The organism is Williamsia sp. (assembly GCF_016462415.1).
In the GTDB taxonomy this organism is placed as follows: domain Bacteria; phylum Actinomycetota; class Actinomycetes; order Mycobacteriales; family Mycobacteriaceae; genus Williamsia_A.
On sequence record NZ_JAEMTF010000011.1, the window covers coordinates 16,993 to 64,617 of the forward strand.

The window sequence follows — 47,625 nt, forward strand, 5'->3', positions numbered from 1 at the left end:
GCGTGATCGCAGGCGTTGGCGGTTCGTCCGGCGAGAGTGGGTCCACCCTTGTAGCCGAAGCGGCTGTCGATGCCGACGTAACTGCCCGGCGGGATCGGCTCGCTGAGGCAGTAGAGGGTGGGGGCCGCGCCGGCGTCGATGTCGTTGGCGAAGCGGTTGGCGACCATCTGGACGCCCTTGTGGAAGGTCGACATCAACGGGGTGTCGGACACGTTCGAGATGTTGGATGCGACCCAACCCGGATGCGTCAGCTGAGAGGCCACCGGCGACCCCGACTCCCGTAGTCGGCGATCGAGCTCGAGCCCCCAGAGCATCACGGCCAGCTTCGACCGGGAGTAGGCGCCCATGATGTTCCACTTCTGCGACCGCAGGTGCAGGTCGTCGAGTCGGATGGTGGCCTGCTTGTGTGCGTCGGAGCCGACGTTGACGATCTGCGAACGGACCCGGGGGAGAAGCAGGTTGGTGAGCGCGAACGGGCCGAGGAAGTTGGTGCCGATCGTTTTCTCGAACCCGTCGGCGGTCTCCTCGCGGTGCTGCGAGACGAGACCGGCGTTGTTGATCAGGATGTCGACGTCGTCGTCGAGACGCTCGGCGAACGCCCGGACCGATGCCAGGTTCGACAGATCGATGTGCGCGACCTCGGTGGACCCGCCGATCTCGGTGGCCCGACGAGCACCCAGTTCGGTGTTGCGGACCGCGAGGATGACGTGTGCGCCCGCGTCGGCGAGGGCACGTGCGGTCGCGAGTCCGACGCCGTTCGTCGCGCCGGTGACGATGATGCGTTGACCGGTGCGGTCGCCGAGGCGAGCCGGGGTCCAGTGCTGATCGGAGGCCATCAGCCCAGGGTAGGGCAGCCGGTACGGCCGGCTCAGTCCTTCCAGGGGCCGACGCCGCCGACCTTCTCGATCCGGATGCGGGTGATGTATCCGGGCGGCGCGTCCTGCGGCGGGAAGCCGGAGCCGGCAGGTGCGAGTGAGGCCGCGAGGTCGGACAGGAGCTCCGGCGCACCGCCCTCGAGGATGTCGGCTGTGCCGTTGATCGCCAGGTAGGGCGTCATGAGGGCCGCAGGGTCTGATCCCAGGATGGTGACCGCGACGCGCGGGTCGCGGCGGACGTTGCGCACCTTCTGATACACCCCCAGGTGGGCGGTGAGCAGCTCGTCGCCCTCGGGCGTCGAGCGCAGCGCCACCCAGACGACCGACACCTGCGGGCCGCCGTCGGGGTTCACAGTCACCAGGGTCGCGTCGGCACCGGATCCGACCAGTGCGCGCGCTGAGTCGTTGAGTCGCATGGCACATCCAAGACCGTCCGACGAGCGGGTATTCCCAACCGTCGACTCAGGTCTGGCAGCGGGTGCAGTGGTAGAGGACCCGTTCCTCGCTGTCGCCCTCGCCCAGGAAGTCCCGGCTGATCGGCGTACCGCATCGGAAGCATGGCTTACGTCCCCGCCCGTAGACGTAGTAGCGCTTGCCGTTCACGTTCACGCCGGTCGTGGTGCGGATGCGTGAACGGTTGGCCTGTAGCAGCCGGTGGCACAAGTCGACCATCGCCGGGATGTCGACGTCGGCGACCTTCCTGCGCGGGTCCACCCCGCGTAGGAAACAGGCTTCGCAGCGGAAGACGTTGCCGACGCCCGCCATCAGATGCTGGTCGAGCAGCGCCAGGCCGATGGGTCGGTCGGGGTCACGCCTGAGGTTGGCGATGGCGACGTCGGTGTCCCAGGTCGGACCGAGCAGGTCGGGACCGATGTAGGCCAAGGCGCCGTCGGCGTCGGTGAGCATCTCGCAGATCCCCATCTCGAAGGCGACCGCCTCGTGGGTGTCGGTGCGCAGCACCAGACGTGCGTGGAACGCGGGTCGACGCCACTTCGTGCCGATCGGATGGACGTGCCACGCCCCCTCCATCTTCAGATGGGTGTGGATCGAGAGATCGTCGCCGACGTCGATGAGATGGTGCTTGCCCACCGATCGCACCGATTCGACCGTCCGCCCGCTCAGATCCACCGTGGCGTACCGCGGCACCCGGAACTGGCAGTGCTCGATCACTCTGCCCTCGAACGCCGTACGGACGCGAGCGGCGGCCTGATACACGGAGTCGCCCTCGGGCACCTCAGCGCACCATATGCCGCAGTCGGATGCCCCGGGGTGTCGCCGTGAACCCGGATTCGGTGAGTGCCGTGGCGAGATCGGTACCGAAGATCGCGTCGCCGTCGACCCGCTCGATCAACAGTCGGCTGACTCCACCGGATCGGACGGTGGCCGCGAGTGCGGTCGCGGCGGGGACGAGGTCGGCGGCACGGTCACCGAAGGTCAGGACCGTCTTGCCGCCACGCTCGACGAACAGCGTCAGACGGCCGTCCACGAGCACGACCAGAGCGCCCGGTTTGCGACCGGGGCGGTGCCCGGCGTTCTCGGTGTTCGTCGACTCCGGCCACGGCAACGCCGCACCGAACGGATTGGCGGGGTCGGTGGCGGCGAGCACGGTCGTGTTCTGCGGGCCGCCGCGATCATCGGTCGCGTCCTCGGTGTGCTCGCGCAACGCGTCCACGGTGCCGGTCGCCGCGAACTGTGCGCCGCCGAGACCGTCGATGTAGTACCCGCGCCGGACCTTCCCGCTGTCCTCGAAACCGCTGAGCGCTTTGTAGATTCGCGCGAACCCGCCCAGCACACCCTCGTTGCTCACCGAACCCTTGGTGACGACGCCATACCGCTCGAGCAGCTGCTCGCAGATCCCGTGCGTCGACACCGTCGGGTCCTCGACCCGGGCGTCGAGTGCGAACCACCGGCCGGAGACGGTGGGAGGTGTCTGACGCAACGACATCTGCGACTCGCTGAGGTACCGGGTCGAGAGCCGGTGCCCACGCAGCCGCGGTGCCCGGCCGCGGCTGCGATGCGCGGGCGTACCGCGTGGTGTGCCCGGCGACTTCCGCGGGCTGAGCAACGCACGTACCGGCGCGAAGGTGTCGTTGCTGATCTGACCGGCCCACACCAGGTCCCACAGGGCGCGCTCGATGTCGGCGTCAGCGGGAACGGGACCGTCATCCGTGGTCGCGGGGACGAGCTGACGGAACTGGTACGCACCACCGTGTTCGAGGTGTCCGAGCAGTCCGCGGTGGACCTCGGTGACATCGATCTCGGCGGGTTCGGGGAGGGTCAGCGGCGCGAGGTCGGTGGGATGCAGGCTGATCCAGCCGTCGGCGGTGCCGAGTCGGCCGTGCCCGGCCCACGCCACCTCGCCGCTCGACATGAGCTCGTCGAGCATGCCCGGTCGGTAGTCGGCGACCCGGGCGGGCAGGATCAGCGACTCCCACGCCGAGGCCGGGATGGGCACACCCGCGAGCTGGTCGATCACGGTGGCCACACCGTCCGCGCCGCGCAGCGGCTTACGGGACCCGCTCGCCTGCGGGTCGGACGGCCGAAGGTGCTGCCAGTCGAGCAGGAAACGCGAGAACGCGTCCACCGAGACCGGGGCGATCTCGGCGCGACTCGCGGCGAGCGAGCCCCGGCGGATCTGTGCGAGCACCTCGGTGTTGCACCACTGCTGGGCGTCGGGTGTGGTGTCGGCCGGCTCCGGGCGGAAGTCACCCTCGATGACCCGACGCTCGGATGCCAACCGGCGCAGGGTGTCCCGGACGACGGCGACCGGGATGCCGATCGAGCTCGAGGCCTCGGCCACCGTGAACGGCCCGTGTGTACGGGCGAAGCGTGCGACGAGGTCACCGACCGGGTCGGGCACCGGTTCGCTGAACGCGGCCGGGACACCGAGGGGCGCCGGGATGCCGAGCGCGTCGCGCAGGCGGGCGGTGTCCTCGATGGCCGCCCACAGGACCGCTCCGGCGTGGTTGACCGAGATGACCCGGTTGGTCAGCTGCAGGTTCTCGACCAGCTCCCGCGGGCCGGCGGGGGAGTCCTCCGTCGTGAACCGCTCGGCGATCTGCTCGTCGGTGAGCGGTCCGAGCCATCGCAGCAGGTCGGCAATTCCCTCGGCGTCATGGGCGCGCCGATCCGGATGGATGCGTTGGAGTTTGGCCTCGACGTCGGCGATGACGGCGGGGTCGAGCAGTTCGCGAAGGTCGACACGTCCGAGGAGCTGGGCCAACAGGGCGGTGTCCAACGACAACGCCGCAGCACGCCGCTCGGCCAGCGGGGCGTCGTCGGCGTACATGAAGGCGCCGACGTAACCGAACAGCAGCGACGCCGCCAGCGGTGAGGGCGAGTCGGTCTCGGTCTCGACGATGCGGATCTTCCGGGTCGAGATCCCGGTGAGCAGGTCGGTGAGCGCGGGCAGGTCGTAGACATCCTGTAGGCACTCGCGCATGGTCTCGAGGATGATCGGGAACTGCGGGAACTTGGCTGCGACGGACAGCAACTGGGCGCTGCGCTGCCGCTGCTGCCACAGGGGCGCGCGCTTGCCGGGGTTGCGGCGGGGGAGCAGCAGCGCTCGTGCCGCGCACTCGCGGAATCGGCTGGCGAACATCGCCGACCCGCCGAGCTCCTCGGTGACGATGTCCTCGATCTCGTCGGGGTCGATCACGAACAGTGATGCGCCGGGCGGATCGTCGTCGGTGTCGGGCAGGCGCACGATGATGCCGTCGTCGGAGGCGGTGGTGGCGCCGTCGAGACCGAGACGATCGCGCAGCCGTGCACCGATGGCACTGGCCCACGGCGCGTGGACGCGCAGGCCGTAGGGGGAGTGCAGGATTACCCGCCAGTCACCGAGTTCGTCGCGGAACCGCTCGACCACCAGGGTGCGGTCGGTGGGGAGATGGCCGGTCGCGTCGCGCTGTTCGGCGACGAGGGTGCGCAGGTTGTCCCGCGCGTACTCGGTCAGCCCGAGCTCGCGTGCACGGTCCTCGAGCACGGTGGACGTACCCGAACTGAGGTCGTCGGCTATCTCGCCCATGAACTTGCCGATCGCGGCACCGAGCTCGCTGGGCCGACCGACCGCGTCGCCGATCCAGAACGGCAGCCGGCCGGGGGACCCGAACGCCGGTGACACCAGCACGCGGTCGTGGGTGATGTCCTCGATGCGCCAACTCGACGCGCCGAGCGCGAACACGTCGCCCACGCGGGACTCGTAGACCATCTCCTCGTCGAGTTCGCCGACGCGCGTTCCCTTCTCGCCGACCATGAACACGGCGAACATGCCGCGGTCGGGGATGGAACCGCCCGAGGTCACGGCGAGACGCTGCGCGCCGGGACGACCGGTGATCGTCGACGCGTCGCGATCCCAGACGACGCGGGGCCGCAATTCGGCGAACTCGTCGGAGGGATAGCGCCCCGACAGCAGGTCGAGGGTTGCCTCGTATGCCGACCGGGGCAGCGTCTTGTACGGCGCGGAGCGGCGCACGGTCTCGAACCAGGCCTCGACATCGAGGACGTCGACGGCGCTGGCCGCCACGGTGTGCTGGGCGAGGATGTCGAGCGGGTTGGCCGGCACCGCGATCTCCTCTATCAGCCCGTCGCGCATGCGGGAGACCGCGACCGTGCTGTGGATGAGGTCGGCGCGGTGTTTCGGGAAGAGCACGCCCTTGCTGATCTCACCGACCTGGTGACCGGCACGACCCACCCGCTGCAGGCCGCTGGCCACCGACGGCGGTGTCTCGACCTGGATGACGAGATCGACCGCCCCCATGTCGATGCCGAGTTCCAGCGAGCTGGTCGCCACGACACAGCGCAGCCGACCGGCCTTGAGGTCGTCCTCGATGAGCGCGCGCTGCTCCTTCGACACCGACCCGTGGTGGGCACGGGCGAGCAGCGGTTCGGCGCCGGAGCTGGCGCCGCTGCCCATCACGTAGGCGGGTGCCCCACCGGGGACCGCTGCGTTGGGGCCCTTCTCGACGGGGTCGCCGATCCGCTCGGCGTGGATCTCGTTGAGCCGGGCGGTGAGCCGCTCGGACAATCGTCGTGAGTTGGTGAACACGATCGTGGACCGGTTCGTCTCGATCAGGTCGACGATGCCGTTCTCCACGTACGGCCACAGCGAGCCCGCCGTGGGTGCGGTCTCGTCGTCGAACTCACCCACCCCGGGCGGGGCGGGGATGTTGGCCATGTCCGGGACCGGGACGTCGACCCGCAGATCGAACGTCTTCGCCGCGGGTGGCGAGACGATGGTGCACGGAGCGGCGCCGGCCAGGAACCCGGCGACGCGGTCGGCGGGGCGGACCGTCGCGGAGAGACCGATGCGCTGGACGGGCGCGGGCAGCAGGTCGTCGAGACGTTCCAGCGACAACGCGAGATGCGTGCCCCGCTTCGTGGCCGCGACGGCGTGCACCTCGTCGACGATGACGGTGTGCACCGACGTCAACGTCTCGCGCGCCGAGGACGTCAGCATCAGGAACAACGACTCCGGCGTCGTGATGAGGATGTCCGGCGGCGTCCGCAGCAGCAGCCGACGCTGCGCGGTGGGGGTGTCGCCGGACCGCACGCCCACGGTGATGTCGGGCGCGGGCAGGCCCAGCGCGACCGCCGACCGCGTGATCCCCGCCAACGGCGCCCGCAGGTTGCGCTCGACGTCGACCGCCAGCGCCTTCAGCGGCGAGATGTAGAGCACCGTGGTCCCGGTGCGGGACGGCGCGTCGGGCGCTCCCGGTGTCGGTGCGGCGTGTTCGGAGGCGAGGCGGTCGAGTGCCCAGAGGAACGCCGAGAGGGTCTTTCCGGAGCCGGTCGGCGCCACCACCAGCGTGTGGGCGCCGTCGGCGATCGCGTTCCACGCCCCGATCTGCGCCGGGGTCGGCGCCGTGAACGCCCCGGTGAACCAGTCGCGGGTGGGCGCGCTGAACCGCGCGAGCACATCGGCAGCGACGGTGGTGGTCATCGGTCCATGATCCACCACACCTCCGACAACTCTCCGTCTCACCGGGTGACGCGTATTGACCAGCGGTGATGGTCGGCAATACAGTCATGCGAGCTGTGCGCGGGGAACCCGGTGAGAATCCGGGACGGTCGCGCCACTGTGAGATCACCCGAGCGGTGAACGAGTCAGGTAACCGACGCACGGCACACATCACCCCCACGACACGGGACGCGCAATCCCGTAGAGGAGCTCCATGTCGAACGCATCTGTCGCCACCGCGAACCGCCGGGCCGTCCCCGGCTCGCTGGTTCTCGACACCCCGGACATCTCGGTGGTCAACACCGCGCTGTGGCTCACCGCCACCACCGCCGTCGCGGCGCTGGCCTACTACTTCCTCGGGTACGACCAGGGCGCCGTGTCGGTGTTCGGCGCCGACACCCACGTGCACGAGTTCGTCCACGACGCCCGTCACTTCCTCGGCTTCCCCTGCCACTGAGCACCTGACCGCCTCACAGCGAAGGAAGTCGACAACTCCATGGAGAAGAAATTCATCGGCGCCGGACTCATCTCGGGTCTGGTCGCCGGATTGTTCGCGTTCGTGTTCGCTCGGATCTTCATCGAGCCGCAGGTGGCCAAGGCCATCGATTACGAGGGTGGCCGCAGCGCCGCCGAGGAGATGCTCGCAGGGGAGCACGGAGCCCACGAGCACGGTGAGGTGTTCACCCGCTCGGTGCAGGAGAACATCGGTGCCGGCGTCGGCTCGATCGTCTTCGGACTGGCCATGGGCGCCGTCTTCGCGGTGATCTTCACCGTGCTGTGGGCCTACGTCGGTCGCCGGTACCCCTCGGTCGATCCCCGTCTCGTCGCCGGTCTGCTGGCGTTCGGCGGGTTCATCGCGGTGTACCTCGTGCCGTTCGGCAAGTACCCGGCCAACCCGCCCGCCGTCGGCAACGACGACACCATCGGTTCGCGCAGCGGGTCCTACCTGACGATGACGCTGGTGTCGTTGGTCGTCGCGATCGCCGCAGTGGTCCTGGCGTTCTGGCTTCTGCCCCGCATCGGCGGTCTCTACGCGCTGATCGTGTCGGCGGTCGGATATCTCGCCGTCGTCGGCGTCGCGATGGCGTTGCTGCCGAGCTTCGACGAGGTGCCCACGGCCCTGAAGTCCGCTGACGGCACGATCGTGTTCCCGGGCTTCCCCGGTGACGTCGTCGGCACGTTCCGTTTCTACTCGATCGCCAACCAGATGATCCTGTGGACGGTGCTCGGACTGGTCTTCGCGGTCGTGCTCACGCGACTGGCGACGCGCCGCACCACACAGGCGGCCGCGGAGTCGCTTCGCTGACCGTCCGGGTCATCGCCGCCGGACGGACGGGTCCCAATCGGGACCTGCGGTTCGGATCGGAACACCACGACCTCGACGAGACCGGCCGGCGCGACTGCCGCCGGCTCGTCGAGGCTCCGGCGGTCCAGTCGGAGGGTGGGCCGGCGTTCTGCGGTCCGGAGGCGTCGGTGGTACAGACCGCCGCCGTTCTCGGCATCGAGGCCACCGTCGACCCCGGTCTGCGGTCGCTGGATCTGGGGCGCTGGCACGGGCGAGCACCCGAGGACATCCCCGTCGGCGAACTGCGCGACTGGTTCACCGACATCACCTCGGTGCCCCACGGCGGCGAGAGCATCGCGGATTTCGTTGCGCGCATCGGTGATTGGTTCGACGCGACCCGGGGATCGGAGATGGTTCTCGTGGTCTCGATGCCGGTTGCGCAGGCCGTCGTCGCGTACGCCCGGCACCGCGGCCCGGATGATTACTGGTCCATCGAGGTGGAACCGGCCTCCGAGCGCACCGTGTCACTGCCACTGGACAGTGGCGGGGATCGGTGTCACTCTGATACACAGAAATGAAGCAAGTTTCACTTTTTGTTTCATCGATGCCCATCAGTGACGCCATCAGCGCCGGAGGAATGCCCCATGTACGAATGGTCCGAAGAAGATCTCATGATCCGCGATGCCCTCCGTGGGTTCATCGACAAAGAGGTCCGACCGCACCTCGATGAGCTCGAGACCGGCGTGCTCCCGCCCTACGACATCGCGCGGAAGCTGTACACCACCTTCGGTGTGGACCAGATGGCCAGGGAAGGGCTGGAGAAGGAACTCGAGTCCGAGGCCACCGGAGAGGCCAAGCCCGGTGCCGTCAGCGGCGGCATGGGTGACAGCACGTTCATGTTGCTCAACACCGAGCTCGCTGGCGTCAGCCTCGGCATCATCGCGTCGCTGGGTGTCTGTCAGCTCACCGTCGGGACCATCCGATCCAAGGGCACGTTGGCGCAGAAGAAGCGCTGGCTGCCGGAGCTGGTGACGCTCGAGAAGATCGGGGCCTGGGCCATCACCGAACCCGACTCCGGGTCTGATGCGTTGGGCGGCATGAAGACCACCGTCAAGCGCGACGGTGAGGACTACATCCTCAAGGGCAACAAGACCTTCATCACGAACGGCCCCTACGCCGACACCATCGTCGTGTTCGCCAAGCTCGACGAGGGCGACGGCACCCCGATCCGCGACCGCAAGGTGCTGTCCTTCGTGCTCGACAAGGGTATGGAAGGGCTCACCCAGGGCAAGCCGTTCAAGAAGATGGGCATGATGAGCTCGCCGACCGGCGAGCTGTTCTTCGACAACGTCCGCGTGTCGCCGGACCGTCTCCTGGGCGAGACCGAGGACACCGGTGCGGACAAGCGAGGCGGCGAGGGCGCGAAGGCCGGCTTCACCATGGAGCGTGTCGGTATCGCCGCGCTGTCGCTGGGCATCATCAACGAGTGCCTGCGCCTGTCGGTCGACTACGCCCGCAACCGCACGCTGTGGGGCAAGAACATCGGGCAGTTCCAGCTCATCCAGCTCAAGCTCGCCGAGATGGAGATCGCGCGGATCAACGTGCAGAACATGATCTTCAGCGCGCTCGAGCGCGGCAAGGACCGGAAATCGATCAGCCTGTCGGAGGCGTCGGCGATGAAGCTGTACTCGTCGAAGGCGGCCACCGATGTCGCCATGGAGGCCGTGCAGCTGTTCGGCGGCAACGGCTACATGGCCGAGTACCGCGTGGAGCAGCTGGCCCGCGACGCCAAGTCGCTCATGATCTACGCAGGCAGCAACGAGATCCAAGTGACCCACGTCGCCAAGGGTCTGCTCGCGGCGAAGTAACCGAACAGAACGCAACGACCGCCGTGCCCTCAGGGCCCGGCGGTCGTTGCGTCTGTAGCTGTTCTGTCTAGGCGCCGATGGCGCGACCGAGCTGCGGCCAGGACCGGTGCAGCTCGTCCTCCCAGTACCCCCACGAGTGCGTGCCACCGTCGGGGAAGTGGAACGTGGCGGGGATCTTCAACTGGCCCAGGCGCTCGGCGAGCTGGTGGGTACATGCGTTCGTGGCGGCCTCGATCGGACCACCCAGGATGATCTGCGACCCGAGGTCGGCACCCGGGCGCAGGTCCGCCTGGTTGTCGTACTTGCCGGGCAACCCGCTACCGCTGGAGATGTAGAGGCTCGTCCCGCGGAGCTTGGGCGCGGTCACCAGCGCGTCGTGCGCGGACCAGTTCGGTCCGGGGTAGCGACCCCACATGTTGGTCACGTTCGCGCCACCGCGACTCTCGACCACGAGGCGGACGTAGGCCTGGCCCGCCGGGCTCGACGACGCGGCACAGCCGCTGTAAGCACCGACCGCCCGGTACAGACCGGGGTGTTCGACGGCCAGGTTGAGCACCGACGACGCCGAGGACGAGATGCCCGCGATCGCGTTGCGACCGGTCGTCGAGAACGCCTGGTCGATGATCGTGGGCAGTTCCTTGCCGAGGAGCGTCGACCACAGGGGCTTGCCGAGCACCTTGTCGGTGCGTTCCCAGTCGGTGTAGTAGCTGTACGCGCCCGCATTGGGCGTGATGACGTTGACGTTCTTGTCGGAGAAGAACTTCACGACATCGGTCTGTCGTTCCCAGGTCGCCGCGTCCTCGCCACCGCCTGCGCCGTTGAGCAGGTAGAGCGTGGGCCGCGGGGCGCTGCGATCCTTGGGCAGGATCACCGACAGCGGGATGATCTTGTTCATCGCGGCCGACCGGACCTCGATGTTCAACTGCCGGTCGCCGGTCTTGCTGACCGAGACGAGTTTCGAACCGTCCGGCGACGTGGCGCCGGGGACGGGGAGCGGGGCTGCGGTCGCGGTCGGGACGATGACGGTCCCCGCCATGACGACTGCGGCGGCCGCGGCTGCGGTCAGCAGGGCGGTGCGCACACGGGCAACCGGGGTCCGGTGAGACAAGGGTCCTGGCCTTTCGAAGGAGGTTGGTCGATCCTATCCTCGACTATCGCTCGCAGACGCCAAGGTCTTACAGTTCGGCCGAAGGGTCGACACTCAGACCCAGTGCACCCTCGACGAAACGGGTGACCGCCGCGCTGCCCACGGCGAGCGCCTCGGTGTGATCGGCGCGGTACGCCGAGGTCAGGTGGGCGTGATCCGGCCGCTGTCGATCCTTCGTCACCGCGATCAACGCGATGAGTTCCCCGGTGGTCGGTTCGCACACCGCCCAGGTGAACCGCGACTCGTCGGCCCACCACGACGCGGCGTCGGCGACGAACTGCGCCGGTGAGCCGCTCGAGGTCCCGAGCAGACCCGTCTCGTCGAGCGCGGGCACGTCGGTGACCCGGTCGTCGTCGCGCAGCGCGCGTAGATACCACGCCCCGGCGTTGATCTCCACGGGTTCCATCGCGGAGACCGGGCCCGGCTCTTACTTGAGCTCGAGCAGGACGGTGCCCTGGGTGACGGCGGATCCGGGCTCGACGGACAGGCCGGTGACCGTGCCGTCCTTGTGCGCGGTGACCGGATTCTCCATCTTCATGGCCTCGAGCACCACGACGAGTTCACCGGCGGCGACCTCCTGGCCCTCGGTGACGGCGACCTTGACCACGGTGCCCTGCATCGGAGCGGCGACGGCGTCGCCGGAGACGGCTGCGGCCCCGCCCTTGGTGCGGGTGCGTGACTTGGGCTTCTTGCGGACGGCGCCGCCGCCGGAGCCGTTGGCGCCGACCAGGGCGAGGTCGCCGGGCAGGGAGACCTCCACGCGACGTCCACCGACCTCGACCACCACGTTGTGGCGCGGTGCGGCGTCGTCCTCCTCGATGGGCTGGCCACCGGTGTAGGGCTCGATCGGGTTGTCCCAGTCGGTTTCGATCCACTTGGTGTAGATGTCGAACTTCTCGCCGTCACCGATGAAGGCGGGGTTGGAGACGATGTGGCGGTGGAACGGCAGCACGGTGGCCAACCCCTCGACCTGGAACTCGGCCAGCGCGCGCCGCGACCGTTCGAGCGCCTGCTCGCGGTTCTCGCCGGTGACGATCAGCTTGGCGAGCATCGAGTCGAACCCGCCGCCGATGACGTCGCCCTGGACGACACCGGAGTCGACGCGGACACCGGGACCGGTCGGCTCCTTGTAGACGGTGATGGGGCCGGGGGCGGGCAGGAAGTTGCGTCCTGCGTCCTCGCCGTTGATGCGGAACTCGAAGGAGTGTCCGCGCGGCGTGGGGTCCTCGGTGATCTCGAGCTTCTCCCCGGCGGCGATGCGGAACTGCTGCCGGACGAGGTCGATGCCCGCGGTCTCCTCGGTGACGGGGTGTTCGACCTGCAGGCGGGTGTTGACCTCGAGGAACGACACGAGTCCGTCGGAGCCGACGAGGAACTCCACGGTCCCGGCGCCGTAGTAGCCGGCCTCGCGGCAGATGGCCTTGGCCGAGGAGTGGATCTTCTCGCGCTGCTCGGTGGTCAGGAAGGGGGCCGGGGCCTCCTCGACGAGTTTCTGGAAGCGTCGCTGCAGCGAGCAGTCACGGGTGCCGGCGACGATGACGTTGCCGTGCTGGTCGGCGATGACCTGCGCCTCGACGTGGCGCGCCTTGTCGAGGTAGCGCTCGACGAAGCACTCGCCGCGACCGAACGCCGAGACGGCCTCGCGGGTGGCCGAGTCGAACAGCTCGGGGATCTCGGCGATCGTGTACGCGACCTTCATGCCGCGGCCACCGCCACCGAACGCCGCCTTGATCGCGACGGGGACACCGTGTTCCTCGGCGAACGCGACGATCTCGTCGGCGTTCTGCACGGGATCCTTGGTGCCCGGTGCCATCGGGGCGTTGGCCTTGAGCGCGATGTGGCGGGCGGTGACCTTGTCGCCGAGGTCGCGGATCGACTGCGGCGACGGCCCGATCCACACCAGGTCGGCATCGATCACGGCCTGGGCGAAGTCGGCGTTCTCCGACAGGAACCCGTATCCGGGGTGAATCGCGTCGGCGCCGGACTTGGCGGCGGCGTCGAGGATCTTGTCGAACACCAGGTACGACTCCGCCGAACTCTGCCCGCCCAGCGCGAAGGCCTCGTCGGCCAGCGTGACGAACAGCGCGTCGGCGTCGGGCTCGGCGTAGACCGCCACACTGCCCAGGCCCGCATCGCGAGCGGCGCGGATCACCCGGACGGCGATCTCACCGCGATTGGCGACGAGGACTTTGCTGATCACCGGACTGGCATGACTGGGCACGTGTTCTCCTGTGGCGATGTGACGCGGATGTGAGGTGCTGGCACCGAAAAGTACCCTAACGCACCGAGCGATTGATCGGTTCGGCGGTCAAGTGTTGTGTGGCGCGAAGGTGCTCTGATCGCCGATACCGCGCACAATGTCGCCGAAGGTGACGAGGAATCGACTGACCTCACCGTGCGCCGGACCCGACGCCGGGAACCGGGCCGAGATGCGCACCCCGGACGGGGTGCGGTTGACCCAGATGAACACCTCGTCGGTCGAGTAGCTGTGGCTGCGGAGCACGCGGGCGCCACCGGCGTCCGCCTCCGCGGCGTTGGGCGCGTGTCGGGTGTCGATGAACGACACCACGAACTTCGGTTCCCCCTCGTAGCCCAGCAGTCCCGCCACCCGGAGGAACGGGATGCCCGCGGCCACCCGCGCCTGCCGCAGCTCGGCGGTGGCGCGGCCGATGAGCTGATCGAACGAGACGACGCCGGTGGTGTCGAGGTAGAGCGGCGACACGGCCACGAACCAGCCCAGGGCGCCGAGCCAGCGCCCTTCGGAGCGGGTGTGGCGCGGCGTGATGCAGCGGAACTCCTCGCCGCCGCCGACATCGCGATAGGCCAACGCCAACGCGGACAGGATGCCCGCGAACAGGTTCCCGCCTGCCGCCGAACACACCGCGGTGAAGCGGTTGGCCGCGTCGTCGTCGAGCAACTCCATCGTCACCGAGGACTGCGGCTGCGCCGGGGCGTCGGTGTCCTCCGCCGGAGTCGATGCCGAGGTCGCGAACCTGGGCATCTCGCGACCGGTCGAGAGCAGGTAGCTGTCCCAGGCGACGACCGCGGGGTGGTCACGGTCGGCGGCGTCGGCGACGCGACGTTCCTCGGCGCTGAAATCGACGTAGCTGCCCACCGGCGGCAGGTCCGGTTCCCGGCGTTCGCGGGCGGCGCGATAGAGCTCGACGAGTTCGTGCTGGGCCAGGATCAGCGAGTAACCGTCGAGCAGGGAGTGGTCGCCGGCGAACAACAGCGTGAAGGTGCGTTCGCGTGCCACGGTGGCGAACAGGTAGGCGGGCCACTGCAGGGGAGCGGTGGCCCGGTCGAAGGTGCCCGCGAGTTGATCGAGCAGCGGGCCGGCCTCGGCGTACCACCGGACACGCCCCATCTTCAGCGCCACCGAGCCCGGTGGGGTCGACAGGCGCGCCATGCCGGTGTTCTTGATGATGACGTGGCTGCGCAGCACCTCGTGTCGATCGATCCACCGGGTCAACGCAGTGCGGATCGCCGGTATCGACATCGGTTCGTCGAACTCGATGGCCAGCCCCAGCCAGGACTCCCGACCGCCTTCACGCTGTGTGCGCCATCGGTATTCGAGGGCACCCCGCAGGTGTAGTTCGTGGTTGTGCGACGTCGGACGGGGGTCGCTGTTCCAGTTCGCGAACCCGCCCGGGGTGTGCGGCGACCACTCGACCAGTCCGCCGGGGTCGACGGGCTGGTCCATCATCTGGATGAACTTCATGGTGGGCGGCGGTGCCGTCTACGGCTGTGATGCCGGGTCGGGGTCACCGGCCTGGGCGGCGATCTGGTTCTTGATCCGGGCGAGCATCCCCGCCATCCCGCGCAACCGCAGCGGGCTCACGGCCGTGTCGAGCCCGAGGTCGTGATAGAAATCCGCAGGCACGGAGAGGATCTCGGCGGCCGAGGCGCCGTTGAGCCCCTGGTGCAGGATGGACGCGAAACCGCGAGTGGTCGGCGCCTCGGGCGGTGCGCTGAAGAACAACTGCACCGACGACGGATCGGCGGCATCGACCGAGAGGAACACCGGGGACTGACATTCGGGCACCGGCTCCATGGCCGCGGTCACCAGGGTGTCGGGCAGGTCCGGGAGCTCCGACGAGAACTCCAGCAGCAGCGTCACCTTGTCGGATTCGCCCAGCGCCTCGAAATCATCGACGATCTCGGCGAGCGCGGCGGGCAGCGTCACAGCGTGCCGGGGTCGTCACCGGTGGCGATCGGTGCGCGCACCGCATTGCCCCACTCGGTCCACGAACCGTCGTAGTTGCGCACCCGGGAGAACCCGAGCAGATGGGTCAACACGAACCAGGTGTGCGACGACCGCTCACCGATGCGGCAGTAGGCGACGGTCGGTTGATCCGGGGCGAACTCACCGTAGATATCGTCGAGTTCGGCCCGGCTGCGGAAGCGACCGTCCGGGGCGGCGGCCTTGGCCCACGGGATCGAGACGGCGGTCGGGATGTGGCCGCCACGCAGCGCACCCTCCTGCGGGTAGTCCGGCATGTGGGTGCGTTCGCCGGAGTATTCCTGCGGTGACCGGACGTCGATCAGCGGCTCGGAGCCGATGATCTCGCGGACCTGGGGTGCGAACGCGCGGATCGTGCTGTCGTCGCGTGCGACCACCGGGTAGTCCGACCGTGGGTATTCCGGGACCTCGAAGCTGGTCTCCCGGTCCTCGGCGAACCAGGCCTGCCTGCCGCCGTCGAGCAGGCGCACGTCGGAATGGCCGAACAGGGTGAACACCCACAGGGCGTAGGCGGCCCACCAGTTCGACTTGTCGCCGTAGATGACGATGGTGTCGTCGCGACGGATCCCCTTGGCGCGCATCAGCTCCGCGAACTGCTCACCGTCGATGTAGTCACGGGTCACCGGATCGTTGAGGTGCAGGTGCCAGTCGATCTTCTGTGCGCTGGGGATGTGGCCGATGTCGTAGAGGAGGACATCCTCGTCGGACTCGACGACCTTGAGTCCGGGGGTCCCGAGGTTGGCGCTGAGCCACTCGGTGCTGACCAGCCGCTCGGGGTGAGCGTAGGCGGCGAAGCCCGGATATGGGTCGGTCTGGACGGTCACGGCACGGCTCCCGGGGCTTGAGGTGGGCGGACGAGTACCCGTCCGAGCCTAGTGGTCACCGTGGCCTCGCGTCGCATCACCGCGGTCGAGATCAGATGATCGATCGAACGACGAACTCCAGCTCGGTGAAGAACGCATCCAGCTGTGTGTGGGCGGTCGGCGTGTCGGGGTACCGGCTCCGTAGGGCGACGCCGTCGTCGGTCCGTGAGATCCAGAACTGTGCGTCGTCTGCGGTGGTGACGTTGGAGATGTGGTGCGCGTCGATCGTGGCGTGAGCCGCGGCACCGGGGAGCCTGCGGTAGTCGATGTAGGACACCATGAAGATGTCGTCGCGCAGGCGGTTCAGACCCCCGATCGCCTCGAGCACATGGGGCACCGGGATCTCACCCAGCGCGACCGCCGCTCGCAGCGCCGGCCCCGTGGCGGCCAGCGTGTCGAGGACGTCGTCGGCGCATCGCACGGTCAGTGGGGCGTTGGTGGTGAACCAGCCCACGGCGTTCTGCCACAACCGCGAGCGACGGGTGTGCATCGGGAACAGCACCGACATCTCGCGTCCCGCACCGAGATTGTGCGCGGCCTGGGCCATCGCCGCCAGTACCCCTGCGAACACGCTGGCGCCGTGGTCTCGGCAGACGCGTTCGAAGGACTCCAGTCCCGCTCGATCGAGCACCTGTCTCAGGTCGACGGCCTGGGGGGCCTGCTCACCGGGGGCCAGCCCCAGGTCGAGGGGGAACGACGGCGGGGTGTTTCGGTGCCGCTCGAAGAACTCGAGCCACCGCGACATCGCCGGGTGGGTGCGGTAGTCGCGATCGTCGTCGGCCTCGGTGGCGCAGTAGTCGACGAAGCTCCCCGCCTGCGGGAGACGACGTGGGCAGAAGCCGCCGGGCTCGGCGAGGCAGCCCTCGTAGAGCTGGTGCAGGTCGTCGATGACGATCGCCATCGAATAGGCGTCGACGTGGGCGTGGTCGAACCCGCAGATGATCGTCGATCGATCGGTGCGGTCGACCGCACCGAGCAGGTAGCTCGGTGGCCCGAACACCGGGCAGGACGCGTTCAGCGCATCCCACAGATGCGTGCGGAGCCCGTCGGAGTCCAGTCCGACGACGGGCGCCGCGGCGTCGAGTCGCAACGTCGCCGGGTCGTGCAGGCGTCGGACGACGGCGCCGTTCTCGCGGACGAAACCGCTGTGCAGCGTCCCGTGCCGGGCGATGAGCATCGTGTACGCCTGCTCCATGGCCTTGAGATCGATGGATCCCTCGACGTCGAACGATGCCGCGAGCCAGGTACTCGGTGCGTCCGTGGACTCGCCGACCGCGGCGAGGTGGAAGCTCTGGTTGAACGACGGCGGGACCTTCGAGACGATCGGCCTGCTGTCGGAGGAGTTCACCGACCACGTGTGCAGGGTTCCGCCGACGGGGGTGTAGCGGTCAATCGTGGTGACGCGCAAGGCTGGGCTCCCTCTCGCCGGCCGCGGCCGCGGCAGCGGCCGCGATCACGTGGTCGCCGTCGGCCGCGACCGCCGCGAACACCTCGCGCAGTCGGCGGTGATAGGGCGCCAGACGCCGCTGCGCGGTCGGGGTGTCCGGTGTCTGGGTTCCGACGTAGACGCCGGAGTCGTCCCGGTTCACCCACATCGACGCGTTCGCGGTCCGCCCCTCGCCGGTGGTCTGCATGCCCCGGTCGTACACCCCGGTGCCGGCCATCGGGAACCGGCGGAAATCGATGTAGGAGAGCAACTGCGGGGTGAGGAGCACATCGCCGCTCTGGGCCCCGCCGGCCAGGAGTGCACCGAGCACGGTGTGCACCGGGACATCCGACAGCGACTTGCCGACCTCGCACCCCGCCTGGGCGGCGGACACCAGTTCGGTGAACGTCCGTGCGGGCGTGATCGGGAACGACACCGGGGCGAAACGGCAGAACCACCCCTGCGACAGCTCACTGCCCGCGAGGGCGCGATCGCTCAGCGCGGTGATGCCGAAATAGCTGTCGGCACCGGCCATCTCGTGATCAACGATCGCCAGGGCCGCGATGATGCCGCCGATCATCCGGGCACCGTGTTCGCGACAGATCCGCTCGAAGGCCTCGGCGCCGGCGGCATCGAGGACGTCGAACTTGATGGGGGCGACCGGTGCGGTCTCCCCGGGGGCGAGGCCGAGGTCGAGGGGGAACTGCGGCATCCGGTTGCCGTGTCGCGCGACGATGTCGACCCAGCCGCGCACCTCAGGCGATGTGTCGGTGAGCGTCTGCGCGCGGGCACGTTCGGCGACAACGTAGTCGAGCTGGGATCCCGCGGGTGCCGACGTGAACGGTCCGACGTCGGTGCCGTCACGTTCGGACAGGTAGAGGTCGGCCACCTCGGCGAGGACGAGCGCCTGGGAGATGCCGTCGCTCAGAGCGTGATCGCAGCCGTAGTACAGCGTGAAGCCGTCGGCGCGGACGACTGCTCCGGCGACGAAACCCGGCCAGCTCAGCGCGTTGGCGTTCCGGCTGAACTGCTGCTCGACGTGTTCGGAGAACCGGCGCGGCAACGGCGCCGCACCGTCGTCGGCGCTGAGGTATCCGTAGTCGTCGACCGACCCCACGGCCGTCGCCTCGAAGGCGATGTCGGACAGGGCCACCATGTGCCGGGTGACGGCCCCGTCGGTGACGTCGAACCACGACCGCAACCCGTCGTGTCGCGCGAGGAACCGGCGGAAGGCACGCGCCAGGGCGTCGCCGTCGAACGCGCCCTCCACCTCGGTGGTGGCGGCCAGGTAGGCCTTGTGTGCATCACCCCGCGACGCCGTGGCCGACGACCCCCGCAGATGGTTCTCCTGCAGGAACGAGGCCGGTGTCGGGTGGGCGGGTGCCGAGGCGGCGGCGGTCACCGATGTGGCCGTCGCCGAGACCTCCACCAGGCGACCCCGTGCGGGCTGCCAGTGCGCGAGCATGTCGATCATCATCGCTATCAGCTCGCAGCCATGAGGTCGTCGGCACGGAGGCGGACCTGATCGGCACCGGCCGCGGCGAGCCGTGCCATCACCGCCGTGAACGAGTTGAGGTAGTCGTGCACGCCTGCGGTCGCGACCGGGTTGCTCGGGAACCGCGCCGAGACCGAGATTCCCTTGGGCGAGCGCACGATCCAGAGGTAGACCTCGTCATCGGACTCGGCCGCACCGCGCAGAGTCCGTGCACCCCATCGGGACCAGTCCTCCGCAGCGGGGATGAACCGCGCGTCGACGTAGGACACGACGAACCGGGGCACCTCCTCGACGCCGATGAGTTCGGCGATCCGTGGGTAGGGGAACTGAGCGAGATCCTTGTGCGCGGAGACCGCGCCCCCGGCCCGCGAGAGGCAGTCGTCGAACGACTCCACGCCGCGTAGGTCCATCTCGATCGGGATCATCCCGACGAACCACCCCACCGAGGACACGTACTGCGCCTGGTTGCGGGTGTGCATCGGCATCGCGAATCGGGTGATGTCCGAGCCGGCGACCGTCCGTGTGGTCAGGGCGAGCGCGGCGAGCACAGCGGACTGCATGGAGTGCCCGGACTCGCGGGCGCGTCGATTGATCGCGTCGGACTGCGCGGCCGACAGGACCCAGGACGACGTGCCGCTCTGGTGGCGGCGGTGCGATGAACTCGGGCCCGTCACCGGCAGCGGGAACGCGGGGAACCGCCCGCCGTCCCGCGCGAGGAAGCGACTCCACACGTCGACCGCCCGGTGTTCGGCGTCGAGGGCCTGACCGACCGCGCGCTCGTCCACGCTGAAATCGAGATGGCTGCCCGCCGTGGGGAGTTCGAGGTCACGTCCGGCCAGTTCGGACTCGTAGATGCGCTGGATCTCACCGATCGCCAACAGCATGGAGTAGGCGTCCATCACCGAGTGGTCGGCGCCGAAGACCAGGACGAAGGAGTCCTCGTCGTGGTCGGGCTGCGCGATCGTGACCGCCAGGCAGTGCGGCCAGCGAAGCGGGGAGAGTGCTTCGAAAAGCTCGACGAGGTGTTCGTGCACCCGTGTGCCGGTGCGCATCTGGCCGATGGGCGTCCCGGTCACCTCGACGTCGGAGGTCGACCGGCGGCACAGGCGGACACCGTCGTCGTCGCTTGTCTCGGTGACCGTGGTCCGGAAGACCTCGTGCCTGCGCATCCACGCCGTGAGGGTGCGGGCGACCGCGTCGGGGTCGTAGCGGTGCGGGATCTCGAAAGCCGCGCCCAGCCAGGACCCCTGATGGTGCCCGTCCTCGGACGCCGCCGGTGGGTGGCACGTGCTGCCGCGGCCGCAGTAGTCCTCGTGCAGGTAGCTCAGTGGCCGGGTGTCGTGCACCCAGGTCTTCTCGTCGTCGACGAGTCGTGGAGTCCACTCCGTCAGATGTCCAGCCGGTAGGGGGTAGTCGGCCAATTCGGTGAATTCCACTTCAGCCTTTCCGATTTCGCGCCGATGGTGGGCCCGGGCACGAACGACGCGCGCCGGAGGTGTGGTTGCGGTCGATCCCGGCAACGTTGCCGGACCCGTCGGATGCCCCGCTCTTTCGGAGATGACCGATTCGGGGAGTAGACAAATGGTAGGCAGACCGGGCCGATGTTGTTTACCTTGGTAACGAGTGTTCTTCATCACTGACATCGTCGGCGAGCCGTACCGCGACGGCCGCGACGTCGCGGTCCACGGACGAAGTGTTGAGCGACAACAGTATTCGACGGTTGGTGAGCCTTGTCACCGATTGTGTCTGCGGTGTGGCGACATCGGAAAACGCGCTCCCTTTGAGTCGTCGAGATCGCATCCAGGTTACGGCCGCGTGACATTGCGCCGTACAACCGAACAAGTGCGCCCGGGGTGACGCACTCCGGGTCGCGACGCCGTTCCGACTCGGCTGATCGGCCCCTAGACTCGGCCCAGATCGCGGACACCACAGAGGATCTGACGGCGACACGCGACGATGTCGCGACGAATCGATCGAGGGGACAGACATGACACCGGGCGATCAGCCGGCAATCGAGACCCACGCACTGACCAAGACCTTCGGGTCGATGCGGGCGGTCGACGGGGTCGATCTCGTCGTGCCGCAGGGAACTGTGTACGCGGTGCTCGGCCCCAACGGGGCGGGCAAGACCACCACGGTGCGCATGCTCGCGACGCTGTTGCGTCCCGACGGGGGCAGTGCACGCGTCTTCGGTCGCGACGTGGTCACCGAGGCCACCGAGGTGCGATCGATGATCGGCGTCACCGGGCAGTACGCCTCGGTCGACGAAGACCTCACCGCGACCGAGAACCTGATGGTGTTCAGCCGGTTGCTGGGTCGCTCCCGCCGTCACTCGCGTGCTCGCGCGCACGACCTGCTGGAACAGTTCGGCCTACAGGAGGCCGCCTCGAAGACGTTGAAGAACTTCTCCGGCGGTATGCGACGACGTCTGGACCTCGCCGCCAGCCTGATCTCGCGTCCACCGCTGCTGTTCCTGGACGAACCGACCACCGGGCTCGACCCGCGGACACGAGCCCAGATGTGGGACACGGTGCGCCAACTCGTCGCCGAGGGGTCGACGATCCTGCTGACCACCCAGTACCTGGAGGAGGCCGACCAACTCGCCGACCGCATCGCGGTCATCGATCGCGGGAAGGTGGTGGCCGAGGGGACGGCCGACGGTCTCAAGTCGTCGGTCGGCAGTTCGGCACTGGTGCTCACGCCGACCGACCCGACAGCCGTCACGCTCGCGTTCTCCGTCGCCGAGCGGCACGTCGGGCCCGGTGCGGTGACCACCGCCGGTGACGGCACGGTGACCGTGGCCCTGTCCGACCTGGCGGTGGTGGGCAGGGTTCTGGTCGCACTGGGCTCGGTGGGCATCGAGCTGGCCGAGGTGGACGTGGTCAAGCCCAGTCTCGACGATGTCTTCTTCTCGATCACCGGAGTCGGGGAGGACGCAGCATGACCGCGATCTCGACGGTGGCGAACATCGACACGCGCACGCCCACCGCCCGTCAGGTGACCCCGCTCGAGGCCATCACCCAGTCGGCCACGATGGCCGGTCGGGGACTGCTCAAGATCAAGCACAACCCGCAGCATCTGTTCGACGTCATCGTCCTGCCGATCGTGTTCACCGTGATGTTCTCCAGCATCTTCGGCGGGGCGATCGCCGGTGACGTCACCGGCTATCTCCCGATCCTGATCCCGGGGGTTCTCGTGCAGGTCGCGCTCGCGGCCTCGGTCACGACCGGCGTGCAGCTACGTGAGGACATGAACAAGGGTGTCTTCGACCGCTTCCGCTCGTTGCCCATCGCGCGTATCGCGCCACTCGCCGGTTCGCTGCTCGCCGACGTCCTGCGCTACGTGGTCGGCACCACGATCACCGTCATCGTCGGCGTCATCATGGGGTACCGACCGGCCAGCGTCGTCGGCGTCGTACTCGCGTGTGTGCTGGTCGTCGTGGTGGCATTCGCGCTCAGCTGGATCTTCGCGCTGATGGGTGTGGTCATGGAGAAGGCGTCCACGGTGCAGGGGGTGTCGATGCTGGTGCTGATGCCGTTGACGTTCATGTCCAACGCCCTGGTCCCGGTGGCCACGATGCCGGGGTGGATGCAGGCGTTCGCCGGGGTGAACCCGGTCTCGCACCTGGTCTCCGCGGTGCGGGAGATGGCCGACGGACGCTACGGGATGCAGATCGTGTGGTCGTTGCTCGGTGCGGCCGTCGTACTGATCGTGGTGGCCCCGTTGACGCTTCGGGTCTACATGCGCCGCGCCTGAGGCGGCGGTGTCGCTCAGGGCATGATGCGGTCGGTGGTCCGCCGCAGCAGGTGACGCGGTGCGAACGTCTGCGTCTCGGCGTCGTAGCTGCGGATGAGGATCAGCCGGGCGGAGTGCATCAGCGTCACCCACGGGACGTAGAGGGTGATCGAACCGAGCGCGAGTGCATACCGTTTGTGCAGCAGGAAGGTTCGGGGCAGGAAGCTCATGTAGCGGACGAACGAGCCGACGCTGCTCTCCATCCGACGCGGCGACACACCGACCCCGAGATGGGGCAGGAAGGCGTTGCGACCACCGATCTCGCCGACGCACAACCCCGTGTCGACGTCCTCGAAGATGTCGCGGCGCATGCTCACCGAGTCGCGGATGGCCAACCATGTGTCGCGTCGGAGCACCATGTTCGACCCGTACAACACGAAGACCGGCTTCACCTCGACCTGCTTGTCGTGTCTGCGTGCGGCGAAGGGCAGGAACGCGATCCGCTCCTTGAGCCGCGACATCGCGTCGCCGTAGGGGAGCCCGTAGGCCTCGCCGCGGCCACACAGAGCGGCCCAGTGGCAGTCGGTGTCGGCGTCGAGGAACTCGACGATGTCGGCGGCCCATCGCGGCCCGACCATGGTGTCGGAATCGATGCGGGCGATGGCCGTACCGGTCGCCGCGTCGAGACCTGCGTTGCGCGCGAACACCAGTCCCTGTTGCTTCTCGGAGATCAACCGGATCACCGGGTACCGGTCGACGTACGTGGCGACGATGTCGACGGTCTTGTCACCGGAGTTGTTGTCCACCACGACGATCTCGTGGATGTGATCGAGCTGGGGCAGGAGGCGATCGAGACAATCGGCGATCACGTCTTCCTCGTCATACGTGGGGATCACCACGGACAGTTGCGTCGTCGACATGTCTTCCTACCCCCGGCTCAGGCGTCGTGCGCGTGCGGCGAGAAGGTTCGCCGTGCACACGACACGTCATGACCCTAAGGGATCCCGGGCGCCGTGGCCCGGTGACGACCGGCGATCGTGGTGGCCATCACCCTCCGGTCGGCAGGGCGGTCTCGATGATCTGCACGGCCGCCTCGACGGCCCGGGTCGGCTCGATGAGCCGACGGCTCAACGACTCTGCCGCGGCCCGCGACGCCGGTGCCAGGGCGGCGACGAGTGACTCGCGCAAGGATGCCGCGGTCAGTGCGGCGAGCGGACCGCTGACCCCGGCACCCGCACGCGCCACCCGCTGTCCCCACATGGGCTGATCGGCGCCCAGCCAGCACACGACGGCGGGCACCCCGGCGCGCAGACCGGCCGCGGTGGACCCGGCACCCCCGTGATGGACCGTGACCGCGCAGCGGGGCAGGACGGCGTCGTGGTCGACCGCGCCGACCACGTGGATCCGGTCGTCGGAGACATCAGCCATGAAGTCGCTCCAGCCGGTCGCCACGAGCACACGATGTCCCTGCGTTCCGCGCACGATGGCGTCGGCGAGCCGTGCGGGATCGTCGACGGTCATGCTGCCGAACCCGACATAGACCGGCGGGTCGCCGGCATCGAGCCAGGTCAGGAGTTCGGTGGACGGCGCATCCGTCCCGACCAGGGCCCGCGTCGGCGCGGTGAGGTTGAGGAATCCAATCAGCGGGCGACCCGCGCCCCACTCGTCGGACAGCCCGGGGAACAGGCCCGGGTCGTAGGCCTGGATCTCGGGGACGCCCTGGTCGGCGATCCGACGCGCCGTGGACCTGCGCGTGGCCGGTAGATCGAGATCGGAACGCAGACGGTTCTCCCCGGCTCGGCTGGTCTGCCACAGGATCTGCTCGAGCAGTCGCCACGATGCACGGGACACCGTCGGGGGCGGGTGCAGACCCCACTGTGCGAGCGGTGAGGCCACCCCGTTGGTCCGCATGGGGCAGTAGTGGACCGGCAGGTAGGGCACACCGAGCGCCTCGGCCACGGTGAGCGAACGTTCCTGGCCGACGCTGCCCCCGATGATCGCGTCGGCGCCGACGCTGATCTCGGCGAGATCGGCCTGCGCCGCGCGACTGCCGAGGTGGGTCACCTCGGCCACGGCCCGCATGCGTACGACGGGATTGCGCGACTTGAGGTCTCGGGTGACGAGCTCGGAACCCAACAGTGCCCTGGTGTCGGTTCCGCACGGTACGGCGTGTAGACCGGCGGCGCGGGCGAAGTCAACCAGATTGGGTGGCACCGCCATTCGCACGGTGTGACCCCGAGCACCCAATGCGACCGCGAGCGCGACACCGGGCTGGACGTCGCCGCGGCTGCCGTTGAACGACAGGACCAGTTCCATGGACAACACCGTAATGCGCCCGGCCCTATGCTCGAGACCATGCGGCGCCTCGAATCCCAGGACATGACTTACTGGTTCGTCAACCGTGCCTTCGACTGGTCGGTGGTGTTGCAGCTGGTGTGGACGTTCGACGAGGCGCTCGATGTCGCGGCTCTGGCGCAGATGAACGCCGAACTCGCCGCCGGTTCACTCAACCGCCGGGTGGTGCTGCCGTCGGTGCCGATCGCCCGTCCACGGTGGTCGCACTCACCCGAGACGCCCGATGTGCTCGTCGACACGCGGCCGATCGCGCCCGACGAGATCGAGGCCTGGGCGGACGGAGAACTCGAGACCGTGCCGCTCGATCCGGTGGCAGGCTCCGCGTGGCGACTGCGCGGGGCCCCGACCGTCGACGGCGGGTTCGTCGTGTCGTTGACCGCCCTGCACCTGGTCGCCGACGGACGCGGGATGGTCGCCGCAGCGGCTTCGGCCGTGGCATCGGACGGTCCGGGCGACCCCATCCCGGTCGCCACGGGGCGGGCCCCCGTCGCCGACCTGGGCGACGTCCTCACGGTTCTGTCGCAGGCGGGTGCCGGAGTCGCCAGGGCGCTCGCCGGTGCCATCACCTCGACGACCGGCGACGACACCCCGGCGCCCCCGGCCCGCGCCGTGCGAGCGCCCATGCACGAACGGTCCCCCCTCGCCCGCACCCGGTGGGCCATCGTGTCGGTGTCGGCGAAGGCCTGGGAGCAGGCGGCCCGGCGCCACCACGGAACGTCGAACATCTTGTTCGTCGCGGTCATCGCGGGTGCGCTGCGGGTCGCCGGGCACATCCCGGCGGACGAGCCCGTCAAGGTCGGCATACCGGTGAGCAGGCGTGTCGACGGCGACGACAGCGCGAACGCCACGGCCGGCGTCTCGGTGATGGTGCTCGACGAGGCCGCGGCGGGAGGAGACCTGACCGCGCTGCGGAGACTGTGCAAGCGCGCCTACGAACGGCTGGCCGCGGGACGCCGCCCCGCGATGATGCACCTACGGCCCCTGATGAACGTGCTCCCGGTGTCGGTGGTGGCGACGGTGGCGACCGCAGGCAACGGGATGCCCGACGTGATGACCTCCAATCTGGGTGTCTTCGGACCGGAGGTGGCCACGATCGGGGGTCAGACCGCCTCGGCGGTGGCGTTTCGGGGCGACGCCCAGGGGGTCGACCCCGATCAGCACCACCGGTTCGGCGACGGTCTGCAGTCGTGGTCGGTGCAGGTGGGCGACACGCTCACGTTCTCGGTCGCCGCGTTCGACGAGTCCGCCTTCCCCGACGCCCCGGCGTTGCGGGCGGGGATCGCCGCCGAGCTCGACGCGTGGGGTGTCGTTCATCGCATCTGGTGATCTGGCGCTGCGGTGATACGCCAGGGCAACTATTGTCGACGACGTGTATCGCGTAACGGGCAACGACGAGTCATATCTGTTGGCACAGAAGCTCTTCGGGATGTCCGCGCCGATCCAGTACTGTTGGATCCTGCCCGAGGACCCCGGTGAGACGGCCCTGTTCGACCTGAACGACCAACTGGCACAGGGCATCCTCGCACGCCGGGTGGCCGACCCGCGGGTGCCGTTCGCGCGAGCCCGATGGGTGCGGTGTGACACCGCACCGCGGCCGCGACTCGAGACCGCCCCGGTGGACGACTCGTCCACCTCGGACTGGTTCGACGACCGTGTCCGCTCAACCCGACTCGATCCGGTGTCGGGATACGGCTGGCAGCTCGATGCCGCACCCACCTCGGCCGGTCGGTACGCGGTCTCGCTCCTGGTCTCGCACATGACCTCGGATGGTCAGGGTATCTACCGGGCGCTTGCCGCGGCCCACGCACACAGCTCGCGCAATCCGTTGCCGCCCGCGTCGGCCGCGACCGGGATGACCGGTCTCCGTGCCGATCTGACGGATGCCGGCGGTCAGATCGCTGCTGCGGCGCGGTCGCTGCGTGTCCTTGCGGGGGCCGCTCTCGCCGCGCGTCGCGGTGCGGGCGCCCCGTCGTCGGCGGCACCCGAGCAGGTCGAGGGTCCGCCGGCGGTCGCATCGCGGGTTCCGGCCGACGACCCGGCCCCGGAACCGACGCTGGCGATCTACGATCTCGACCGCGGGGAGTGGGCCGCGCGGGCCGCCGAGTTCGGCGGGACGACGAACAGTCTGTTCACCGGTGTCATCGGAGGACTCGTGCAGCGGGCCGGGGTCCGGTCCGCCGACGGGGTCATGCGGGTGTGCATCGCGGTGAGCAAACGCGAGGGGGACGACGACGATCGTGCGAATGCCTCCGGGGGAGTGTGGATCCGGGTCCCGGGTGCCATCGGGCCGGATGTGGGACTCGGCGGGATCCGCGCCCTGAGCAAGCAGGCCTTCGTCGACTACGCGACCTCCGGCGACCGGCAGGTCGCCGACAACGTGCAGCCGATCGTGCGGCTGCTGCCGTCTGTGATCATCGGCCGTCTGATGGCGAAGCTCGCCGGGCCGGACACGACGGTGTCCAACCTGGGGGAGGCGCCGGCGACCGCTCTCGAGATCGGCGGCGTCACCGCGGAATCGTTCGTGATCCGTGCCCTCATGCAGGGACAGCCGGCGCAGGTCCGCAGGGAGAAGGGCCCCGCCCTGGCCGCGTGGGCGGTCGAGTACGCCGACAAGGTGAGTGTGGCCTTCTTCGGCATCGATCCCGACCACTTCGGTGACCCCGACGCCCTGCACCGCGACATCAGAGCCGAACTCGACCGCTGGGGGTTGTCGCACTCGGCCTGGTGAGGCCGGCTACGGGCGCGGTCGGCCGGTACTCAGACGGGGGCGGTCAGCAGCGACGCGTGACCGTGCCGCAGCTGGTCTGACGCAATCCGGATGAGGTCGTCGACCAGGGTGTGCACCACCGTCGAGGCGGTCTCGGTGTCGGGGAAGCGGGTGCGCAGGTGCACGCCGTTCTCGTCCCTCCAGAACCACAGCTGCACCGTGTCGGCGCGGCCGTCGCTCGACACGTGGTGCACGTTCATCGTCGGCAGCCCGTCGAATCGCCGGTAGTCCAGGTAGGACACCATGAACACGTCGTGTCGGGTCTTGCGCAACCGGTGACCGAATGTGCCGTAGACCGTGGTCAGGTCCACCTCGGCGAGCGGCAGGGCTGCCGCCAGGGCGTCGGTGGCCGATCGCATCGATGACACCAGGTCGTTCGAGGCGTCGAGGACGAGCGGCGCATTCGCGACGAACCAGCCGACCGAGCGCGACCAGGTGTCGGTGCGCCGGGTGTGGACCGGCAGGATCAGGGGCAACTTCTCCGGGCCGCCGAGATCGCGGGTGGCCATCGCCAGGCAGGCCAGCAGCGCGGGGTAGAAGCGGATCCCGCGGTCGGCGGCGGACGCCGAGAAGGTCGCGGCGTCCTGCGCCGACAGGACGGTCTCGACGTGGATGCGGGCGGGGGCGAACTCGCCCTCGGCGACCCCGAGGTCGATCGGGAACTCCGGGACGTGCCAGTCGGTGGCGGTCAGGAAGTCGTTCCAGCCGACGATCCGGGCGTCGGTGTCGGACAACTCCCCGCCCGCCTCGGCGGCCTGGTGCTCGAGGTAACTGCCTGCCGGTCGCAGGGTCTCGCCGCGGTAGGCGTCGGTGATGTCCTCGGCGATCACGGCGAGCGAGTGCGCATCGACGTAGCAGTGGTCGAACGCGCAGATGATCGTCGTGGTGTCGGCGTGTTCGAGCGCTGCGAGAACGTGCGACGCCGGCGACAGCGCGGTGCACCCGTCGACGATGGTCGTCCCGATGAGGTCCTTGCAGGTAGAGGCATCGACGTCGGAGATGGTCTCCGCGACCGACACCGCCAGGTCGCCGGGTGCGTGCAGCAGCCGGCGCACCGTACCGTCGCCGTCGGTGACGAAGTGGGCGCGCAGCACCTCGTGGTGGTCGAGAACTGCTTCGAAGGCGCGCTGCATCGCCACGAGATCGATTGTGGGCGAATCGATGTCGAACGTGACGGCCAGCCATCCCGATGCGCCGTCGGCGACGGCGTCGAGGTGGAACCGCTCGTTCTCCGACGGGCCGGTGGTGTGGGGGGCCGCGACACCCGCGGCGGTCGTCGTCCACCGGTGCAGACGGCCGCCCGGCACGTCGAGGTTGGCGAAGGTCGTCAGTCTCATCGGTCACCCCCTGAGGTCGGGACGAGGTCGGCGCGTGCGGCGTGCTCGGCCAGAATGGCGCCGACCCGGTCGTGGAGCTCGGTCACCGAGGCGCGTGCGGCGACGGTGTCGGGCAGGTGTGACAACAGTCGGAGGCCATCGTCGTTGCGGTTGATCCAGAGGTTGGCGTTGCGGGTGCGACCCACGCCCGGGATGACCTGACCGCCCGCGATCTCCGGCGAGGTCTCGTCGGCGAGTCGTCGGAAGTCGAGGTAGGACACCATCTGTGGGCTCCCGTCGTCCGGGACGAAATCGCCCTGCGCGGCCAGCAGTCCGAGAACCGCATGCACCGGGACGGCTTTGAGGTCACGGGTGCGGCGCAGTGCGTCGGACGCGATCAGCACGAGGTCGTCGAAGTCGTCGCCGGCATCGGCCCGGAAGGCCACCGGCGCGAAGGTGCACAGCCATCCCTGCGTCCCGGGCAGTTCCGGATCGCGGGTCGAGAGGACCGTCGAGGTGAAGTAGGCGGGGTCACCGGTGATCTCGTACTCCGCCCTGGCCAGAGCGGCGAAGAGCGCGCCGAGCAACGAGCCTCCGAGTGCCCGCGCACGTCGCTCGCACGCGGCGGTCGCCTCGGCGGAGGCGAGAGGGCGGTCGATCGCGATCGCGTCTAGGGTGTCCGGTCCTGTTAGCCCCAGGTCGAGTTTGGAACGTGGAACGGTCCGACCGTGATCGGCGAGAATCGATCGCCACGTCTCCACGCGCGGGTCGTCGGGCGAGACCAGAGCAGCCCTGCGGTATTCGTCGGCGATGTAGTCGAGGTGACTGCCGGCGGCGAGAACGTCTGCCGCGGTGCCGGATCGGTGGGCCCGATACCGCGCGAAGAGCTCGCCGAGAGCCCCGATGGAAGCGGTCCCGTCGGTGTGCGAGTGATCGGACACGACGTAGAAGCCGAACGACTCGCCCGCGTCGATCGCACCGAAGGCGACCCCGGGCAGCCGGTCGTGGACCGCCTCGGAATCGATGCGGGTGTGCAGGCGGTCGATCAGTGTGGCGTGGTCGCCGGACGGGCCCGTGGCAACGGTGTCGAACTCGATTCCGTCGGGGGCGGCAACCCGTCGCACGATGGCGTCGGACGACACCTCGAAGAAGCTGCGGACCTCGTCATGGGCGCGGACGAAATCGGTGATCGCCACCCGCATCGCCTCGCGGTCCAACGGCTCGTCGATGTCGGTGGCCATCATCACCACGGCTCGATGCGGCGCACCGGTGGCGCGCTTGGCCGTTGCCGCGACGAGGTGGTCACGCTGGAGAAAGGACGGACCCACCGGATGCACAGGAGCACCCTCGGTGACGGCGGAACCGTCCCGGAGTCGCCATTCGACGAGTTCTCCTGCCGCGGGATACCACTCCCGCAGCGTGCCCGCGATCACGACGTGCGGCCGCCCGGTTGCGCTCCAGGGGCGGACATCGCGGTCTCGACGTCGAACGCGGTGTCGCCGGCTTCGACGATCTCGAGGAGCACATCGTTGAAGGTGCGCAGGAACCGGTGCACGTCGTCGGCGCCGGGGTGGTGGCTCGGGAAACGGGCCGAGAGGTTGGTCCCGGTCGGGATCCGGTTGATCCAGAAGTAGACCTCGTCCGACGACGCGGACGCGCTGCGCAGCACGCGGGCGTCGTGGGTGTCCCACTGATCGGCGCCCTCGGCGCCGCGGAGGTCGATGTAGGAGACGACGAACTGCGGCGGGGTGCGGTGCCCGATCAGGTCGGCGATCGGGTGGAACGGGACGGTGCCCAGATCCTTGTACTCGCGTGCGCACTCGGCGACCGGCCCGATGGCCTCGGAGAAGGTGCGTGCGCCGCCCGGCCGCAGATGCACGGGGATCAGCCCGACGAACCATCCGGCGGCCTCGCCCCACTGCAGCTCGGTGCGGGTGTGGACGGGGCTGATGAAACGCAGGTCCCCGGTACCCGAGAGTCGGTGCGTGGTGATCGAGAGGGCGGTGTAGATCCCCGCGGCCATGTTCGCGCCCGCCGCCTTCGAGGCACGGTGGAACCGTTCGGTCTGCTCGGCGTCGAGCAGCCAGGTCGACAGGCTGCCCTGGAAGCGGGAGTGGGTGGTCTCGACGCGCGAGAGCGGACCGACCTGGGATTCCGACGCGGGCAGCGCGCGCGGGAACGCGGGCATCGGGTCCGGCTGGGTCACCGCAGTGGCATCGGAGTGTGCCTGCAGGAAGTTGGCCCACCGGGTCACCTCGACGGTGTCGGCGGCCAGACGGGCGCCGTGGGCTCGCTCGGCGTGGCTGAAGTCGAGGTAGCTGCCGAAGGTGGCGAGGGAGTCGTCGTGTCCCAGCAGGGCCGACTCGTAGAGCCGCGTGAGCTCCTTGATCGCGAACACCTGCGTGTAGGCGTCCATCACGGTGTGATCGGCGCCGAAGACCAGCAGGAACGACCCCGGGGTGTCTTCGGGCTCGACCGTCGTGACCAGGCAGTGTGGCCACGCCAACGGACTGATACGGGTGTTGAACAGCTCATTGATGCGTTCGTAGACCGCGCTGCTGGTCGAGGGCTCCTCGTCCCGCGCGATCGCGATGCTCACCTTGTCGGCCGCGATGATGCGGCGTCCGAACTCGTCCTCGACGTGATCGGCGGCCACATCGGGGTGACGGGTCACCGTCGAGCGGAAGGCCTCGTGCCTGGCGAACCACCGCTGCAGGGTCGCCGCCATGGCATCGGCGCAGAGCGGGTGATCGATCGTGAACGCGGTGCCGATCCACTGGCTGTACCACTCGTCGCCGACCGCGTGGGCGCGACGAGCGTGCTCGAGGTGGACGTAGGACAGGCGTCGTTCGTCGTCGGCCCAATCGTGGTCATCGGCGGTCGGTGTCCACTCGGTGACCGTTCCGGCCGGAAGCGGATAGTCGGCGAGCTCGGTGTACTCCATGAGGAGATCTCCTTACTGTCCTGGCACATATGTGACCTGGCGCATTGACGGTCCCCCAGAGCCCCCGCTCCGTAGCCCTGTCGAAGGGCTCCACTCCACACCAGACACTAATGCGATCGCCGCTGATTTTTTCGTGTCGAGTGAGTATTTAGCCTGTGAAAGTCTCAGTGCGCAAGTGCCTGTGACCGTTCGGCGCCGAATGTTGTCAACTATTACGTATCCGTCAACAGATCTTTGTTTATTGTTATCCGGTTACGCCCAAACCGCGCGAAAGCGTCGGCCAGCTGCGATGCAATTGATCGTTCCAGTAGGGCCACGAATGTGATCCCCGCGCCTCGAAGTCGAAGGTCGCCGGAATCCGCTTGGCGGCGAGCGTGTCGGCGAGTCTGTGGGTGCAGAAGTTCGCACCCGCCTCGATGGCGCCGCCCACGATCAACCGGTCGGCGGGGTTGGTGTTGCCGGGGTAGTTGGGTGCGTCGTAGGGGCCGGGCAGGCCACTGCCGACCGACACGTAGACCGCGGAGCCGCGGAGTCCGTCGGCGTGCAGGAGCACGTCGTGGGCGGCCCAGGCCGGGTTGTTCGGTGCGCCCCACATGTTGGTCGCGTCGCCGCCGAATGCGGCGACGATGGCGCGCGGGATGCCCTGCGAGACGATGTCGGCGGTCGAATAGCACCCGCTGTAGGAGCCGACCGCCTGGAAGAACCCGGGCTTGCGGGCGGCCAGGGTGAGAGCGGAACCCGCACCCATCGAGAGGCCGGCGACACCGTGAATCCCGTTACCCGAGAACTGCTTGTCGAGCAGCGGTGGCAGCTCGCGGGTCAGGAAGGTCTCCCAGCGGTAGCGTCCGAGCTTCGGATCGTCCCGCTGCCAGTCGGTGTAGAAGCTGCCGTTGCCCGCCAGCGGGAGGGCCACCGTGACGTTCTTGTCGCGGAAGAACGTCGCCGCGTCGGACTTGCGCAGCCACATGCTGTTGGTGGGGTCCTCCTCGCCGAGCCCGCTCAGCATCGTCAGCACCGGCCGCGGTCCCGACTGCGTGCGCGGGACGAGAACCTGCACCTTGATCGTCTTCGCCATCGACGCCGAGTACACGTACACGCCGAACTGGGTCGGGCCCTCGGACACGACGCGTTCGATGGAGGAGACCGATGGCGCGGCCGCCGCGGTTGCCGACAAGGATGTGGCGATACACAATGAAGTCAGCGCCGCGATGAGAAATGTCACAGATCTCCGTGAACGCAACGGCCGAGTGGGGCGCATCATCGGAGATGTCCTCGTTACGCGGCTGATTTCTGAGTGCATCAATTGTCCTTACGTGAGTTGAGGCACAGTCTTTCATAAACGATGCGAACGCACGATCCGAGGTGAGCGGAGACGTCAGGTCACGCGGTTCGCTCGAGTATTTCCGCGACCGAGGTGATGGCGCGGAAAGGCTCGATCATTTGCTGTGCAAATGTACGACTTCTGAGCGCGGTATCGGGGTCGAGAATTCTGCGGATGAGATCCGGCAGCGCGGTCCCGTCGACCTGTGAGACGCCGCATGTGGCCCCCAGTCCGGTCTCGCTGATCGCGCGTCCCCACAACGGCTGATCGGCGCTGAACGCCGCGATCAGGCTCGGTACCCCGGCCCGCGCGCAGGCCCCGGTGGTCCCGGCACCCCCGTGGTGGACGGCAGCGACGCAGCGGGGCAGTACGAGCCGGTGGTCCACAGCTCCGACCACCATCACCTCGGGGTTCGCGAGACGCCCGGCGATCGCGTCGGAGTTGGGTCCGGCGCACACCAGGACGCGGTGTCCCTGTGCGCGGATCGTCTCGGCGATGTGGGTGAACGTGGTCGCGGCGTCGGCGAGCGGCATGCTGCCGAACCCGACGTACACCGGCGGCGAGCCCGCGTCGAGCCACGTCGAGACCTCGTCGGACGGGTGATCGCCCTCGGATGCGGGCAACGTCACGAAGCCGGTGAGCGGCCGCTGTGGCCCCCACTCGGCGGCGAGCGTCGGGAACAGTCCGGGGTCGTAGGCCTGGATCTCCGCGGTGCCGGCGCTGCGGAGTCGTCCGCCGAGGGGCCCGGAGGCGGCGGCCATGCCCAGACGCTGTCGCAGCGCGACGTCGCCGCGCCGCGCCGAGCCCAACCAGAAGGCGTGGTCGACCAGCCGCCACACCGCCTTGCTGAGCGGTGGCACCGCCCGCAGGGCGGCCAGCGGACCGAGCGGCACCGGGACACTTCGGCTCGGCCGGACGGGGCAGTAGTGCAGGGGCACGAACGCCGCGTCGCGGAACTCGGCCACCGTCGCGCCACGCTCCTGGCCCATCAGGCCGGTGACGACGAGGTCGGCGCCGTCGGCCATCTCGAGCAGCCGCTCGTCCATCGTGGCCGCGCCGAACTCGGTCACCTCGCGGATGGCCCGCGCGCGCGTACGGGGGTTCGACGACTTCAGGTCACGCTTGATCAGCGGGGACCTCAGCAGGTCGTCGGTGTCCGGGGCGAACATCTGCGCATCGACTCCGTGTCCCCGGGCGAAGTCGACGAGGTTCTCCGGGACACCGACGACCACGTCGTGTCCCCGGTCGGCCATCTCCAGCGCGACGGCGATGCCCGGCTGCACGTCGCCCCGGCTGCCGTTGAGGGCCAGTGCGAGCCTCATCCGTTCACCACTCCCGTGGCGTCAGGGACCAGCGGGCCAGTTCGGCGTGCAGGATCGACGACAACGACGTGCGGCCCAGGGCGTCGGGGTCGAGGCCGATCACCGACACGGTCGTCATCTGACCGGTGTCGTTGACCCACGCGGCGAGTCCGCCACGCAGTTCGCGCAGGCGGGCGGTGCTGATCGCCTGAGTCGTCGACCGCGTGACGATCCCGCCGACCCGGGTGGGGTCTCCGAGCCCGGCCAGGTGGTCGTCGAGGGTGCCGAGGTTCGAGGCCAGTGCCAGCGGGGTGGTGGCCCCCTTGCTCAGTGCGGCCACGGCGCGGTCCCCGAGCGCCTGCATCATCGGCTGGAGCCGCACGAACGTGCCCGGCCGGGCGGTACGCTGGGCGTACACGTCCTTCGACAGCGCCCGGATGGTCGCCAGGTCCTGCTCACGGGCGGCCGATGCGGGTACGTCGAGCGAGAGCCCCAACGTGGCGTTCGCCCGGTCGTCGGGGACGCCACCGCGCAACGACATCGGGATCGAGATCCGCACGATGTCGTCGTCGCCGGCGCGGCCGCCCGCGACGAGCATGCCGACCACGACGGCGATGAAGAGGGTGTTCGACGAGCCGCCCGCGGCGGCGGCAGCGGCCGCCCATTGTTCGGTCGGGATGCTCACGATGGCGACCGGGGCCAACCCGAGGTCGTCGTCGGGTGCGGCTTCGGGATCCCGGGGGACGACCCGGCTGCTCCGTGCCGACAGGGGGGCCTTCTCGTCGCCGTCGCCGTCGGTCGATGTCCTGGCGCGCGCGGAGATCGCCCCACGGGCCAGGGCGACGAGGTTGCGGGTGATGGCGCCGGCCTGTGTCGCGGCGTCGGCGGCCTGGTCGATCAGCCCCGGCGACCGCGCCGCGAACGTCGAGGAGGTCGTGGTGTCGAGGGCGGCCCGGACGGCGTCGAGTACCGCCGAGCCGTCGCCGGCCGCGTGGGCGACGCACAGCGAGACGACCGCGCCTCCGGAGACCAGCGGCGCCGAGCGCAGTTCCCACACCGGGCCCTCGGTCAGATCGAGTGGACGGGACGCGGCCGCGTCGATCCACGCGACGATCGCATCATCGGCCACGGCCTCGGGGTCGGCGACCAGTCGGCCCGACGCGGGGCCGGCACCGACCCAGTGATCTCGCACCAGGGGCAGGCCGGTCCGGCGCAGCAGCCGCCCGAGACGCCCTGCCGCCAGCCGACCGAAGAGCGCTTCGAGCTCGCGTTCACCCGGTGCCGACGTCAGCCGCCAGACCATCTGGTTGACGACGGGCACACCCAGGGCGCGGTCCATCCTGATGAAAAGGTCGTCGTCGGCGGTGGTGCGCAGCACGGGTGGTGTGCGGTCGGGCACGTCGTTCCTCCTGCGTCGAGCCGTGGGTGAGCGCGCTCGTCAGAGCTTGCGCAGATAGATGCGCACGGTGAGCGGCGTCGCGATCGCCATGATCAGCAACGAACCGACCACCGAGTAGACGAGATGGTGGTCGACCTGTCCCTCGTTGGAGAGCAGGCGTACCGCGGAGATCAGCTGGGACAGCGGATTGACCTCGGCGATGGGCCGCAACCACCCCGGTAACGTGCTGGTGGGCACGAACGCATTCGAGGTGAAACCCAGGATGGTCAGCAGCAGTGCCGAGAACCCCTGCACGGCCGAAGCTTTCGTCAGGACGACTCCCATGAGCGCGAACACCCAACTCAACGCGAACGCGGAGAACACGACGAGGGCCGCCGACGCGAGCACGCCGAGCGGGCTCGCCGGGCGGTATCCCATCGCCACGCCGGCGGCGACGGTGATGACGACCGCGATCAGGTACCGCAGGTTCGCGGCGACGAGTCCGCCCGCCAACGGTGCGATACGTGAGATCGGCATCGACACGAAGCGGTCGAGCATGCCCTTGTCGATGTCCTCCCGCAGTTGGATGCCGACGACGACGGTCGAGGTTATCGCCACGTTGACCAGCACGCCGGGGATCAGGGTGGGCAGGTACGTCGTCACGTCCCCGGCGATGACACCGCCGAAGATGCTGCCGAACAACACGGTGTAGATGATCGGCACGATGATGACGTCGACCAGCAGCTGCGGGGAGTGCTTGAACTTGAGCAATCCCCGTCGCGCCAACGTGGCGGTGTCGCGGATCGCCTTGCCCGCACTGATGTTCTCGGTGACCGTCGCCGTGGGGATCGCCGCGAAGACGTTCTCGGTCGAGGTCATTTCTTGCTCCGGTCTTCGGTGAGGGCGAGGAAGACCTCGTCGAGCGAGGGCGAGTGGACGCCGAACTCTCCCACGGTGATCCGTCGGGAGGACAGGGCCGCGATGACCTGTGCCGCACGGGCGGAGTCGGGGACCGGCGCGGTCAGCTCGCCGGTACGGCGGTCGATGTCCACCGAGTGGCCGAGGAGCTCCTCGATCGTCGCGGCCGCGGCCTGGGTGCTGCCGGGATCGGCAAGACGGATGGACAGGGAGAAGCTGCCGACGGACCTCTTGAGAGTCTCGGGGGTACCGCGACCGACCACGCGCCCGTGGTCGATGACGACGAGGTGGTCGGCGAGGGCGTCTGCCTCGTCGAGGTACTGGGTGGTCAGGACGACGGTGGTCCCGGCCGCGACGACATCGCGCACGATCTCCCACAGCTGCGTACGCGTGCGGGGATCGAGTCCGGTCGTCGGTTCGTCGAGGAACAACAGGGCCGGACGATGGATCATGCTCGCCGCGAGATCGAGGCGTCGGCGCATGCCGCCGGAGAAACCCTGGACCGGACGGTTCGCCGCGTCGGCCAGTCCGAACTGGTCGACCAGTTCTCGGGCCCGTCGGCGCGCCTGCGACCCCTTGAGACCGAGCAGTCGGCCGTAGATGTCGAGGTTCTCCAGAGCCGTCAGGTCGTTGTCCACCGACGCATACTGTCCGGTGAGCGAGATCAGGGAGCGGACCGCGGTGGAATCCTTGGCCACGTCGCGACCCAGGATCCGCACCGATCCGGCGTCGGGTCGAAGCAGGGTCGCGAGCATCCGCACGATCGTCGTCTTGCCGGCGCCGTTGGGACCCAGCAGGCCCAGAACCGTGCCCTCGGGGACGACGAATTCGACGTCGTCGACCACCTTCTGGTCGCCGTAGGTCTTGCTCAGGCCCGACACCTCGACGGCCAGAGGGCCGACAGGTCGGGGCCGGTTCGGCGGTGGCTGCCGCGGTGGTGCCTGCCGTGGCGGCGGTGGTGGCTGTCGCCGTGGTGGCGGTGGTGCCTGCCGCGGAGGCGCAACCGAGCGCGCGGACGTCTCCTGACCGGCGAACACGAAACCGTCCGGGTCGCCCGCCGTGTCGTCGTCGCGCCGTGAATGTCGTCCGAGACGCTCTTCGGTCATGATCCGCTTTCCCCCGCGATGGTCGGCATCGGGCCGAAGTGTGCGCTCGCCGCTGATCTCACCGACACAGGCTAGCGGCCCACGCCCGGGCGCACCGTGCGCCACATCACCGACGAGGTCGGGTCACACTCGATGGACCCAGAGCTCGGACAGATGTACGCCGAGTTCGGCGAGCAACCGCCGAACAAGCGGGAGCCCGATACCGATGACGGCCGAGGGGTCGCCGTCGATGCCCTCGATCAGCCACCCGCCGAGGCCGTCGAGGGTGAATGCTCCTGCGACCTCGAGCGGTTCACCCGAGCTGATGTAGGCGTCGATCGTGGCCTCGTCGACGTCGGCGAACCGCACCACCGTCGATGACACCGCGTGCGCCGCCACATCGGGTGATCCCGGGGTGACCCTGATGACGCAGTGTCCGGTGAGCAGGTGCGCCGTTCGCCCGCGTACCGACATCCAGTGCGCGCGGGCCACGTCGGCGGTGTGCGGCTTGCCGGTCAGGCGACCGTCCACGAGAAGCATCGAATCGCACCCGATGACGACGACATCATCGGTGATCTCCGCGTCGTCTGGGAACGTCTCGCGGACCGCCCGCGCCTTGGCCGAGGCCAGGGCGGAGACGACCTCGTCGGGTCGCGCATCGACATGCAGCGCTGCGGCGACTGCGTCCTCGTCGACGTCGGACACCCGCACGAGAGGTGCGATCCCGGCCGCCCGCAACACCTTCAGTCGGGCCGGCGACGCCGATCCGAGAACGACCTGGATCGGCGTCGACGACTCAGTAACCGAACCTCAGGTTGACGAAGTTCAGGGGTGCGAGCGGCTCCGCGGGACGGAGTCGGTCGGTAGGGGTGCCCCACAGGTCGCGGGGGCCGGACGGGGCCGCCTCGCCCGAGCCGGTCGCGGCGGCCAACACGGCCACGATGCTCGCGACGTCCTCGTCGGAGGGATTGCCCTTCACGATCCGGAACACCGGCGCGGCCTGCGCCGTCGCGTCAGCGTCATGCGGGGTGCTCTGGTCGTCCGCGGCGCTCACAGCGGGATGTTCCCGTGCTTCTTGGGCGGGACGGTGACCATCTTGCGCTCGAGCAGCTTGAGCGCGGTCGCGATCTGTCCGCGGGTGTGTGAGGGCGGGATGACCGCGTCGACGTAGCCGCGCTCGGCGGCGACGTACGGGTTGACCAACGTGTCCTCGTACTCCTGCTGCAGCTCGAGGCGCAGGGCGTCGACGTCCTCGCCGTTGGCGGCGGCTTCCTTGAGCTTGCCGCGATAGACGAAGCCGACGGCACCGGATGCGCCCATCACGGCGATCTGGGCGGTGGGCCACGCCAGGTTGACGTCGGCGCCCATGTGCTTGGACCCCATGACGTCGTACGCGCCGCCGTACGCCTTACGGGTGATGACGGTGATCTTGCCGACGGTGGCCTCGCCGTAGGCGTACAGGAGCTTGGCGCCGCGTCGGATGATGCCGTTGTATTCCTGCTCGGTGCCGGGCAGGAAGCCGGGTACGTCGACCAGGGTGATGATCGGGATGTTGAAGCAGTCGCAGGTGCGGACGAACCGAGCGGCCTTCTCCGAGGCGTTGATGTCCAGACATCCGGCGAACTGCGTGGGCTGGTTGGCCACGATGCCGACGCTGCGACCGTCGACGCGACCGAATCCGACGATGACGTTGCCGGCGTAGCCGGACTGCACCTCGAGGAACTCGTCGTCGTCGAGGATCCGCGCGATGACCTCGTGCATGTCGTAGGGCTGGTTCGGCGAATCCGGGATGAGGGTGTCGAGCTCGAGGTCCTCGTCGGTCAGGGTGTCCTCGATCGAGCCGGCGGCGGGAACGGCGACCGGGAGTCGGGGTGCCTCGGCGCGGTTGTTGCTGGGCAGGTATCCGAGGAGGTCCTTGACGTAGTCGAGGGCGTCCTCCTCGTCGGTGGCGACGTAGTGCGCGGTGCCGGACTTCGACATGTGCGTCTGTGCGCCGCCGAGATCCTCCATCGTGACGTCCTCGCCGGTGACCGTCTTGATCACGTCGGGACCGGTGATGAACATCTGACTGGTCTTGTCGACCATCACGACGAAGTCGGTGAGGGCGGGGGAGTAGACGTGTCCACCGGCCGCGGCACCGAGGATGAGCGAGATCTGCGGGATGACGCCCGAGGCGCGGACGTTGCGGTGGAAGATCTCGCCGTACAGCCCGAGCGAGACGACGCCCTCCTGGATGCGGGCGCCCGCGCCGTCGTTGATGCCGATCAGCGGGCGACCGGTCTTGATCGCCAGATCCATCACCTTGACGATCTTCTCGCCGTAGACCTCGCCGAGGCTGCCGCCGAAGACCGTGGAGTCCTGGCTGAAGACGCAGACCTCCCGGCCGTCGACGGTGCCGTATCCGGTGACCACACCGTCACCGACCGGTCGGCGCTCGGCCAACCCGAAGTTGGTGCTGCGGTGGCGGGCGAGTGCGTCGAGTTCGACGAACGATCCCTCGTCGAGCAGGTGCGTGATCCGCTCGCGCGCGGTCAGCTTGCCCTTCGCGTGGGTCTTCTCGACGGCGCCCTCGCCGACGGGGTGCTCTGCCTCGGCCAGGCGACCACGCAGGTCAGCGAGCTTTCCGGCGGTGGTGTGGATGTCGGGCGCGCTGTCTGCGTCGCGCGAGGCTGTTGTCATGGCATCGATGCTAACGAGCGTGCGCTCGGTCACGTGTACCGGCCCAACCTGAGTGTTGTCTCATGTTTGCCGATCCGGGGCCGAGGGGGCCGTCGCGGACGGCCCTACGCTGACCGCATGACGTCGCATCCCGACCCCCGCGCCCTCGACCCGCAACTGATCGGCCAGGCCGCGGGCCCGTTCTGGCGCTCGGTCGAGGTGGTGGCGCAGACGGGGTCCACCAATGCCGATCTGGTGGCTCGATGTGCGGATCGCGACGCGGTGGGGCACGTGTTGATCGCCGATCACCAGGTGGCGGGGAGGGGACGTCATGGACGCGTCTGGTCGTCCCCGCCGGGAGCGCAGCTGGCGATGTCGGCGGCGGTGGGTTCCGGCGGCGTGGCGGCGGCCGGAGTCCTCGGATGGCTCCCGCTGCTGACCGGTGTGGCCGCGGTGCGTGCGATCCGCACGGTCACCGGGGTGGACGCGGTGCTGAAGTGGCCGAACGACGTCCTCGTCGACGGGGCGAAGGTGGCGGGCATCCTCGCCGAACTGGCCCACGGCACACATCCGGCGGTGGTCATCGGGCTCGGCATCAACACCGGCCTGCAGGTGGCCGAGCTGCCGGTACCCACGGCCACGTCGCTGAACCTGCACACCGACCGCCCGGTGGACCGATCCGCGCTCGCCGGTGCGGTCCTCGCCGAACTCGCCGAGGGTGTGCGGTCGTGGCCGCAGGACATCGACGCCCTGACCGCGTCCTACCGCGAGGTGTGCTCCACCATCGGTGCCCGCGTCCGGATGGAGCTACCGGGGGATCGGTCGATCGTCGGGACCGCGCGCGACGTCGACGAATTCGGTCGAATCGTCGTGCTGGCCGACGGGGCGGATTCCCCCACGGCGCTCGCCGCCGGTGACGTCACGCATCTGCGCGCGATTCCGGCCGGCTGACACCCGCGCGCCTAGAACTCCAGGCTCTTCGCGCCCATGGCCCGGATGAGGAAGAAGATCGGTAGCCCGATGACCAGGTGCATCACGGCCGTCCCGATGGCCGAGGTCCACTCCTGGGACAACAGCAACGGCAACAGCACGGCGGCGGCGATCAACAACCCCACGATCCCGGCGAAGAAGCTGTCCGGCGACGGTGTCGTCATGTGCAGGACGTACCAGAGGGCACCGGCCAGGATGGCGCACAGGACACCGACGACGGCGAACCAGTACTCGTCCTGGGCGACGGGGTTCCACACCCCGAACTTGCCGGTCTCGGTGATCCGTTGGCTGATGACCCGGATGATCCAGGCGGCCAGCCAGGCCGCGAGGGCGGTCACGACCGCGGTGGCCAACACACCGCCCGCGAACAGGCCGGCGTTGACACGGGGCCCGCGACGCGGCGCCTTGGGCGCGCGCGTGCGGGAGCGGTCGGCGGCCGGCGGCTGATAGGGCTCGGCGGTCCGGCGACGGTCGTCGTAGTAGTTGTCGGCCGCATAGTGGTCGCCGGCGTAGGGGTCTTGGCCGTACTGGTCCTTGCCGTACTGGTCCTGTCCGTACTGGTCTTGGTAGGGCTGCTGTTCGTACGCTCGTGTGCGCGGGTCTCGAGGATCGTTCGGGTACATCGGCACCTCCCTTTGACGCAAAGTGTAGCGAGTCACACCCGGACGTCCCGACCTCTCGACTAACTTCTACGCATGGGGTATCCGGAGAACATCCTCGCCGACGGCGAACACGTGGTGCTGCACCGTCACCCGCACTGGAAGTGTCTGGTCCTCCCCACGATCGTGTTCCTGCTGGTCACGGCCGCCGCCGGTGTCGCGGGCGGGTACACCACCTCGTCCTCGCTGAGCGGCACCGGTGAGCTCGTGGTGTGGGTCGTCATCGCCGCGGTGTGGCTGGCTCTGGTCGTCTGGTTCTTCCTGCGTCCGCTGATCTCCTGGCGCACAACGCACTTCGTGCTCACCGACCGTCGGGTGACGTTCCGCAACGGCATCCTCACCCGCTCGGGCATCGACATCCCGCTGCAGCGCATCAACTCGGTCGAGTTCCGCCACGGACTCGTCGACCGCATGCTCCGCACCGGGACGCTCATCATCGAGTCCGCGTCGGACGACCCGCTGTCCTTCGACGACATCCCGCAGGTCGAGAAGGTGCACTCGTTGCTATACCACGAGGTCTTCGACAGAGGCGACGGTAACGTGAACACGTGACGGACGTACTGCTGGCCGAAGACGACGAGGCGATCGCCGGACCCCTGGCCCGGGCGCTCACCCGTGAGGGCTACGGCTGCGAGATCGTGACGACCGGGCCCGACGCACTCGAGCGGTCCAAGGACACCCGGTTCGAGTTGCTCGTCCTCGACCTCGGTCTGCCCGAGATGGACGGCCTCGAGGTCTGCCGTCGGGTACGTGCCGCCCGCCCCCAACTCGCGGTGCTGATGCTCACCGCCCGCACCGACGAGGTCGACTTCGTGGTCGGTCTCGACGCGGGCGCCGACGACTACGTCGGCAAGCCGTTCCGACTCGCCGAGTTGCTGGCCCGTGTCCGTGCTCTGTTGCGGCGCAAGCAGGGCGTCGACCTCGTCCTCGAGGCCGGCGACATCCACCTCGACGCGCGGGGACGCAGGGTGCTCGTCGGCGGCAAGGACGCGACCCTGGCCAACCGTGAGTTCGACCTGCTGCGTTTCCTGATGGAACGCGGCGGTGAGGTGGTCAGCCGCGAGGAGATCCTCACCGAGGTGTGGGGATCGGCCGATCTGCGGTCGTCGAAGACCCTGGACATGCACGTGTCGTGGTTGCGCCGCAAGATCGGTGACGACCAGTCGGGCCGCAAGAAGCGCATCGTCACCGTCCGCGGTGTCGGCTTCCGATTCGATCCGGACTAGAGCGGCCGTGCGCAGGCGAATCCTGCTGTCGATGATCGCGATGGTGGTCGGGATCGGCCTGCTCCTGGGCCTGCCGCTGATGTTCACCGCCTGGTGGTGGGTCGACGACCTGGCCCACCAGGACCTCGATCAACGACTCAAGCGGGTCTCGAGCGAGCTCATCGATCAGGAGGTCGCGGGCCGGGAGGGCCCGGCCTCGATCGACAGTGCCCCGTTCCGCCTGCTGCTGCCTGCGAACGGGCGGCTCGAACTGCAGTACCCGGCGGCGCCGGGGGAGACCGACCGGACCGAGGTCGGTGCGGCCATCGGCGATTCCACGGTGAGCGAGTCGGTGAGCCTGGGCGATGCCGGCGCCATCACGATGGAGATTCCGCTGTCCCAGGTGCGCAGCAACCAGTGGACCGCAGTCGGTGTCGTCGCTCTGGTGCTGACGATGTCGGTGGCCGCGGGTACCGCTGTCGCCGCCTTCACCGCCAAACGTCTCGCCGATCCGCTCGAGGAACTGGCCGAGCGCGCGTCGAGCATGGCCCAGGGCGACTTCCACTCGGCGTGGAAGACCCACGGCATCATCGAGCTCGACCGTGTCTCCAGCGCGCTGGAGGTCGCGAACCGGGAGATCGCGCTGCGACTCGAACGGGAGGGCGAGATCGTCGGCGAGGTGTCGCATCAGCTGCGAAGCAGGCTCACCGCCATCCAGCTCCGACTCGACGAGCTGTCCCTGCACGACGACGCCGACGTGGTCACCGAGGCCGAGGCCGCCCACGAGCAGGTCGAACGCCTCAACCGCGAACTCGACGAACTGATCGCGGTGTCCCGCGACTCCGCCGTGGTGCCCAAGGGGCCCATCCCGGTGCAGTCGGCCATCGATCCGCTCGTCCGCGACTTCTCCGATTCCTTCGCCCAGGAGGGCCGGGCGCTGTCGGTCACCTACACCGGTGACACCACGGCGTGGTCCACACCGAGTCGTCTGCGTGAGGCGGTCAGCGTGCTCATCGACAATGCGCTGCGCCACGGTGACGGCGACACCCTCGTCGATGTCGCCGAGCTGTCCGGGGCAGGGATGCTTCGGGTGTCGGTGTCCGACGAGGGGCCCGGTGTCCCCGACGAACTCGTCCCGCACATCTTCCGTCGCGGCTATTCCGCCGGGGGATCGAGCGGGGTGGGATTGTCGCTGGCGCGGGCTCTCATCGAGGCCGACGGCGGCCGACTCGACCTGGCCGCACGACGTCCGGCCACCTTCACCATCGTGGTGCCGACCGGGGAGTCGGGTCCGTTGTCCGGGCCGCGCGAGCGTCCCGTCGGGGCCGTACGCGAGCCCCGCTGAGGTCTACGAGACGGAGTCGGACTGCGAGGCGGGTTTGTTGTCCGACAGGGTGACCTGGCCGGTGGCCAACGCCTCGATCTCCTGGTCCTCGTGGCCCTGCGTCTCCGGGAACGCGAACTTGCGCAGCGCCCAGAACCGGAACGCGAGCTGCAGTACGTTGCCGATGACGTAACCGAGCACGAAGTCGATGATCACCAACTGGGCCACGCTGGCGTGGTTGCGCACGTCGAACAGGTTGTTGGCGATGAACAGCGGCGCCGCCTGCAGGATGACACCCATCCCGCTGATGACGAAGAACAGCAGGACCTCGTGGTGCGTCTGCCGCCCACCGCGGTTCTTGAACGCCCACTCACGGTTGAGGAAGTAGCTCAGGACGGTGGCGAGGGTGCTGGCGATGACCTTCGCGACGACCGGCTTCTGCTCGAGAACCGACAGGCTCAGGCTGTAGAAGATCGCCATGTCGAAGACCATCGTGGACCCACCGACGAGCGCGAACTTGATCAGTTCGTGATGACGGAGCGCCAGCCGCTGGATCGGCGCTGGGGTACGGGCCATCAACCCGTCGATGAACGACACAAGTCCAGAGTGTACGAAACGAACGCGTATTCACCCCCATCGAACGGCTGACCGGGCGCTTTGGGTGTGTTGTGCGGTGGTCATGACACCATTACCGCCGTGAGCAGTGAGACCCCTGAGACCCGGCGTCCGTCCCCGAGCAGCGGCGGTATGCCCGTCGTGGCGATGGTGGGCGGCGGACAGTTGGCGCGGATGACCCACCAGGCCGCGGTCGCGCTGGGCCAGCGCCTGCGCGTACTCGCCGCCTCCCACGACGAGCCGGCCGCACTGGTGACCCCCGACGTCGTCCTGGGCACCCACACCGAACTCGCCGACCTGCGTCGCCTGGCCGACGGCGCCACCGTGGTGACCTTCGACCACGAGGGCGTCCCCACCGAGCACCTCCACGAGCTGGTCGCGCAGGGGGTCACGGTGTCGCCACCGCCGCAGGCCCTGCTCTACGCGCAGGACAAGCTGGCCATGCGCCGCCGGCTGTCGGAGATGGGTCTACCCATCCCGGACTTCGCCGACCTGGCGCCCGCCGCCGATGCCGGGGTGGACGCGCGCACGCTTCTCGACGACTTCTGGACTCGTCACGACGGTCGGATCGTCCTCAAGGCCATCCGCGGCGGATACGACGGTCGCGGGGTCTGGATGCCCGACAGTCTCGACGAGGCCCGGCAGATCCTCCTCGACGCGCAGTCCTCCGACTCGGCGCTGATCGCCGAGCAGAAGGTGTCGATGCGTCGCGAGTTGTCGGCGATGGTGGCCCGCTCGGAGTTCGGGCAGGGTGCGGTGTGGCCGGTCGTCGAGACCGTGCAGCGCAACGGACAGTGCGCAGTGGTCATCGCCCCCGCCCCCGACCTGTCCGACGATCTCGCCGAAGCGGCGGAGCGGATCGCGCTGCGGCTCGCCGCCGACCTCGGCGTGGTCGGTGTGATGGCCGTCGAGCTGTTCGAGACCACCACGCCCGGGCCCGACGGCGGTCGCCTGCTGATCAACGAGCTCGCGATGCGTCCGCACAACAGTGGCCACTGGAGCATGGACGGTGCCGTTACCGGCCAGTTCGAACAGCACCTGCGGGCGGTCCTGGACTATCCGCTGGGCGACACCCGAAGTCGTGCGCCGGTGACCGTCATGGGCAACATCCTGGGTGCGGCGCAGGCGCCGACGATGTCGATGGACGAACGCCTGCACCACCTGATGGCGCGCATGCCCGACGCCAAGGTGCACCTCTACGCCAAGGGGGAGCGTCCGGACCGGAAGATCGGTCACGTCAACGTCGTCGGTGGCCCCGGCTCGATCTCCGACCCCGACTACGTGGCCGCCGTGCGTGAGCGCGCCGAGCGGGCCGCACACTGGATGTCGACCGCGGTATGGACCGATGGATGGGATGAACACAGCGATGGCTGAATCGACGGGACCCGCCCCCGCGGGCGATCCGATGGGCACCAGCCCGTCGGGACCACGGGTGGGTCTGATCATGGGCAGCGACTCCGACTGGCCCACGATGGAGGCCGCGGCGCAGGCCCTCGCCGAGTTCGAGGTGCCGTTCGAGGTCGGTGTGGTGTCCGCGCATCGCACCCCGCAACGCATGCTCGACTACGCCGCGGGTGCCGCCGATCGCGGTGTCTCGGTGATCATCGCCGGCGCCGGTGGTGCCGCCCACCTGCCGGGCATGGTGGCCTCGGCCACGCCGCTCCCGGTGATCGGTGTGCCGGTTCCGTTGAAGTACCTCGACGGGATGGACTCGCTGCTGTCGATCGTGCAGATGCCCGCGGGCGTCCCGGTCGCGACCGTCTCCATCGGCGGGGCCCGCAACGCCGGGCTGCTGGCGGTGCGGATCCTCGCGACCGGTGATCGTGTCCTGTTGGCACGGATGCAGGCGTTCCAACGCGAACTCGAGGCGATGGTGTTGGAGAAGGACGTCGC

The 47,625-nt window shown here is 69.0% G+C and carries 43 protein-coding genes and 1 riboswitch; of the genes, 15 read left to right on the forward strand and 28 right to left on the reverse strand.

Annotated elements, in window-relative coordinates:
• The 4 genes from JHC79_RS04675 to JHC79_RS04690 all read right to left on the reverse strand — a co-directional run.
• Positions 1-836: SDR family NAD(P)-dependent oxidoreductase (locus JHC79_RS04675; protein WP_296388830.1), on the reverse strand; the 836-nt coding region annotated here is incomplete at its 3' end.
• Positions 837-868: 32 nt separating this feature from the next.
• Positions 869-1,291, reverse strand: coding sequence for a TIGR03618 family F420-dependent PPOX class oxidoreductase (locus JHC79_RS04680; RefSeq protein WP_296388831.1), 423 nt, complete (start codon positions 1,289-1,291; stop codon positions 869-871).
• Between the two features lie 46 nt (positions 1,292-1,337).
• Positions 1,338-2,108, reverse strand: a complete 771-nt coding sequence (locus JHC79_RS04685) for a DNA-formamidopyrimidine glycosylase family protein (protein ID WP_296388832.1) — start codon at positions 2,106-2,108, stop codon at positions 1,338-1,340.
• A gap of 1 nt (position 2,109) precedes the next feature.
• Positions 2,110-6,816, reverse strand: a complete 4,707-nt coding sequence (locus tag JHC79_RS04690; RefSeq protein WP_296388834.1) for an ATP-dependent helicase — start codon at positions 6,814-6,816, stop codon at positions 2,110-2,112.
• 102 nt (positions 6,817-6,918) lie between these two features.
• Positions 6,919-6,990, forward strand: a riboswitch (cobalamin riboswitch).
• A gap of 58 nt (positions 6,991-7,048) precedes the next feature.
• Between JHC79_RS04690 and JHC79_RS04695 the strand changes: the two genes are divergently transcribed.
• The 4 genes from JHC79_RS04695 to JHC79_RS04710 all read left to right on the forward strand — a co-directional run bounded on the left by JHC79_RS04695 (position 7,049) and on the right by JHC79_RS04710 (position 9,987).
• The gene (locus JHC79_RS04695; protein WP_296388836.1) at positions 7,049-7,291 is read left to right on the forward strand and encodes a CbtB-domain containing protein; all 243 of its coding nucleotides are present in this window, start codon (positions 7,049-7,051) and stop codon (positions 7,289-7,291) included.
• A 39-nt stretch (positions 7,292-7,330) separates the two neighbouring features.
• Complete coding sequence (locus tag JHC79_RS04700) at positions 7,331-8,140, forward strand: CbtA family protein (RefSeq protein WP_296388837.1); 810 nt, start codon at positions 7,331-7,333, stop codon at positions 8,138-8,140.
• Positions 8,050-8,697, forward strand: coding sequence for a histidine phosphatase family protein (locus JHC79_RS04705; RefSeq protein ID WP_296388839.1), 648 nt, complete (start codon positions 8,050-8,052; stop codon positions 8,695-8,697). Before JHC79_RS04700 ends, JHC79_RS04705 begins: the two co-directional genes overlap by 91 nt.
• Before the next feature lie 66 nt (positions 8,698-8,763).
• Positions 8,764-9,987 (forward strand): acyl-CoA dehydrogenase family protein, encoded by a 1,224-nt coding sequence (locus JHC79_RS04710; RefSeq protein WP_296388841.1) that lies wholly within the window; start codon positions 8,764-8,766, stop codon positions 9,985-9,987.
• Between the two features lie 67 nt (positions 9,988-10,054).
• Here JHC79_RS04710 and JHC79_RS04715 read toward each other — a convergent pair whose 3' ends face one another.
• The 9 genes from JHC79_RS04715 to JHC79_RS04755 all read right to left on the reverse strand — a co-directional run bounded on the left by JHC79_RS04715 (position 10,055) and on the right by JHC79_RS04755 (position 20,597).
• Entirely contained in the window at positions 10,055-11,068 is a 1,014-nt protein-coding gene (locus JHC79_RS04715; RefSeq protein ID WP_296388843.1) for an alpha/beta hydrolase family protein, read from the reverse strand.
• 94 nt (positions 11,069-11,162) lie between these two features.
• On the reverse strand, positions 11,163-11,540 hold the full coding sequence (locus tag JHC79_RS04720) for a hypothetical protein (RefSeq protein ID WP_296388845.1): 378 nt from the start codon (positions 11,538-11,540) through the stop codon (positions 11,163-11,165).
• 21 nt (positions 11,541-11,561) lie between these two features.
• Complete coding sequence (locus JHC79_RS04725; RefSeq protein WP_296388847.1) at positions 11,562-13,355, reverse strand: acetyl/propionyl/methylcrotonyl-CoA carboxylase subunit alpha; 1,794 nt, start codon at positions 13,353-13,355, stop codon at positions 11,562-11,564.
• An 87-nt stretch (positions 13,356-13,442) separates the two neighbouring features.
• Positions 13,443-14,855, reverse strand: a complete 1,413-nt coding sequence (locus JHC79_RS04730) for a condensation domain-containing protein (protein WP_296388849.1) — start codon at positions 14,853-14,855, stop codon at positions 13,443-13,445.
• A gap of 18 nt (positions 14,856-14,873) precedes the next feature.
• A complete protein-coding gene (locus tag JHC79_RS04735; protein WP_296388851.1) occupies positions 14,874-15,320 on the reverse strand; it encodes a SufE family protein in 447 nt (148 codons plus the stop codon).
• Positions 15,317-16,201: a sulfurtransferase gene (locus JHC79_RS04740; protein ID WP_296388853.1), complete on the reverse strand. Its 885-nt coding sequence runs from the start codon at positions 16,199-16,201 to the stop codon at positions 15,317-15,319. Before JHC79_RS04740 ends, JHC79_RS04735 begins: the two co-directional genes overlap by 4 nt.
• A gap of 91 nt (positions 16,202-16,292) precedes the next feature.
• A complete protein-coding gene (locus JHC79_RS04745; protein ID WP_296388856.1) occupies positions 16,293-17,648 on the reverse strand; it encodes a condensation domain-containing protein in 1,356 nt (451 codons plus the stop codon).
• Positions 17,629-19,143, reverse strand: a complete 1,515-nt coding sequence (locus JHC79_RS04750) for a condensation domain-containing protein (protein WP_296388858.1) — start codon at positions 19,141-19,143, stop codon at positions 17,629-17,631. Before JHC79_RS04750 ends, JHC79_RS04745 begins: the two co-directional genes overlap by 20 nt.
• A 5-nt stretch (positions 19,144-19,148) precedes the next feature.
• Entirely contained in the window at positions 19,149-20,597 is a 1,449-nt protein-coding gene (locus JHC79_RS04755) for a condensation domain-containing protein (RefSeq protein ID WP_296388860.1), read from the reverse strand.
• A gap of 551 nt (positions 20,598-21,148) precedes the next feature.
• Between JHC79_RS04755 and JHC79_RS04760 the strand changes: the two genes are divergently transcribed.
• On the forward strand, positions 21,149-22,105 hold the full coding sequence (locus JHC79_RS04760; RefSeq protein ID WP_296388861.1) for an ATP-binding cassette domain-containing protein: 957 nt from the start codon (positions 21,149-21,151) through the stop codon (positions 22,103-22,105).
• Positions 22,102-22,917, forward strand: a complete 816-nt coding sequence (locus JHC79_RS04765; protein ID WP_296388862.1) for an ABC transporter permease — start codon at positions 22,102-22,104, stop codon at positions 22,915-22,917. The genes JHC79_RS04760 and JHC79_RS04765 overlap by 4 nt, the downstream gene beginning before the upstream one ends.
• Before the next feature lie 14 nt (positions 22,918-22,931).
• Here the strand turns inward: JHC79_RS04765 and JHC79_RS04770 are convergent, their stop codons facing one another.
• Together JHC79_RS04770 and JHC79_RS04775 are read right to left on the reverse strand one after the other, a co-directional pair.
• Positions 22,932-23,816 carry a glycosyltransferase family 2 protein gene (locus JHC79_RS04770; protein ID WP_296388863.1) on the reverse strand — a complete coding sequence of 295 codons (885 nt, stop codon included), beginning with the start codon at positions 23,814-23,816 and terminating at the stop codon, positions 22,932-22,934.
• Positions 23,817-23,943: 127 nt separating this feature from the next.
• Positions 23,944-25,212 carry a glycosyltransferase gene (locus JHC79_RS04775; protein WP_296388864.1) on the reverse strand — a complete coding sequence of 423 codons (1,269 nt, stop codon included), beginning with the start codon at positions 25,210-25,212 and terminating at the stop codon, positions 23,944-23,946.
• Between the two features lie 63 nt (positions 25,213-25,275).
• Between JHC79_RS04775 and JHC79_RS04780 the strand changes: the two genes are divergently transcribed.
• Both JHC79_RS04780 and JHC79_RS04785 read left to right on the forward strand, forming a co-directional pair.
• Positions 25,276-26,577 (forward strand): hypothetical protein, encoded by a 1,302-nt coding sequence (locus JHC79_RS04780; RefSeq protein WP_296388866.1) that lies wholly within the window; start codon positions 25,276-25,278, stop codon positions 26,575-26,577.
• A 43-nt stretch (positions 26,578-26,620) separates the two neighbouring features.
• On the forward strand, positions 26,621-27,979 hold the full coding sequence (locus JHC79_RS04785) for a hypothetical protein (RefSeq protein ID WP_296388867.1): 1,359 nt from the start codon (positions 26,621-26,623) through the stop codon (positions 27,977-27,979).
• Positions 27,980-28,008: 29 nt separating this feature from the next.
• Here the strand turns inward: JHC79_RS04785 and JHC79_RS04790 are convergent, their stop codons facing one another.
• From JHC79_RS04790 to JHC79_RS04805, 4 genes are all read right to left on the reverse strand, one after another.
• The gene (locus JHC79_RS04790; protein ID WP_296388870.1) at positions 28,009-29,355 is read right to left on the reverse strand and encodes a condensation domain-containing protein; all 1,347 of its coding nucleotides are present in this window, start codon (positions 29,353-29,355) and stop codon (positions 28,009-28,011) included.
• On the reverse strand, positions 29,352-30,767 hold the full coding sequence (locus JHC79_RS04795; protein WP_296388871.1) for an acyltransferase: 1,416 nt from the start codon (positions 30,765-30,767) through the stop codon (positions 29,352-29,354). The genes JHC79_RS04790 and JHC79_RS04795 overlap by 4 nt, the downstream gene beginning before the upstream one ends.
• Positions 30,764-32,278 carry a condensation domain-containing protein gene (locus tag JHC79_RS04800; RefSeq protein WP_296388873.1) on the reverse strand — a complete coding sequence of 505 codons (1,515 nt, stop codon included), beginning with the start codon at positions 32,276-32,278 and terminating at the stop codon, positions 30,764-30,766. Before JHC79_RS04800 ends, JHC79_RS04795 begins: the two co-directional genes overlap by 4 nt.
• A gap of 244 nt (positions 32,279-32,522) precedes the next feature.
• On the reverse strand, positions 32,523-33,500 hold the full coding sequence (locus tag JHC79_RS04805; protein WP_296388875.1) for an alpha/beta hydrolase family protein: 978 nt from the start codon (positions 33,498-33,500) through the stop codon (positions 32,523-32,525).
• Between JHC79_RS04805 and JHC79_RS04810 the strand changes: the two genes are divergently transcribed.
• Positions 33,412-33,600, forward strand: a complete 189-nt coding sequence (locus JHC79_RS04810) for a hypothetical protein (RefSeq protein WP_296388933.1) — start codon at positions 33,412-33,414, stop codon at positions 33,598-33,600. The genes JHC79_RS04805 and JHC79_RS04810 overlap by 89 nt on opposite strands.
• A 58-nt stretch (positions 33,601-33,658) precedes the next feature.
• Here the strand turns inward: JHC79_RS04810 and JHC79_RS04815 are convergent, their stop codons facing one another.
• The 7 genes from JHC79_RS04815 to JHC79_RS04845 all read right to left on the reverse strand — a co-directional run bounded on the left by JHC79_RS04815 (position 33,659) and on the right by JHC79_RS04845 (position 40,960).
• Positions 33,659-34,921 carry a glycosyltransferase gene (locus JHC79_RS04815; RefSeq protein WP_296388877.1) on the reverse strand — a complete coding sequence of 421 codons (1,263 nt, stop codon included), beginning with the start codon at positions 34,919-34,921 and terminating at the stop codon, positions 33,659-33,661.
• 4 nt (positions 34,922-34,925) lie between these two features.
• Positions 34,926-36,299: a hypothetical protein gene (locus JHC79_RS04820; protein WP_296388879.1), complete on the reverse strand. Its 1,374-nt coding sequence runs from the start codon at positions 36,297-36,299 to the stop codon at positions 34,926-34,928.
• Between the two features lie 39 nt (positions 36,300-36,338).
• On the reverse strand, positions 36,339-37,157 hold the full coding sequence (locus JHC79_RS04825; RefSeq protein ID WP_296388881.1) for an ABC transporter permease: 819 nt from the start codon (positions 37,155-37,157) through the stop codon (positions 36,339-36,341).
• Positions 37,154-38,077, reverse strand: coding sequence for an ATP-binding cassette domain-containing protein (locus tag JHC79_RS04830; RefSeq protein WP_296388883.1), 924 nt, complete (start codon positions 38,075-38,077; stop codon positions 37,154-37,156). The genes JHC79_RS04825 and JHC79_RS04830 overlap by 4 nt, the downstream gene beginning before the upstream one ends.
• Positions 38,078-38,425: 348 nt before the next feature.
• Entirely contained in the window at positions 38,426-39,064 is a 639-nt protein-coding gene (locus JHC79_RS04835) for a nucleoside triphosphate pyrophosphatase (protein WP_296388931.1), read from the reverse strand.
• Between the two features lie 13 nt (positions 39,065-39,077).
• Positions 39,078-39,335, reverse strand: a complete 258-nt coding sequence (locus JHC79_RS04840) for an acyl-CoA carboxylase subunit epsilon (protein ID WP_296388885.1) — start codon at positions 39,333-39,335, stop codon at positions 39,078-39,080.
• Positions 39,332-40,960: an acyl-CoA carboxylase subunit beta gene (locus JHC79_RS04845; RefSeq protein ID WP_296388887.1), complete on the reverse strand. Its 1,629-nt coding sequence runs from the start codon at positions 40,958-40,960 to the stop codon at positions 39,332-39,334. The genes JHC79_RS04840 and JHC79_RS04845 overlap by 4 nt, the downstream gene beginning before the upstream one ends.
• Positions 40,961-41,077: 117 nt before the next feature.
• Here JHC79_RS04845 and JHC79_RS04850 point away from each other — a divergent pair, with 117 nt between their 5' ends.
• The gene (locus JHC79_RS04850; RefSeq protein ID WP_296388889.1) at positions 41,078-41,890 is read left to right on the forward strand and encodes a biotin--[acetyl-CoA-carboxylase] ligase; all 813 of its coding nucleotides are present in this window, start codon (positions 41,078-41,080) and stop codon (positions 41,888-41,890) included.
• 11 nt (positions 41,891-41,901) lie between these two features.
• On the opposite strand, the gene JHC79_RS04855 is transcribed toward JHC79_RS04850, so the two are convergent.
• Positions 41,902-42,552, reverse strand: coding sequence for a DUF6069 family protein (locus JHC79_RS04855; protein ID WP_296388890.1), 651 nt, complete (start codon positions 42,550-42,552; stop codon positions 41,902-41,904).
• Between the two features lie 72 nt (positions 42,553-42,624).
• Here JHC79_RS04855 and JHC79_RS04860 point away from each other — a divergent pair, with 72 nt between their 5' ends.
• The 3 genes from JHC79_RS04860 to JHC79_RS04870 are packed head-to-tail and all read left to right on the forward strand — an operon-like array spanning position 42,625 to position 45,138.
• Complete coding sequence (locus JHC79_RS04860) at positions 42,625-43,140, forward strand: PH domain-containing protein (RefSeq protein WP_296388891.1); 516 nt, start codon at positions 42,625-42,627, stop codon at positions 43,138-43,140.
• Positions 43,137-43,814 carry a response regulator transcription factor gene (locus JHC79_RS04865; RefSeq protein WP_188490679.1) on the forward strand — a complete coding sequence of 226 codons (678 nt, stop codon included), beginning with the start codon at positions 43,137-43,139 and terminating at the stop codon, positions 43,812-43,814. The genes JHC79_RS04860 and JHC79_RS04865 overlap by 4 nt, the downstream gene beginning before the upstream one ends.
• Before the next feature lie 7 nt (positions 43,815-43,821).
• Entirely contained in the window at positions 43,822-45,138 is a 1,317-nt protein-coding gene (locus JHC79_RS04870; protein ID WP_296388893.1) for a HAMP domain-containing sensor histidine kinase, read from the forward strand.
• 3 nt (positions 45,139-45,141) lie between these two features.
• On the opposite strand, the gene JHC79_RS04875 is transcribed toward JHC79_RS04870, so the two are convergent.
• Positions 45,142-45,714, reverse strand: a complete 573-nt coding sequence (locus JHC79_RS04875; RefSeq protein ID WP_296388895.1) for a GtrA family protein — start codon at positions 45,712-45,714, stop codon at positions 45,142-45,144.
• A gap of 99 nt (positions 45,715-45,813) precedes the next feature.
• On the opposite strand from JHC79_RS04875, the gene JHC79_RS04880 reads away from it, so the two are divergent.
• Together JHC79_RS04880 and purE are read left to right on the forward strand one after the other, a co-directional pair.
• Entirely contained in the window at positions 45,814-47,106 is a 1,293-nt protein-coding gene (locus tag JHC79_RS04880; protein WP_296388898.1) for a 5-(carboxyamino)imidazole ribonucleotide synthase, read from the forward strand.
• A partial coding sequence (gene purE / locus JHC79_RS04885) for a 5-(carboxyamino)imidazole ribonucleotide mutase (protein ID WP_296388899.1) occupies positions 47,099-47,625 on the forward strand: 527 nt, incomplete at its 3' end. The genes JHC79_RS04880 and purE, both read left to right, overlap by 8 nt.

What these genes read in the sequence shown, in the direction of transcription:
- JHC79_RS04680 (WP_296388831.1), bottom strand. Translation starts at nt 1,291, where the DNA reads ATGCGACTCAACGACTCAGCGCGCGCACTGGTCGGATCCGGTGCCGAC.
- JHC79_RS04690 (WP_296388834.1), bottom strand. Translation starts at nt 6,816, where the DNA reads ATGACCACCACCGTCGCTGCCGATGTGCTCGCGCGGTTCAGCGCGCCC.
- JHC79_RS04695 (WP_296388836.1), top strand. Translation starts at nt 7,049, where the DNA reads ATGTCGAACGCATCTGTCGCCACCGCGAACCGCCGGGCCGTCCCCGGC.
- JHC79_RS04700 (WP_296388837.1), top strand. Translation starts at nt 7,331, where the DNA reads ATGGAGAAGAAATTCATCGGCGCCGGACTCATCTCGGGTCTGGTCGCC.
- JHC79_RS04710 (WP_296388841.1), top strand. Translation starts at nt 8,764, where the DNA reads ATGTACGAATGGTCCGAAGAAGATCTCATGATCCGCGATGCCCTCCGT.
- JHC79_RS04720 (WP_296388845.1), bottom strand. Translation starts at nt 11,540, where the DNA reads ATGGAACCCGTGGAGATCAACGCCGGGGCGTGGTATCTACGCGCGCTG.
- JHC79_RS04730 (WP_296388849.1), bottom strand. Translation starts at nt 14,855, where the DNA reads ATGAAGTTCATCCAGATGATGGACCAGCCCGTCGACCCCGGCGGACTG.
- JHC79_RS04750 (WP_296388858.1), bottom strand. Translation starts at nt 19,143, where the DNA reads ATGATGATCGACATGCTCGCGCACTGGCAGCCCGCACGGGGTCGCCTG.
- JHC79_RS04760 (WP_296388861.1), top strand. Translation starts at nt 21,149, where the DNA reads ATGACACCGGGCGATCAGCCGGCAATCGAGACCCACGCACTGACCAAG.
- JHC79_RS04765 (WP_296388862.1), top strand. Translation starts at nt 22,102, where the DNA reads ATGACCGCGATCTCGACGGTGGCGAACATCGACACGCGCACGCCCACC.
- JHC79_RS04770 (WP_296388863.1), bottom strand. Translation starts at nt 23,816, where the DNA reads ATGTCGACGACGCAACTGTCCGTGGTGATCCCCACGTATGACGAGGAA.
- JHC79_RS04775 (WP_296388864.1), bottom strand. Translation starts at nt 25,212, where the DNA reads ATGGAACTGGTCCTGTCGTTCAACGGCAGCCGCGGCGACGTCCAGCCC.
- JHC79_RS04780 (WP_296388866.1), top strand. Translation starts at nt 25,276, where the DNA reads ATGACTTACTGGTTCGTCAACCGTGCCTTCGACTGGTCGGTGGTGTTG.
- JHC79_RS04790 (WP_296388870.1), bottom strand. Translation starts at nt 29,355, where the DNA reads ATGAGACTGACGACCTTCGCCAACCTCGACGTGCCGGGCGGCCGTCTG.
- JHC79_RS04800 (WP_296388873.1), bottom strand. Translation starts at nt 32,278, where the DNA reads ATGGAGTACACCGAGCTCGCCGACTATCCGCTTCCGGCCGGAACGGTC.
- JHC79_RS04810 (WP_296388933.1), top strand. Translation starts at nt 33,412, where the DNA reads ATGGAGGAGACCGATGGCGCGGCCGCCGCGGTTGCCGACAAGGATGTG.
- JHC79_RS04815 (WP_296388877.1), bottom strand. Translation starts at nt 34,921, where the DNA reads ATGAGGCTCGCACTGGCCCTCAACGGCAGCCGGGGCGACGTGCAGCCG.
- JHC79_RS04825 (WP_296388881.1), bottom strand. Translation starts at nt 37,157, where the DNA reads ATGACCTCGACCGAGAACGTCTTCGCGGCGATCCCCACGGCGACGGTC.
- JHC79_RS04845 (WP_296388887.1), bottom strand. Translation starts at nt 40,960, where the DNA reads ATGACAACAGCCTCGCGCGACGCAGACAGCGCGCCCGACATCCACACC.
- JHC79_RS04850 (WP_296388889.1), top strand. Translation starts at nt 41,078, where the DNA reads ATGACGTCGCATCCCGACCCCCGCGCCCTCGACCCGCAACTGATCGGC.
- JHC79_RS04855 (WP_296388890.1), bottom strand. Translation starts at nt 42,552, where the DNA reads ATGTACCCGAACGATCCTCGAGACCCGCGCACACGAGCGTACGAACAG.
- JHC79_RS04860 (WP_296388891.1), top strand. Translation starts at nt 42,625, where the DNA reads ATGGGGTATCCGGAGAACATCCTCGCCGACGGCGAACACGTGGTGCTG.